Raw genomic sequence first — 55692 nt, 5'->3', positions numbered from 1 at the left:
ATGGTCGGGCCGTCCATCCCGTCTCCGTCCTCGGCCGTGTACTCGCCGCCCAGATTCAGCCCGCGTTGGTCCGATTCGCCGCGCACCTCGTTCATGCCGCCGGTATGGTCGGCCGGGTTGGCGACGACAACCAGAACGGACTTTCCGCTGGCTTCGTAGAGCTCGTGGAGGTTCGGCGAGGCGCCGCTGAACTTCACAACCGCTTTGACGCCATCTTTGATGGTGATCTGGTCCAGATCGCCTTGAACGACGACGCGGCCGTCGCTCGCGATCAGGTGCGTTGCCATCTTCACGGCGTTCTCGACGCGCTTGCGTGCTCGGTCGATGATGTCGTTTTGTTTTCCTTCGGAGAGTTTGACCCAGACGTCGGGCAGCATCTTGAGCTCGAGAACGACGGAGGAAAGGAGGTCTTTTCCGATCGTCGCCGCGGTCATATTGAGGATGTTCTTCGAATCGGGCTGCTGGTTCATAGTCAGATTCCTTGGGTTCGAGTGCGCTGACGGTTATTCCGCGTTGATCGGTGTACGAGACCGGCGGCCGGCGGAAGATGAGGCCGAGGCGTTTTTTCGCCTGGCTACAGAAGCTCGCTCTGCGTCATCCGTCATAGAGCGCATACGTGCCGCGGCGAGGGCATTCAGCTCCGCTTTTGCGACTTCATCAGGCACAGCACTGATTGCGCTACGTGCGAGGTCGAGGTCTTCGGGCGTATTCGCTTCGTCGATGTCTTCGCGGATACCGCGCACAAGGCCTTTGACGTCAAAGCCGAAGCCGCCTTGTTGGCCGGTGTCGGCGACGGCGCCATGACCACTGTCGGCCAGTGGCTCTTCGGCGCCGTTGGCACCGCCCTCGGATAGCGGTGCATCCGCCTGCGTCGATACGGTGGGCGCTGCGGTACGGCGTACCTCTTCTGCGGGCTGCGCTGGCGTGCCGCGCAGATTATCTAGCGCGGTGGTCTGCACGGTGAACGAGCCATCGGGGTGGACATCGACGATATCGGCCTCTTCCTCGGACGTTCGGCCCATGCCCATGACGATGTCGGGTGCGTGGATGTTGCCGAAGAAGCTGCCGGCGCGGTACTGGAACATCAGCGTGCGCAGCCCGGTCTGCCACTTCGAGCCCGACTTCCCAAACCAGCCTTCCTCCACGACCATGCGCATGCTGACCGGCGCGGATTCGATCACGGGCATGCCGATGTCGCGGTAGAGGTCGAGCATGCGGCCGGCGTATTGACGGACCTGATCCGGTGCGAGTCGCAGCTCGGGAGTGCCCTTCGGAAGGGCCCAGCGTCTCGGTTTCTGCGTCGTAGCCGATGCTGTGGACCTGCGAGGATTCGACGGGCTTTGTGTCGATGTTCTTCATGAGGTGTGGTCACTCCTGATAAATTGGACCGGCTCCAGGCAATGGCGCCGTCCGGATAGCCGTTGCGCGTCATGCGACGGTTTGAAGATAGGCGGCGAGGTGAGCGCTGCCGTACCAGAGTAGGCCGATGGCCATGCCGCACGCGGCCGCCCAGATGCGCACGCGCTTGATGTAGCGTGAGGCTGCTTGCCGTCTGGCTATGTGGAGCAGGGTGTTGTCGTGTCCGGTTCGCATCACGAGCTCCGTGTTGTACTGAGCTTCGTAGATTCGCCCCAGCCGGCTTTCGCGAGAGCCGCGTCGGCAATTGCTCTGATGCCGGTGGGAAGAACGACTGTCGCCGCGACGAGGCGCAAGGCTGCGGCGAGGTCGCCAGCAGCAGCGAGCTGCTGCGCCTTCTGCGAGCCGTTCGGAAGCATCGAGCAGTCGGCGACGAGGTTGCCCGTGACGCCTTCGGTTTCCACGCAGACGATAGCGCCATACGCAGCAAGTCGGGAGGTATGTCGAGTTCGGCTCATGTGGAACTCCATGCGTCGAGTTCTGCTGCCGATGGGCGCAGCCCATCGGCGTCATCGCTCGCGCCGACATACGCATATAGCGCAAGCAAAAACGCAACACTGAGGCAGAACGGAATCACGAAGCTGGCGCGTAATCCCCGCGATAAGCGTCGGTTGTGCCGGATCAAGCTGATTGTGGCGAGCGCCCATGCAGCGCAGACGATGGCGAAATTGACAGTCATTGCTCGCCCCGCTTTTCGACCTCGATGTGGTCGCTGCAGTGGCTCAGACCCGCGTCTCCGGGGCCGAGATCGGCACCGCATTGCGAACACCGTGTAGCGGGGAACCGTTTCACGTCGGGCTTGTCTCCCGTTGTCTCCCCGGCTGTTCGTGCCGTATGCCACCATGACCTGAACAAAATTTGAAGCGAATCCATGGCTCAGATCCTCCTCCACTGGGGGAAGGTGCCACGCCGTACAACCTCCCGTGCTTCCTCGTGATCGGCTTCAGCGATGAGCCTGCGAAGCGTCGCAGTGCGTGCCGCTCGCAAGGTGTCGAACACGACATACAGATCTTCAATGCGGCCACCGCACAAGGCGGCGTCGATCAACGCGCCGGCCTCGGGCGATACGTCATATGCGTCGAACGTCAGGGCATCGTCGATACGGTCGTTGCGCTCGTTGCGCGCAAACTCTGCTTCATCGGCTTTTGCCTGGAGGGCATCGTAGTGTGAGTCGGCGCGAATTGGGAGCTGATGAATGTTGCCGTGAGAAAGGTTCAGAGACAGCATGGTTACCTCCGTAACGTGGTATCTGAAAGGAATCCTTATTAAAATTTTGATCGAGATGGAAGGCTGCAGAGTTGAGGTAGCGATTACACGTGATGCCTCGATAGGCCAAAGCACTACGGGTGAAAGCTGAGGACTCGCATGCCCGGCTACTCCCGGTCGGCCGGCTCCGGGTCACGCGAGGTTTGTGTCGATTACGACGCCATCGAACACGTCTTGCAGGCTGTCTTGCGTCAGGTTCATCCGGGTCTTGCGTTCCTCTGCGATTATTCGCAGCGGCCGTCCTGACTCACGGCGCTGATCACGCCGGCCGGTTGCTCCGCTTCCACGGTCCCGGCAGAACTTCGATTGTTAGAGAGCGAACCGCTGAGGCGGCAGCGCAAAGGACGTGCTTCGCGATGGATGAATTTAAGCAAACTTAAATTGCACAGTCAACAAATTTAAGTTTACTCAATTGTCCGCGCGTGCATGTGACACTCGACCGCCTTCAAAGGTCGAGGAAGCATGGTTGAAAGTAAGGGGGGAATATCACCAAATACTGTATAAATATACAGTATTTGATCGAGATCTATGTGAGCGGGGATGCGCCGGATGGAGCGGAATAGAGCAGTATTGCGTTGCAAGTCAGGTGACTTGGCACGAATCAAGCATGCGTGGAATCAATCCCTTGTGGGGCGGCTCGTCGTGGTCGGGGCCCAACATTCATCGACGGAGTGGAACGTGACTTTGCTAGGCGAACCAGGCGTGACTTTGACAAAGGATCGCAGCCGTCTGACAGCAGCTCACCGGATGCTTTCGTACGACGCCGCTCTCGAGCCGATTGATCTTGGACACGATGGTGCTCGCAATGTCGCTCACGCTTGCAGGTGCGGCTGACGGCCGTCTTTCACCTTCTTTTCTGGTCGAGGAATTGAAGTGACCAGCGCCTGGATTGCCCAAAAGACTTCTTCAGGTACACCCGCGAAGTCAGCGTCTCGAATCGCGTCAATGGCTGCTTGCGCGGAGGAGGAGATGGTTGTTTCGTTTGGATCAGCGGCTTCTGTAGCTAAGGTCCCGTCGCGCATCGCCCCTGCGTTATCTCGCAGCCATTCTGGTCGCACTTTCAAATAGCGAGCCAGCCCGAAGAGCGACTCTGCCTTCAGTTGCTCAGTGCTCCCTGAGTACCAAAGGGTGACTGCCGACGATGAGACCTTGGCGGCCTTCGCAAGATCCTTCTTAAGGATCCGTGTCCCAAGTTCGCCCTCGCGAACTGAGATCGCGTGAAGCAACCGGTCCATGAAAGATGTGAGAGGTTTCATTTAAGGCAGCTTAAACAAAAAAATTTGAGTTAACTTGACTTTTAAATTTAAGTTGGCTTAAATTTGTCGGCATGGAACCACACTCTCGTAATCTAGACGCTTGCCAGCTCATCGACAATTTGGGCGGTACATCGGTCGTCGCAAACATTTTTGACATCGATCCGGGCGCGGTGTCGCAGTGGCGACGCAATGGCATCCCTAAGCCTCGCATGCAGTTCCTCCGACTTGCACGCCCAGATCTGTTTCACTCTGCCGGTGTTCAGAAACACATGGGGGCTGAGGCGACGGCCATGCAGGGTTCTAGGAACTACGGCAGCTCTGTTGTGCCGCGGCAAGCTAGGTCGAGTTCATGACCCTCGCGCTCAGCGTCCCGCACGCCTTACGGCTTCTTGGGAAGGTCGACAACGAGCCGGAATACGTTGCCATAGGCTTCGTAGGAGAAGTGGCGCTCTACGACCACGAACGATTCTTCGCCGTGACCTGTCCGGACCTTCACGTAGTCTCCAACTTCCGGGAAAGGGGTGCCGGGCTCGTGGTAATGCCATTGAATCGAGCTGTCTTTCAGCGTGCGGCCTGCTTCATACGTAAACGAAATTCCGACATTGTGTTTTTGAACGGTCATGCAGATTCCATTGTGTTTGGGTTGATGAAGCGAGATGGTTCGATTCTCACATGCCGGCCATTTTCTGCCTATCACGATGTGCTCGGCCGTGAGCACATCGTATTCGCACTAGGTAGCAACAGCACTCAACAACTTCAGAAGAGGGTTGCGAGTCATGGCAAGACCAAACATCGAGCAGGCATTACGGGCTGTGTTGACTGGACCGGAGCGCAAGCGTGCGGCCGAGCTGATCGGCTGGGATGCGTCCGAAGTCAGCCGATTTTTGAGCGGGCAGCGCGGCGTGCTGATCGGCGAGATCGACAAGGCGATCGACGCTGCGGGGTATGCGCTCGTGAGCCGTCCGTACCTCGACGCGGTTGCGACACTGTGCAAGGTGGGGGCGGCGTGCGAGTGTGCTCGCCAAGGCGCTGGAGAGTGCGGCCCGGAAAAATGACGCGAGAGGTGGGGGAGTGTGGGAATCACCGAATTCAGTCGCGTCGGAGCAAGGGTGTGAATGTTTCGATAACTCAATAAAAACGCAGCAAGTTGGTGTGTCAGTGTTACCGAATCCGACGGGTGATTGTTATGAAATTCGAAACGCTTTCTGCCAAATTTTGGTAAATGGGAAATTCTTTGTCGGCTCAAGAATTATGCGAAGTGTCACTCAAGGCATCTTTGATTGCGGAGATCGAGCTGTTGCAGACAGCGTGCGCGTTCATGAAAAGAATTTTTGCTTCGGAAAGTTTTTTTTGAGCAGATTTGCACGAGATAATTATGTTGTGCTTGGTATTTTCTATAATATATTCTTGACTCATTATTTGCGCTTCTTTCAAGGCTGCTTGCCTGTTGTTGGGGCTGTAATCATTGACATCAATGAAGGTGATTTTTTGCACCTCTTTGAAAGCCAGGGCGGCGGCGTCTTTGATATATTTGAAATCCGATTGTGCTGCTTTGATTCTCCCTTGTGCTGCTTCTATTTGCATGGCGCAATTGTTGGGGAGAGGGGTCAAGCTTCTAATTTCGTCGAATGTGCAAAATTCGAAATTGGAAAGAGCTTTATCGGCGATATCTATTTCTTTTCTTGCTTCGAATATTTCTTTGAGAGAATTTGCCGTCGAGGTGCTGAAAAACTGGCTTGCTTTCGCTACGTAGATCATGGCGCTTTCAGCGTTCATGTGCGCAGTTGCAAGACGTGGTTCTACTCCCGCAGCGGTGAGCTGGGCAGATGTGGCGGTATCTTTAGTCTGCTGACGCCGAGTGCTCGATGCGATATAGAGGGCAATTGCAGCTGCGGCCACAGTTCCCATAGCGACGATCGCATTAACGACAACGCCAGTTGCATCAACGTCCATTCCTTCGGGAGTCCGTGGAAGAGGCCATGCCGGCTTCAATGTTGCAGCCGAAGCGCTTGGTGTGGCTGGCTTCGGGCATTGTTCAGCGCCAACGATTGGACTCCACATGGTAATGCCAATGCAGTTGGCCAACATGAATATGCGCAGTTGCGTCAGTGCGGAATAGCGATTCATTCACTTCCCCGTTGTCTGTTGTCATCGGATCGTAGCACAAGCGCTGTAGGGCGCTTCGTGAAGACCTGGCGTGTAGGCCAGTATGAAATCAGTCTCTCGCGTGATCTCATGGAAAATGTATGGGGGCAATCAGGACGTGTTTGCTGCCGCCGCGTTCATTTTTGGCAGTTTGGTTATTATGATTTTATCGTTCGATCAAGGCTTTGGATGATAGTTGCGAGTTGCAACCATGCTTCGCCGTGCGAGTTTAACTGTACTGCTACGCGTATCTGCATTCATTTCGATATAAACGTCGACGCTTTCGTCCTGGCATGTTTTTATCGAACTGGAGAGAAGACTCTCGGATTCGAGAAGGGCCGAATATACAATATGAAGCATTCCAAATACTTTTTCTGGACGCGTAGCCAGAGTGAGCCACAGATTTTGGCTCGCCAGGAGATGACTTGCTACGTCCACACGGTCTTGAGCTCCAGCAATCTGCACTGCGCAATAGTTCGGAAGGGGTTGCAAACTTCGAACCTCTTCGATCGAGCATCTCGCCGCTGCGGAAAGTACTTGCAGCTGATAAGCAAAGTTGGCGGGCAAATTATCCGTGTCGATGGTTTCTCTAATCCACATACGCACCCCTATGACCTCGTCACGAAGGGCTGCGAGGCGGTAGATAACGGAGCTTGCCGTTATGCGGGCGGTGACGAGCGCTTCTCGGGTACGTCTGCGTCGCTCCGAGGATGCAATATAGAGCGCGGCCACAACGGCGCCGCAGGTACCTACTGCGGACGCGATGTCCCAGAAATCTTTTTTGGAATGGAGCGAACTCGCAACCGTCGTCCATACACGAAACAATCCGAAGAAGCCGATTGCAATCAGCAGCCAGACGAACGCCAACTGCGTGATGTCCCACGCGCGTTTCATGTTGCCCCCGTTTTCGATTATGCGGGGATCGTAGCACGGTGTTGGGCGCTTCTGTGGATCCGCTGCCGGTGTGTAGGAGCGGGACCATTTCTGCATCGCGACGCCTTCTTGCACCCTCGGCGTATCAACGTGACATCGAGGTTTGTATGACTTCTTTCCCGAATCCTCTTACGCCTGCGAACTGCAACCTCCGCGACTATCAGTTCATGCCAATCGAGGTGAAGCGTCTACTGACATCCGAGACCTGGATTCTAGGCAATGGCGACGAGCGAGCTGCAGCGATCACGCTTTGGTTAGAAAGTTGGCACCAGATTCCTGCCGCGAGCCTGCCTGCGGATGACCGCATGCTTGGATATCTGTCGCAAGCCAAGAGCTGGAAACGCGTGAAGGACCACGCATTGCGCGGATGGGTGAAGTGCTCTGATGGGCGGCTGTATCACCCGGTGACCGCCGAGAAGGCGCTGGAAGCATGGCTGTCAAAGCTCACGAGCAGCCTGTCGGGTTCTGTCGGCAACGCCAAGCGTTGGGGCATCGAGGTCGACACTGACGCCGTGTGCGCGCAGGTAGTCGAGGCGGCAGGGCTGTTGAAGACTGTCGCCCCCCAATCGGAATGGCTTCGCAAGAAGCAGGTGAAAGGGATCGTGGCCGACTCAACCGGCGATCCCGATCCGATCGCCCCCCGATCACCTGGATCATCGCCACCCGATTCGCCACCCGATTCGCCACCCGATTCGCCACCCGATTCGCCACCCGATTCGCCACCCGATTCGCCACCCGATTCGCCACCCGATTCGCCACCCGATTCGCCACCCGATTCGCCACCCGATTCAGCCTGCGATCGCAAGAGAGATAGAGATAGAGATAGAAAGGTAAACCTAAGCGGCGGCGGCACAGCACAGGCAGTAGCGCGCGCAAGGCCGACTGCCGCCGCCGCGTTCGGTGAAATTTTGCGATCGAGTGGAGTGGCTTTCGCCGACGGCGACGAGCGCTTGCTTGGCTGGCGGAAGCTTGGCGCGACACCCGACGACCTGCGAAACGCGATTGGCGTTGCGCAGGTTCGGCGACAAGGCGAGAGGTCTGGTCAGCCGATCAACGTCGGTTTGCTCAGCGCGTTGCTGCCCGATGCGATCGCTGCACGCACCGGCCGCAGCAGTCCTGGACCCGAGCCTGGCAGGGCTGGCCCTTGGCACACGTCCTGGGCGGGCATCGTCGATCAAGGCCGCACGCTCGGCCTCGAGCAGGGCGAGCACGAGACCTGCCCGGATTTCAAGCTGCGCGTGCTCAATGCGGCAGGCGATGGCCCTTGGTGGAACGACCAAAACCGCGCAGTTCGCAACGCAGTCGGACCGATCTCGGTCGGAAGGATGCTGGAGCGCGAGCGGTGACACAGCAATCCCTGATTGCGTCCTCGCCGGTTGCTCGCCGCGTCGAGTTCGTCGTGCCAGGCAAGCCGATCGCGAAAGGGCGTCCGCGATTTTCGCGTCAGGGCGGCTACGTGCGAACGCACACGCCGGAGGCGACGGAGCGCTACGAGAACCTCGTGAAGATCGCCGCCGGTACGGCGATGCGCGGATCGGCGCCGTTCGACGGACCGGTGCGCCTCGTCGTGAACATCGGCATGGCCATCCCGGCGAGCTGGTCGCAGAAGCGCCAGGTCGCCGCGGCTGCCGGCCTGATCGGCGCGACGAAGAAGCCCGACTGGTCGAACGTGGTGAAGGCGATCGAAGACGGCATGAACGGCGTGGTGTTCGCTGACGACAGCCAGATCATCGATTGTTGGGTGTCGAAGCGATACGTGCGTGCGCCAGCTGTACGTGTCGAAGCGGTTGAACTGAATTTGCAGCGAGCATAGGAGGGAGTGGTGAAGAAAACCCATGTGAAACTGACCGTGAACGCGATCCTCGCGATCATGACGCCGGGTGTTCGGTACACGGCAAGCGGATTGGCCGAGCGGCTCAAGCAGCCGATTTCATCGGTGCGGACGCTGCTGGCGACCGACGCTGCACTCGCGCGCCTCGATAGCCACTCGACACATCGAGGCCGCACGTATTCGCTGGCTGGCACAAGCCGGGCACCAGGCACCCACATCGATACTCGGGTTCGGCCGGACTTCAAGAGCCACCTGACGGGCTATGCACGACGGCTGGAAACGCAACGAGCACTGGCAATGACGACGCGAGGAATGCGGTGAGTGAAATCGTTTTCAAGTCCGCGTTCGACGCGGTTCGATTTGCACTCTGCTACTCGTCGCAGCAGTACGGCGAAACGCTGATGGCGAAGCGATTGCGCGGAGAATCGTCCGGTGGTGGCATGGGCCTCGTCGGGTTGGATGGCGCTGGCCAGGCAGGCATGATCCGGAACGAACTCTGGAAGCTGCCCGACCTGCATCTGTCGGTCGTCGTCGCTCGTGCCGCGCCGCACGATCTGCCGTGCTCGTGCGGCAACGCCTGCTGCTCAGGCCGGCGGCCGAACATCGAATGGCAAGCGGCGATTTCGTGGCTCACCAAGGCTTCGGCGGCATATGCGTCTGGCTTCTCGCACTATCGAGTTCGGCGCGCGATCATTGAGCGACTGTTTGGTGTGAAGTGCGACCTAGCCGAGATCGCGGAGGATTGCGACGCACATCGGAACACGGTCAGCAAGCAGAATGCGGCAGTTCGCCTTTGGATCGAAGGGGACCGGAAGGGCGAGGTAGTCGGCGTCTCTCAGGCAGCGTGGCAGGTGATCGAGCGCAAGCTCACAGCTGTGGGATTGCTGAGCGAACGCGAAGTGGCTTGACGCATGTGCATGTGGCGCACAATAATGTGACGAATTCGATACACGCGATACGTGTGCCTAAAAAAGCAGAGCCCGCATTTGCGGGCTTTTTTGCATTCGTTATTTCGACAGCGGAAGGTTGTACCAGGCGCTCGTGACACTTTCAGTTACCAGCACTGAGAACGACGTTTTGACCTTTTCCGCGACCGCCTTCACACCAGCCAGCACGTCATCTCTCGATACATCTCCTTCGCCGTAGTACTCCGCCGGTGGCAAATCATGCCAGACACCATTGGCACCTTGGATCTTTCGGCCTAGGCCAATTGCGTTCATTCGGACGTGTAGATTTTCGTAGTCTTGCCATGTGGCACTATGCAATTCAACGCGCACAACGAATCGAGCCATAGACATCTCCTCGTGGATCTGGACCGGCGGAATCCGGCTCACTGATTCTACGATGAGTGAAAAGAAAGCGATTGAGAATAGTATGTCCGAGGCGATTTTTCTTGTCGCAAACGGTTGCTTGTGCATTGCGAAAACAAAGAATTTGTCTCATTTGTAAGACTATAAAGTCTTCTGATTTGTTAAGTTAATATCCTGCCTAATCTTCAGGTTTCTTCTATAAATTAGATGGCCCCAGGTGGGGATGTCTAGGAGACCAGAAAATGAAGGTGGCAATGATTCTGTGTGGTATCGGTTGCACCATGCCCTTGGTCGGCTGTGGGTTGTTTTCGCCGCCGCCGGTTCATGCGAGCGACATAACCGTGGAAAACGCTTTGGCGTCGGTGGGCGACGGGCTGAGTGCATTCAAGAGGAAGCTCGATGCGAACGATATGAAGCTCGGCCTCTACGTCGACACGATTAACCTCGAGCTGGATCTCACGACTGATCAAAAGGGAGACGGAAAGCTGTCGGTTGATTTTTCCAAGGGGTTCCAACTCGGGCCCCAGCTAGGTATGGAGCAAACGGTTGATGCAAGCCGCGGCAGTAAGCTCATCATCACGCTGAAGCAGGCGATGAAGCCTCTCAAACAGTCTGCCGCTGATGCGGATCATGGTGGTGGCCAGCATGGGCAAACGCCACCCTCGAATGGAGGCACATCTCATCAAGCCAGTAATAGTGGCGGCGCTAGTGGTGGCCAGAATGTCCCAGTAGGGCCGACAGAAACTCCGTTCGGGGCTCCGACCAAGGTCCTTGGAGAGTAGCTGGGAATTCGTTGCGCCGAAAGTTGGTGATGGTGTTCCAGTGGTGCGACGACATACGGTAACGAGCCCGTTGAGCGAAAACCAGCGGGTTTTTTCGTTACGGCGTCAGTTGGTGCGCTTGGTTGGGCCGAGGAAGATCTCCTGCGATGAAAGCGAAAACGCGTTCCAGCCACGTGAGCTGGAAGTCTGGGGTCTCTCCGAGCCGCACCAACTCTCCCATGTGTGCTGGGTTCATGAGCGAGCCGATGACCTGCGAATCTGTTTCCTGCAAGGCGCAGTATTTTTCAAACAGCTGTTCATCCGGTATCGAGGATGCGTTTGCAAAAAGTTTCTCATATTTTTGCTTTTGCGCAAGCGCCTGAGTGCTTTTGGCGCCAGGCTGATAGATGAAGGAAAACGCAGCGAGAGCCGCGACAGCGATGCCAGTTGCGACGGGTGCCGCCGTGGTGATCACCGCAGCACCCAGGAGAATCTGGGTGAAGTTGACGAAGCGATCCGTTCTCACCAGAAACATGGCTTGCATCTTTTCAAGGCGAATCGAATATCCGATCTGGAAGAGAGTGTCGGATCGAGTCATCATGTTCAGCTCCTTACTTTTGCTTTGTCGGGGGTGGTGGCGGGGCAGGCCTTGGGGAAACATGTGCCTTTTCCGTTGACGACTGCTGAGGTCGCTGCGGTGCAGGTCTCGGAGAGCGATGATCGTGAGTGACCGTGGGGCCGCCAGGTTTCTTCAGTGACAATTTTTCCTCCTGATAGGTTTTAAAGGGTCGCACCAAAATCCTATCATGCCGGGCAGTTCATCTGCCCCAATATAGCCCGCGCACGGTAACTGGCGCGGGCTTTTTCGTTGGTGCTGCGGTTCCGCACTTTGCCGTTGTGGCCGTTTTTTTGGATTATCAAAAGGCCGAGGTATGCAAATTTCCAGCTGCTCGATCGACAGCCTCATCCCTTATGCACGCAACGCGCGCACTCATTCAGAGAGTCAAGTCGCGCAGATCGCCGGCAGCATCGAGGAGTTTGGCATGGTTGGCGCGATCGTCGTGCGCGACGGCGTGATCGCGAAAGGGCACGGCACTCTCGCCGCGATCCGCAGGCTGTACGGCGCCGGCAAGCGTCTGTATCCGCCTCCCGGCCGTTCGCGTGGCGCTGAGCCATTTCCCGATGGCAACGTGCCTGTGCTCGATGCATCCGGCTGGACCGATGCGCAGTTCAGGGCGTTCGTCGTCGCCGATAACCAGCTCGCGCTGCTCGCTGGATGGGATGACGAGCTGCTTCGGCTGGAGGTGGCCGAGCTGCGCGATGAGGGTTTCGATGTGGATTTGCTCGGCTTCGAGCCGGTCGAGTTAGGTACCTTGCTTGATGGCCAGGAGGACGGGCCGGCACTCACGGAGCGGCGAAAGTCGCTGCTGGAGCGTTTCCTGATCGCACCGTTTTCGGTGTTCAACGCCAGGGATGGCTGGTGGCAGGATAGGAAGCAATCATGGATTCACGGACGCGAGCACGCTGTATATCTACGCGACCCAGCAGCCCGACGTCGAGGCCGCATTCGGCACGAATTCGGAGACGGCGCGCGCGACGCGCCGGTTCATGGCGCAGCAGCCGCGCCCGAAGGAGCTGATGATCGGTCGATGGGTCAAGACGGAGCGAGCGCTGCCGGCGACGGCTGCTGCGCTGATCGGCTCGCCCGTGACCGCACCCGTGTCCGATTTCCATGCCATGAGTGCTGGTTACCTGACCGTGACGCTGGGTGATGACGCAATGCAGGTGGGGCCGCTCAACCTGACGGGCGCGGTGACCTACGACGACGTGGTGACGGCGATCAACGAGGCCGCCGGCGACGACGCGCCCTGGTCGTGCTCGTTCGACGAGGCCGGCAACCGCTTCGCCTTCACGGCAGCCGATGCCGGTGCCGGCCCCGCTTTCCGATACGTGGCCGACGACGGACAGGCCGGCGCGTACCTGGGCGGCATGATGAAGCTGGAGAATGGCCAGGCGCGGCTGGTATCGGGCGCTGATGCCGTGTCGCTGCCGGCGGAATCCGTGATCGACGCCGCGGCGGCGATTCAAGATCGGCAACCCGGCTGGTATGCCCTGGCGGTGGCCGCGCAGTTGCCAGACGGGGAACTGCAGGAGGTGGCCGATTGGACGCAGGCGGCGCCGCGCAAGATCTTCGGGGTGACGACCATGAACCCGGAGCACATCGAGTTCGTGCCGGGCAACGTGTTCAAGCGCCTGTTCGACAAGACCAACTATCGGACGGTCGGCACTTACGACAAGACCGATCCTTACGCGATCCTGTCGTTTCTCGCGCGCGGGCTGTCGATCAACTTCGCGGCGAACAATTCCACGCTGACGATGAAGTTCAAGACGCTACCGACGGTTGAGGCCGACAACCTGGGCCTGACCGAGGCGAACAAATGCCGCCGGCTCGGGCTGAATTTCTACACCTACTTCGACGAGGTGGCGATGGTCGCCGAGGGCACGGTGATCGGCGGGCGTTTCTTCGACGAAATCCACATCCTCGACTGGTTCATCGATGCGGTGCAGAAGGAGGTGTTCGCCACGCTCTATCGCAGCCCGACCAAGGTACCGCTTACCGATTTCGGCACGCCGCAGCTGGTCGCGGCGGTCGAACGCGTCTGCCGCGAGGGGCGGCGCAACGGCGCGTTCGCGCCGGGTGTGTGGAACGGCGACGCGTTCGGCACCCTGGAGACAGGCGACTACCTTGACGAGGGCTTCTACGTCTGGTGCGACACGGTGGACAACCTGTCCGCGAGCGACCGCGAGAAGCGCAGGGCGCCGCCGATCCAGACTGCGATCAAGCTGAGCGGCGCGGTGCACGGCGTAGATGTGATCGTCAATTTCGACCGGTGATCAGTCGGATACGCAACATGCGCCCCGCTTCGGCGGGGTTTTTTATTGGAGCCTGACAGATGGCTAGTTTTGACCCGAAACAGGTGTCGGTGCTGATCAACGGCGTGCCGATCGACGACTGGTCGGACGGCGGGGACGTGATCCAGGCCGAATACAACACGGATGCCGGCACGATGACGGTGGGGGCCAACGGTACGGGCATTTTCGTGGCGTCGGCCGACGATTCCGGGAAGGTGACGCTGAAGATCAAGCAGCACAGCGTGAACAATAAGTTCCTGAACGCGCTGCGCATCCAGCAGCAGACCCACCTGAAGACCTTCACGCCGCTTGAGCTGAACATCCGTGACCTGTTGAACGAGGACGTAGTGACGGCCAGCAAGGGCTATTTCACGACCCGCCCGAAGTACACGCGTGGCACTAGCCACAACCCGAACGAATGGGTGCTGGTGTTCGAGAAACTCACCATGGACCTGGAGAAGGGGCTCGGTAACTGATGGACAAACAACATGACATTGAATTGGACGGCGTGCGCTACGTGATGACGCCGGCCGACGCGGCCGGCGCATGGTCAGCGCTGAAGAATGCTGGCGTGCTGCTGCAAGGCATGCAAGCCGGTAGGCTTGGTTCGGCCGAGGACGTGGACCCGACCGCGATCGCGGCCGCTTGCGTCTCGACGATCCTGTCGAATCTCGGCCGGCCAGAGGTCGTTCAGTTGGAGGCGGTAGTTTGGGCCTCGACTGCGGCGTCGGTGAACGGCGGGCCGCCGTATCGCGTGCGCGACAAGTTTAACGAGCATTTCAACCAGTACCGCAGGCACCTCATTCCGGTGCTGATGGCCGGGATCAGATACCAGTACGCCGATTTTTTCGGCGCAAGCGCCTTTTCCAGTCTCATCACGAGCGTGATGGGACGGCTCCGGGTGGGGAAGGCGACGGAATCGACTGGTTCATCTGGGGACCCATTGCCCGAGGCTTCAGTGGCGTGACGCTGCATGCACTGCGCACGACTTATACCCTGGCCGACCTCTGCGACATGCATGAGGCGATGCGGGCGTGGGACGAAGTGCAGGCGCAGCGCGAGCACGAAACTGGAACCAAGGTGGATAGGAAGCGATGACCCTAGACGAATTCGTGGTGAAGCTCGGCGTCACGACCGATGTGACCAAGGCGAAGGCCTTCCGCGAGCAGTTGGCGGGTGTCGCTAAGGCAGCCAGCGGCGCGGTGGCGGCGGTTACCGGCGTGGCCGCCGTCGTGACGGGGTGGCTCGCGAAGTCTCTGGACGGCCTCGACGCGCTGAACCAGGTCTCGCGCGAGACAGGAGAGAGCGTCGAGCTTATCCAACTCCTGGGCTATGCGGCCGAGCAAACAGGGTCATCGGCTGCTGCGGCAACGTCGACGATCCAAGGTATGTCGAGAGTGATCGGTGAAGCAGCTGCAGGTGTTGGCCGTGGCGCGATGGCATTTGAGCATTACGGCCTTCGTGCGAGAAATGCGGACGGCTCAGTACGCCAGTTCTCCGATGTGCTCGGAGATGTGCAAGACAAGCTGGCGAAGCTGTCAAAGCCGGAACAGATGGCTTTTCTATCGAAGATTGGCGCAGATGCTTCGATGGTGCAGACGCTACGCCTGACGCGCAGTGAGTTGCAGGCGTTATTCGATGAGGCGAACGCGTGGGGTGTGTCTACGGCTGAACAGGCCGATGCGGCTAGCGCTTGGAAGGACCAGATCGCAGATATCTCGTTTGGATTTGGAGCGTTGCGAACCGATATTGCCATTGGAATCCTCCCTCAGCTCAAGGCGCTGATCGCCGCCCTCAAAGAGCTAATGCGGAATAACCGGGAGCTGATCCAGGAAGGTATCAGTCGCTTTGTCAGGATCGTTTACACGGCTGGCCAGGTCCTCGTGAATTTGTTTCGGTTCATCGCTCGCGTGACGGACGGAATTGGAGGTATGCGCGTCGCGTTACTGGTGGTGGGTGGGGCGCTCGCTTGGTTCAAGCGAGCGGCCCTGCTCGCGTTCGCAACGAACCCGGTGTTCTGGCTTGTCGCCGCAGTCGGCATATTGCTGCTACTGATCGACGACTTCATGACCTACCTGGACGGCGGCGAGGCTCAGTTCGGGGAGTTTTGGGAGATGCTGCGTGAGCCCATTGCCGTTGTGCGAGCTGAGATTGCGGCGTTTCTGCGCGACATCGAGCGCTGGTGGGGGCGCAACGGCGACACGGTAATGCAGATCGCCAGCGAGGTCTGGGATCATCTGCGGTTCGGGTTCGGCCAGGCGGTCGCATTGATTGGTGCCGTGTTCGGCCAGATGTGGGATGCGCTCAGCACGGCGTTCGGGTTGATGGCGGACCTGCTCGACTGGTTCTTCGCGTTCTTTACGGGAGATTTCGCAACTGCTGGCGCGGCCGTCGATCGGATGCTGAACCGGATCGCGGACTTGTTCATCGGCACGTTCGGGCGCATTGGCGATTTCGTGAAGGGAACGATCGATCGGATCAAGAGCTATTTCCCGAGCCTCGGCGCCATGATCGAGAAGACCATTGGGGTTGTCGCGCGGCTGTTTGGTGGTGGCGCTATCGACGTCAACGGTGCCGGTGATGCTGGAGGGGCTATAGCGGATGCGGCGCGTGCGGCCGTCGCCATCCCGTATCAGATCCAGGGCGCCGCCGACGGCGCAGTGCCGGCGGGGGGGCGACTAGCAGCCAGACGGTGAACGCGAACGTCACAAACACCACCACCGTCAACATGCAGAGCGACGACCCGCGAGCGGTCGCGCGCGAGATCGAAGCGATGCTTAACCGACAGAGCCGTGCGGCGATCCAGAACGCGGCGAGCACGGTTGTCGCGTAATAGGAGGGGCGATGGCGGCAGAGCAGCGGGTGCTGCGCACCCAGATCGGCACGATCACGCTCGATGTAGTCACTGACGAATTGCACTCGAGTGATCTGGAGACCACGGAGAACCCGGTCGAATCCGGTGCCGAAGTGGCCGACCACGCGTTTTTGAAACCCGCTGAGGTGGTTATTTCCGGGACGATAGTGTCGTATGAGCCACCGTCTGATGTGTCGTTACTGGGCCGCGCGGTGAACATTCGTAGCGCGGACGACTTCCTCAACTTGATCGGCACGCCTACCTACGCGCTAGCGACGATGGAGGTATTGAGGCAATCAACTCGGACTACACCGCAGTGACCTGGCGTGTTGATGACTGGGGTAGCGTTTTTTTGCGCGGACAGCTGATTCTCGAGACAAATGGGAATCTCAACCTTGTGTGGCGCGGCCGGAAACTGAATGTTGAGATCGATGACTTGTGGGCAAACATCAATGGCAAGGCTGGTGCGGGCGTACGCGTGCAGTGGGATTCGGGTATTGCGGAGTGGGGCATTATGGATATTGGTATCGACGTCGGCGCCCACTGGCTCGACCTACCAGCTCCGTGGGTATTGATAGGGATGCGCAAGGAAGCAGGTAATACGCGTTGCTACTTCCGCGCCGTTGTTCTGCGAAACCAATAAGGAGGGGTATGCCTGACGTTTACTCGCATAATCACATGATCGCGACGATCAAAGAGCTGTACCCAGGCGCGTTACACGGCGTTGATTTCCTCGTAGGCCAATCTCTCGACCCATCAACCGGAGAGCTTACGGGTCTTCCATGGATCGCAGCATGGAAGCGTCCCGAGCCGCAGCCGGATGACGAGCTCATCCATGAGAAGTTTGCTGCCAACGAGGAAAAATTTCGAGCGGTTGTCATTCGAGAGCAGCGCGATGCCTGCCTGCGAGACTCCGATCACCGCACTACGATTCCCCCTGATGCACCAGCAAGCGCACGCGATAAGGCCGCACATTGGGCCGAGTATCGCCAAAAATTGCGCGATGTCACTGATCAGGCCGGCTTTCCATTGAGCGTGGAGTGGCCGAAGCCACCGATGGACGCCTGATCGATTTCATTGATTTTTAGCCGCTACGCAGAGTTTTTATATGACCGCCTCAGTGCGGTTTTTTCGTTTACGGCAGCTATATGCGGCTGCTTTCGTATGGAGGAGCTGATGAAGCTGACGGACCACTTCACACTGTCGGAGCTAACGCAAAGTGAAACCGCAGCCCGCCGCAGAATCGACAACACACCCTCGTCGGAAACCCTTGTGAACCTCACTCGAACGGCGCAGTTGCTGGAAAAAGTGCGGGCAGAACTTGGCGACAAGCCGGTGCTCATATCGTCGGGGTATCGCTGCCATGCATTGAACCGCGCGGTGGGTGGCGCCACGAACAGTGCTCATGGCCAGGGGCTAGCCGCTGACTTTATCTGCCCAGGATTCGGATCGCCGCTTGACATCTGCAAGCGACTTGCCGCGGCCCGGATCGAATTTGATCAACTGATCCAGGAGGGAACGTGGGTTCATATCGGTTTGGCTGCAGCCGGTAAGAGGCCTCGGCACCAGGTGCTGACTGCCCACTTCGGCACTGGCGCTACGCGCTATACAACGGGCCTGTGATGGCCAAGAAGGACTACGAGGTAGAGCGGTCGGCGTCGCAGGGTGGAGTGCGAGGTTATCTGCTGGGGATCATCAACAGGCAACTGAAATCGTGGGGCGGCCTTGCGCGGCTTGTGATCTTGCTCGTGGTGCTCATTCTGGGATGGCTTTTCTATTCCGGAGAATGGCGTGCCATTGCGAGCGAGATTGGCAAGTGCGCACGCTTTGTCCTGAAAAGCGACGCAGAGATCGATGCAGAGGCGAGCGAATTGCTGCACCTGACGGGCTCTTCATCGATCGTTGTTCATTCTGTATTCGCCAATCAGCGTCGCGTGGTGTACATGCGGCTGCCTAGCGGGCGTGAGCGGACATTTGATGGCGTTGGCGATGTCCTATGGCCTGTCGGCGAGCATGAGGCGCTTGACGACACCGCTCGCATGATGGCGGGGGAGGTAGTTTGTCGGGACTATCGTCCTCGAACGATCGCTGGAGAATTTTTGCAAGGGCAAGGTGTCGCCTGGGTTTGCGCCGCACGAGCCCCATTTCGCCAGGACGGTTTGGTCGGCATCATCTCGTTGGGTTTCCGAGAGGAGCCGCAGCACGTTCAGTATGTGCAAGCGAAGCTGAAGGATGCGGCCGACGCCATCACGGAATGACAAGCGTCTGTGAGGTTTGCAGAAGGATGGCGAGGAGGACGCAGTTGGCGGAGCACGAAGGCTTGCTGCATCTCTAACCATGATCAGATACTTCGATCTCTAGCATTTGCCGGAGTAGCTTCAACTCAGGCGACTGAGGGCATGTTGCTTCGGCGGCGCGTGCAAGCTTGAGTGCCCTACGAAAGATGCGGCGGGTAAGCACGGTTTCCAGTACAAGGCGCTGCCCCACGGATTGCTCGTAGGGAAGCCGCCGTCCGATGTCGTGCCATGCTGCTCGCAGCTGGCACCATGTGACGCGCATGAACTCGGGCAACTGGTGAACTTTGACGGTGCCTGGGTCAGGTTCGGCAGGTGAGCTGTATAGATTGCGGCGCACGGCGTCTCGCGCAAGCCAATTGTCCGAAAATGGTGCGATCGGGTCGTGGCGATTGACGAGCGAGCCTCCTCGTTCCATCTCAAAAAAAAGTTGCCTATTCATTTTTCTAAGCGGACGGCATGACTCGCCTTCCGCTTCGAGGAGGCGTGTTGCGTCGTGCCCAAGCGTACTGAGTTCACGAAAAGTCACGCGCTGATGCAGAACCTCGAAGATCAGCACATGCACGTCGTCGTAGCTGCACCGGCGCCAGATGCGTTCTAGGTCGGCAAGCTGCGGTGGGTCGAAAGGAGGGAGAACCATGGGCACAAATACCTGTAATTTTATACAGTATATTTCGAGATAAGCTGCAGGTTCAACGGGAAAAATCGGGGTCGGGTATGCACAAATTTCAAGTGGGGCGCGTTTCGTTTAGCCGCAGGGTGAGCGTAACGGGGCGGCAAGAACGGGGGCATATCAGAAGGATAATTTTTGTCGCGTTGTTGGCTACAACACCTTTTTCGGCGTCTGCTTTCGATGTAGACGGCTTTCGGACTTCCATGAGCGTAAGTGAAGTCGAAGAAATAGCTCGCCGGCAGGGCTGGGCGCTTAGCACTAGCACCTTGGTTGCAGGAGTTTATATGGAGGCCCACTACGGCCCAGATGGAAAGGTGATGGAACTTGGTCCGGCAAACTTCTCGTTCTGCTATGGGCGACTAGTCGCGTATACCCGAGAGTTAGATTTCGATACCGAGTACGTGACGCAACTGCGCGACATGGTCGCGAGATACGGAAGTCAACCGACTATTGAGGTGAGACAACAGGCTTGGGGCGGCCCAGGTGGCGGCTATATCTCTACCGTGGCTGCTAAATGGTTAATTGGTCGGGAACAAGCCGAAATTTCCTTCCTGCCAGAAGGACATACTGGTAACGGATTGTTGAAGAACTACCGCAGCGCTCATGTAGCATACATACTTCCTGGGCAGTGCCCAGCGCGTTGATTAATAGGTCAGTCTGGAGGGCAAACCATGTGCGCAAACCATTGAGCACCTGATGAGCTTGAGGAGCCGAATCAACTCCGGCTATTGTCACTCGGCCTGCTCTACGATCGCGAGCCCTGGAAGCAGGAGATCTACCCTGACTATTTAGCGCCGATCGTGTGCGCAGCCGGCGACGGCGCCGAGAGGGGCCAACTTCGGCATGACCCCCAAGGCTCATCCGCCGCCAGGAAAGCGCTACGTTACGATCAACGCTAGGTCGGAGATGGCGGGCGAGAAGCCGGCCAGCGTTGTCTGATACCTACGACATAATCTATGTTGAACTGGGAAGCACTTGAGTATCGGCTCGGCCTCGCTGGCTGGCGACCGCTGTGTATGGGGTGCTTGACAGGAGCCGGATGGCTTGGAATCGATCGCCATGTCGATGCTGATCGTGAACGCCGAGAAGCACGAGGGCATAAAGCACATGCACCAGACAGCTGAAGAGAAACGGTCTGTTGTGATCCGGCGGCCAGACGATTGGGAAGAGTGGTTCACGATCTCGAACGTCGAGGCCGCCTGCGCAATGCTGCGGCTGCTTCCCTATCAAGGGATGGTGTTGCTTCCCAAGTGACCGGGAGGGGCAATTTTGGTAGCATTCGACCATACTATAATTATCGATCGGGGAACGTGATGCATCCAACATTAGAAGGCATAAAAGTAGAACTTGCGCAAATTTCTAGCGAGCTTCAGACTCGAATCCCGCACGATGAGCCATTCAATATTGCTACATCGAACTGGAGTTTTCCTGGGGTTACGCGACAGGAGTTGAGGGAAGAGGTCGATGGCATTATTTCTTTCATCGATGAGCGGGGTGATCAGGTCCCAGTTGGAGATGCTTATCCACGCGTCCAAGATTATATTAGGCGACTTCAATATCTGCGTACAAACACCATTGTAAACATTCCGGGAAATGCCGCAGCTGGTGTTTTAGCATACCAGCTCACTCTTCAAGGGTTGCGTACAGCGCTTGAAAACGTATTCAGGGATGTGTCTCGGACTCATCCTGCTGATTCCGTTGAAACACGTAGGCAATTGACTCGCAGAATTAGGGCACTCGAGGCACTGCTGAATAACTTCGAACCGAGAGCAGGAAATCTCGATGCAATACTCTCTCGTATCGAGAGTGCATATGAAGCTGCGGATAAGCTTCCAGAGGATTTGGAGTCTTTAGACGAAGCGCGAAAACAGGTGGGGTCGTATGTTACTGGTGCGACCGATGATTATAAGAAGATTCTTGAAGTGAGGGACCACGCAGAAAAACTCAACTTGGAGATGACTCAAGTCGCCACTGAGGCAAAGGCAGTGATGCAGCGGTGCGAAACTGCATATTCGGCAGCAACGAGCGTTGGTCTTGCTGCGGCGTTTTCTGAGCGATCGTCCGCCTTGTCACGATCGATGTGGGTTTGGGTTTGCGGATTGGTGTGTGCGCTTGCAGCGGGAGGCGTTTTTGGATCGAAGCAGCTGCATTCATTGACCAACTTGTTCAACAGTCCAACAGTTGCGCCATCGGTAGTTGCACTTAATATGGCTCTGTCGTTGCTGTCGGTGGGGGCGCCAGTATGGTTTGCATGGCTATCAACTAAGCAAATTGGGCAGCGCTTCAAGTTGTCAGAGGATTATGCATTCAAGGCCTCCGTGTCGCGCGCTTACGAAGGATTCCGGCGTGAGACTGCACGCTTCGACAAAGAGATGGAGGCTCGTTTGTTGTCGACTGCACTGACACGCCTTGACGAATTGCCACTTCGGTTCGTCGACTCCGAGAATCATGGCAGTCCGTTGCATGAATTGGCATCGTCACCAGTGGTGAAACAGGCTCTAAATTTGGTGCCAGATTTTGCGGACCAGGTCAAGGATCTCGCCAAAGCGGGCATCGGTACCCTCAGTGCGCTCCGAACTGCAAAAGAGAATACAGCCACAACATCCGAGCAGCCAGTGCCGAAGCAGACTGAATGAAGTTCCGTTGAGGCGCGGAATTTTCGACCATGAGAGGCGCGAAATTATTTTGGAAGATGAGGATTTTGCGTAACGCCAGACAAGGCGCTCACGACACCACATATTCCCATGTTTTGTTGTAAGTGATTGAAATATATGAATAATTAAGGATTTCGATTCCTGTTCTCGTGATCGAGCGGCCATCGTGATGCTTATGCCGGTTCAGCATTGCCTAGGCCGAATGGAAGAGTGTTTTCCGCGAGGTCGTGTTCTTGTGCCGCTCGCCATTCGCCAGTCCTGCGATCGATGTGAAGCGTGCGTATCGTGCCGCGCTTCGCGAAGAGAAGAAGTCCGATGCTGCCGTTGTCGATGTCGGGGCGAAATCCTGCCTGATATACAACAATTTTCGAGAAGGTGTCGGCGACGAGCTGGCGAGCAGTCATGCGTGCGTCATAGCTGAGGCTTGCCACGCCTTGCACTAAATCCCGCCATGTGTTTGCAGACACGGGCGCAACGTTTGATACTGATGCTGTGAGCTTTTGCTCTAGGACATTGACATTGCGGCGCTCGCTTACAACTTGACTTTCGAGCTCGCGAACGCGGCGTAACACGGCGATTGGCGCTTCGCCATCGTCAAGAAGTAGGGCGTCCGTGAAACGTTGAATCTGGGCTTCTAGCTTTGCAACCCACTGACGGGCGCTTGCTAGTTGCGCGGTCGCGGCGGTGACGCCCACATCGCCTTCGAGCAGCCTGGTCAAGTTCATTTGGTCCGAGCAATAATGCATTAGCGCGTGTTCGACCGGCGCGACGCTGCAACTGCCGCTGACCTTACAACCGGCGCTGGAGCTGTAGGTGACGCAGTGCAGCCGGCGGTGGCCCGGATAGGGAAGGCCGTTGGCCATGCGTCGACGCCCCATGATGTTCTGAGCGACGATCGCCGCGCCACAGTATCCGCAGTAAGTAATGCCCAAACCGGTCACCACACCAGGAATCTCGCCTTTACCTTTCCGGCGGCCGCGTTGCGCGGCTAGGTTGCGGAGATCTGCGAATTCGGCCGAGGTAAGGACGGCGGGGTAATAGCCTTGCAGCCTGAAGTGTTCGCCGTCGAGCTTGACTGTCTTCTCCCCGATCAACATTGGATTTGCGAGGAGTTTGTAGAGCTGTGAGGCGCCAGGTAGGCCGGCATCGGTGATCGCCAACCCTCGGCCGTGAAGGTGGCGCAGCGTGTGGACGGCTCCATGCCCCTTTTTATACATGTCGACCACCAACCGAATTGCGGCGGCCCGCTCCGGGATGAGTTCGAACTTCCCGCCCACTTCTCGAACCCACTGCGGATCCTTCCCGACCCGGATCGGCGCTCGCCAGGTGCCGGCAATCCAGCCCTGGCACTGGCGTCGGATTGCGGCCTTAACGCGCTTGCTCTTCGTGTCGGACTCCTCGTGCGCTCGGATCATCACCAGCAGGCTGTATACGAGGTCCATCGGCTGCGCTTTCAACCGCTCGCGGTTGTATTGACGGCCGTCGCTGGCTGTAACCACCGTGATACCAGCGTTCACGATTTGAGCCAACTGTGCCTGAGCCTGGATCGGTTCGGCGCGGCTCAGGCGGTCGAGCCCCTCGACGATCAATACGGAGCCGGCCGGCACTTGACCATCCTCGATCGCACGGAGGAAAACACCCAGAGCGCCTTGTTTGACGTGCCGCTGGTGGTAGGCCGACAGCCCCTCGTCACGCAGTGAAAGGGACGCATCGAGTTCCATCTCATTATCTGCTGCCCAGCGGGAGGCGTACTCCATCTGTCGGTCTACGCTGCCGCCGGCTGCTTGTTTTGGGTCGCTGAACCGTAAATAGCTGTAAACTCTCGCCTTTGCTGCCATGCTCCACGATTCCAGATGTCTAAAAAGATTGTAAGCCCCCGTATAGGTATGGTCTCCCTCGGCTGCCCCAAGGCCCTGGTCGACTCCGAACAAATCATCACCCAGCTGCGTGCCGAGGGTTACGAAATCTCCGGCACCTATGACGGCGCCGACCTGGTCGTCGTCAACACCTGCGGCTTCATCGACGATGCCGTGCAGGAGAGCCTCGACGCGATCGGCGAGGCGCTGACCGAGAACGGCAAGGTGATCGTGACCGGCTGCCTGGGCGCCAAGAAGAGCGCGAGCGGCGCCGGCCTGATCGAGGAAGTGCACCCGAGGGTGCTGGCCGTCACCGGTCCGCATGCGCTGGGCGAGGTGATGCAGGCGGTGCACAGCCACCTGCCCAAGCCGCACGACCCGTTCACCGACCTGGTGCCGGCCGCCGGCATCAAGCTCACGCCGCGCCATTACGCTTACCTGAAGATTTCCGAAGGCTGCAATCACCGCTGCACCTTCTGCATCATCCCCTCGATGCGCGGCGACCTGGTCTCGCGCCCCGTCGCCGAGGTGATGCTGGAAGCGGAAAACCTGTTCAAGTCGGGCGTCAAGGAACTGCTGGTGATCTCGCAGGACACCAGCGCCTACGGGGTCGACGTCAAGTACCGCACCGGCTTCTGGAATGGCCGCCCGCTCAAGACGCGCATGACCGAGCTGGTCGCCGCGCTCGGCGAGCTGGCCGCGCAATACGGCACCTGGGTGCGCCTGCATTACGTCTACCCGTATCCGCACGTCGACGAGGTGATCCCGCTGATGGCCGAGGGCGCCTCGCGCGGTCACGTGCTGCCTTATCTGGACGTGCCGTTCCAGCACGCCGACCCGGACGTGCTCAAGCGCATGCGCCGCCCGGCGAATGCCGAGAAGGTGCTCGACCGGGTGCGCAAGTGGCGCGAGATCTGCCCGGACCTGACGATCCGCAGCACCTTCATCGCCGGTTTCCCCGGCGAGACGGAAGCCCAGTTCGAGACCCTGCTCGACTTCATTCGCGAGGCGGAACTCGATCGCGTCGGCTGCTTCGCCTATTCGCCGGTCGAGGGCGCTACCGCCAACGAACTGGACGGTGCGCTGCCCGACGAGGTGCGCGAGGAACGCCGCGCGCGCTTCATGGAAGTGGCCGAGGAAATCTCGGCGGCGCGCATCGAACGCAAGGTCGGCCAGACGCTGAAGGTGCTGATCGACGAAGTCAACGCCGAAGGCGGGATCGGCCGCACCGCGGCCGACGCGCCGGAAATCGACGGCGTGGTCTATGTCGAGCCGGCGCAGGGCGCCAAGCGCTACAAGGTCGGCGATTTCGTGCCGGTGACGATCACCGGCGCCGACGGCCACGATCTGTGGGGCGAGGTCGGCGCGGCATGACGGAGTCGATGGCGCCGGTGTACCCCGAAGTCCTCGCCTTCGGCGAGGCGATGGTCGAATTCAACCAGTCCCAGCCGGGGTCGCCGCAATACCTGCAGGGTTTCGGCGGCGATACCTCGAACTTCTGCATCGCCGCGGCGCGCCAGGGCGCGCGTACCGGTTTCGTGTCGGCGGTCGGCGACGACCATTTCGGCCGGCTCCTGCTCGAGCTGTGGCGGCGCGAGCAGGTCGACACCGCGACGGTGCGCGTCGATCGTTCGGCGCCGACCGGCGTCTATTTCGTCTCGCACGGCGAGCACGGCCACGCCTTCGACTACCTGCGCGCCGGCTCCGCGGCGAGCCGCTACGCGAGCGGCGAGCTGCCGCTCGAGGCGATCGCGGCGGCTCGCGTGATCCATCTGTCGGGCATCAGCTTCGCGATCAGCGCGAGCGCCTGCGACGCGGCCTTCGCGGCGATCGACCATGCGCGCGCGAACGGCGTGCGCGTGAGCTTCGACACCAACCTGCGGCTCAAGCTCTGGCCGCTCGCGCGGGCCCGCGCGGTGATGCTGGAGGCGCTGCGGCGCACCGACATCTGCCTGCCGAGCTGGGACGACGTGACCCTGCTGACCGGCCATGAGGAGCGCGACGCGATCGTCGACGCGCTGCTCGATTGCGGCCCGGCCGTGGTCGCGCTGAAGCTCGGCAAGGACGGCGCCTATGTCGCCACGCGCGACGAGCGGCGCCTGGTGCCGGGCTTCGCGGTCGAGGCACTCGACGCGACCGGCGCGGGCGACTGCTTCGGCGGCGCTTTCATCGCACGAATCGTGGCCGGCGACGATCCGTTCACGGCCGCGCGCTACGCCAACGCGGCAGCCGCGCTGTCCACGCGCGGTTATGGCGCGGTGGCCCCGATCCCCGAGGCGGACGCGGTCCGCGCCTTGCTCGAGGGCTGATCGCGAGCGCCGCCGGCCGTCCCCGGCGGCGGTGGCCCGCTCGAAGGAATCCTCGATCGCCGCGCCCCGCATCCGTATTACCCTGCGGGTCACCAACAGATGACATCGGAGGCACTATGCAGCAGCGCGAAGTGGTGGTGGTCAGTGGTGTGCGCACCGCGATCGGCGGTTTCGGCGGCAGCCTGAAGGAATTCTCGCCGACCCAGCTCGGCGCGCGCGTGGTGCGCGAGGTGCTGGAGCGCGCGGGCGTGAACGGCGAGGAAGTCGGGCACGTGGTGTTCGGCAACGTGGTGCATACCGAGCCGCGCGACATGTACCTGGCACGCGTCGCCGCGATCGAGGGCGGCATCGCGCAGCACACGCCGGCGGTGACGGTGAACCGCCTGTGCGGCTCGGGCCTGCAGGCGATCGTCTCGGCCGCGCAGAGCGTGCTGCTCGGCGATGCCGACATCGCCGTGGCCGGCGGCGCCGAGAACATGAGCCGCGCGCCGTACACGATGCCGGCCGCGCGTTTCGGGCAGCGCATGGGCGACGCGAAGATCGTCGACATGATGCTCGGCGCGCTGCACGACCCGTTCCAGTCGATCCACATGGGCGTGACGGCCGAGAACGTGGCCGCCAGATACGGCATCACGCGCGAGGCGCAGGATGCGCTGGCGCTCGAATCGCATCGCCGCGCATCGCACGCGAGCCGCGCCGGCTATTTCAAGACGCAGATCCTGCCGATCGAGATCGGCTCGAAGAAGGGCACCGTGCTCTTCGATAGCGACGAGCACGTGCGCCACGACGCGAGCGCCGAGGATTTCTCCAAGCTGCGCCCGGTGTTCGCGAAGGAAAACGGCACGGTCACGGCCGGCAATGCCTCGGGCATCAACGATGCGGCCGCGGCCGTCACGCTGATGGAGCGGCGCGTGGCCGAGGCGCGCGGGCTCAAGCCGCTGGCGCGGCTGCTGTCCTACGCGCATGCCGGCGTCGATCCGGCCTACATGGGGATCGGCCCCGTGCCGGCCTCCCGGAAGGCGCTGGAAAAAGCGGGCATCCAGGTTGCGGATCTCGACGTGATCGAGGCCAACGAGGCCTTCGCCGCGCAAGCCTGCGCCGTGTCGAACGAGCTCGGCTTCGATCCGGCCAAGGTCAACCCGAACGGCTCGGGCATCTCGCTGGGCCACCCGATCGGCGCGACCGGCGCGCTGATCACCGTGAAGGCGCTGTACGAACTGCACCGGATCTCGGGCCGCTACGCGCTCGTGACGATGTGCATCGGTGGCGGGCAGGGGATCGCCGCCGTGTTCGAGCGCATGGACTGATTGCCGACCCCTGGTAAAAAGGAGCAAGCCGACGTGGCAGCCGCAAGCCGAAACCGATCCCGCATCCGATCCCGACTCGCGACAGCGCTCGCCTGCGCGCTGGCAGCCGGCGCGCTGCACGCCCAGACGCATCCAAGCCAGCCGCCGGCGGCCGCTACCTCGGGCGCCTCGACCGCGGAGGCGGCCGCCGCCGCCGCCGCGGCCCCTCCCGAGCGCGACGACACGGCGCCCGCCAAGCCGCTGAAGCCGGATCCGGCGCTCGAGAAGCTGCCGCGCTACGACGGCACGCTGGGCGGCCGCGCGATCGTGGCCCATCTCGGCCCGAAGACGGACGAGCCGGGCGTGCACGGCGAATATCGCTACGCCGACACGGGCCAGGTGATCCTGCTGGCGGGCGATCGGGACGGCGATACGCTGGAGATCGAGGAGTCGAACGACGGCACCAATATCACCGGCGTCTGGGTCGGCCATTTCGATGCATCGGGCGCGCTGTCGGCCGATCGCATGAATGCCGACGAATCGGATCCGCAGCCGGTGGTGCTGCGCCCGGCCGGCGGCGCGAGCCATGCGGGGCAGACGGGGCATGCTCCGGCGCCGGCCGTGCCCGCTTCCGGTGCCGCGGCTACCGGGGCGGCGCCGCGCGCGGGGCACGCGGTCGGCGGCGTCGGCAATCTTTCCACCTCGGACTGAGCCGGCGCTGACGCAATGCAGCAAGCGGCGCGCCCCGGCCCGGCCATCGCCGAGCGGGGCGGCCGCCGCGGTGAACACCGCCTGGTCCGCCGCTGTGCCGACCTGTTTCGCGACGCCTTCGCGAACCGCATGACATCTCCACCCAGCCTCGCCGGCGCGCCCGCGCCGACCGGCTCGGCGACGTCGCCGGCGACTGTACCGGGCCAAGCTCCGCGAATCGGGCTACCCTGTGCGGATCGTTTCCCCTGCCTCCTCTCCCTCATATGACCGATACCTCTTCGCCGCGCGCCCTCCAGACCCGCATCGTCCAGCCCGAAGGCGAACTGCCCGCCGGCTGGGCCTCGTTCGTCACGCCGGTGGCGCGCGCCTCGACCGTGGTGTTCCCCGATCTGGCGACGATGCGCGCGCTCGACTGGCGCGAGGACGACAAGTGGCGCTACGGCCTGCACGCCACGCCCACCGCGCTCGAACTGGCGCGCCAACTGGCCGTGATCGAGGGCGGCGCGCACGCGCTGCTGCAGCCCTCGGGGCTGGCGTCGATCATGAACGTCTATTTCGGCATCGTGAAGAGCGGCGACGACGTGCTGGTCCCGCACAACGCCTACAGCCCCAACGCCGATCTCGGCAACTGGCTGGCGCGCGATTTCGGCATTAGCGTGCGCTTCTACGATCCGCTGATCGGCGCCGGCATCGCCGAGCTGATCCGCCCCGAAACGCGCCTGCTGTGGCTGGAGGCGCCGGGCTCGGTGACCATGGAAGTGCCCGACGTGCGGGCCATCACGGCGGTGGCGCGCGCGCGCGGCGTGATCACCGCGATCGACAACACCTATTCGGCGGGCCTGGCGTTCAAGCCCTTCGAGCACGGCGTCGACATCTCGGTGCAGGCGCTCACCAAGTACCAGTCGGGCGGCAGCGACGTGCTGATGGGCGCGACCATCACGGCCGAGCGCGCGATCCACGAGCGGCTCAAGCTGGCGCGCATGCGCACCGGCCTGGGCGTGTCGGCCGACGACTGCTCGCTGGTCCTGCGCAACCTGCCGAACATGCGGCTGCGCTTCGAGGCACACAGCCGCAGCGCGCTGGCGCTGGCCAAGTGGCTGAAGACGCGTCCCGAGATCGCCTCGGTGCTGCATCCCGAGCTGCCCGACTGCCCGGGCCACGAAGCCTTCGCGCGCGACTTCACGGGCGCGGGCGGGCTGTTCTCGGTGGTGTTCGACGCGCGTTATCGTGCCGAGCAGATCGACCGATTCGTCGAGGCGCTCGACCTGTTCGCGATCGGCTGGAGCTGGGGCGGGGCGCGCAGTCTCGCGATGCCCTACGACATCGCCTCGATGCGGCCGAGCTGGTCGCAGGGCACCCTGGTGCGCTTCTACGTCGGCCTGGAAGAAGAGGCGGACCTGCGCGCCGACATCGAACGCGCGCTGGCCGCGACGCTCGGATAAACGGCGGCATCGCCGGCCGCTCGTCCGTCCGGCGCGCTGAAAAAAATGGCAGATCGGCCGGAGCCGATCTGCCATTTTTCATGGGCCTCGCGGCTTGCGCCGGGGCCGCGCGCGGCACTTCAGAACAGGCGCAGCAGGCCGTCGAGGCCGACGTGGTCGAACGCGACGCTGGCCGCCTCGCGCACCACGGGCTTGGCGCGGAACGCCACCGAGAAGCCGGCGGTGGCCATCATCGCCAGGTCGTTCGAGCCGTCGCCCATCGCGATCGCGCGCGAGGGCTCGAAGCCGAGCGTCGCGCAGGTCTCGCGCACGGTGCGCGCCTTGACCTCGGCATTGACGATCTCGCCGAGCACCTTGCCGGTCAGCTTGCCGTCGACGATCTCGAGCGTGTTGGCCCGGGCGAAGTCGAGGCCGAGCCGTGCCTTGAGCCGCTCGGTGAAGAAGCTGAAGCCGCCCGACACCAGCAGGGTCTTGAGGCCGGCGGCGCGGGCGCCGGCCAGCATCGCCTCGGCGCCCGGCGACAGTTGCAGCCGCTCCTCGTAGACACGCTCCAGCGCGCTCGCCTCGAGCCCGGCCAGCAGCGCGACGCGCCGCGTCAGGCTCTCGTTGAAATCCTTGATCTCGCCGCGCATCGAGGCTTCGGTGATCGCGGCGACCTCGGCCTTGAGGCCGCAGAAATCGGCGATCTCGTCGATGCACTCGATGGTGATCAGCGTCGAATCCATGTCCATCGCGACCAGCCCGAAATCGCCGAGCCGGCGGCCCGCCTCGACGAAGGCGTAATCGAGGCCGTGGGTGCCGCAATAGACGGCGAGGTCGGGCGCCTGCGCGCGCTGCGCGCCCTCGATGCGGATCGCCTGTTCGTCGATCGAGGCGAGGCCGGTGCCGCGTGCCAGCGCGAGCAGGGTTTTGTGGTGGACCGGGGACAGCGGCGCGGGGCTCTGGATGACGAGATTCGTGGTCATGACGGGTCGCGTGAGACGGGAACGGCGCGCCTCGCGCGCCGGGAAGGCCGCTATTGTAGCCGGTCGGCGCGGCCCGGCCGCCGGTTTCGGCGCGGCGCCGGGCAGGGCGGCGCCAAGGCAGGGTGGCGTGGCGGCACCGCGTCGGCCCGGTGCGGATCGTCGGTTTCGTCGTCCTGAGCGATTTCCGGTTTCGGCCGCGCTAGCGCGGCACCCGGGGCGCGACGCCGCCCTCACGATCCCAATAGGGCGGATCGCCGAAATGCGCGGCGATGAAATCGATGAAGGCGGTCAGCTTCAAGGGCACGAAGGCGCGGCTCGGGTAGACCGCCCAGATCGCCGAGGGCTCGGCGAGCGGATAGTCGGCCAGCACGGGCACCAGCGAGCCGTCGCGCAGGTTCGGGCCGACGTCCCAGGTGGACTTGACGGCGATGCCGAAGCCGTCCACCAGCGCCTCGCGGATCGCCTCGCCGTTGCTGGCCACCAGCCGCCCGCCGACGCGCACCGTGAGCGGGCCGGCCGGCGTCTCGAAGGCCCAGTCGCGCTGGTCGCCGAGCACCACGCATTCGTGGCGCGCGAGGTCGGCCGGATGATGGGGCGTGCCGTGTTCGGCCAGGTAGGCCGGCGAGGCGCAGACCACGCGGCGATTCACCGCCAGGCGCCGCGCCACCAGGCTCGAATCGCGCAGCGCGCCGAGCCGGATCGCCAGGTCGATGCCCTCGTCGACCAGGTCGACGATCTCGTCGGACAGGCGCAGGTCGATCGAGACTTGCGGATAACGGCGCAGGAAGGCCGGGATCACCGGCGCCACGTGCTGGCGGCCGAACGAGGAGGACATCGAGATGCGCAAGCGGCCATGCGGCTCGCCGCGCGCCCGGCCGACCGCCGCTCGGGCCGAGTCGGCCGCATCGAGCAGCGTCTGGGCACGCGCGAGGAACAGCTCGCCGTCCTGGGTCAGCGTCACGCGCCGGGTGGTGCGATGCAGCAGCCGAGCGCCGAGCTGGCGTTCGAGCTGGGCCAGCCGGCTGCTGGCCACCGTGGCCGACACGCCGAACTCGCGGCCGGCCGCCGAGACATTGGCCAGCAGCGCGGCGCGCACGAACAGCGCGACGTCGAGCAGGTCGAGCGGTTTGTCGGCAGGCGTGGCCCGGGGCTCGCGAGGCTCGCTCATTATCCGGATTTCCAAAAAAATGTTTCCGGCATTATGTCGGTTTTTCTCCAGGATCGGGCCGCGTAGGATGGCCTCCATCGAAGCATCCGTTTCCCCATCGAGGAGCAAGCACATGAAAGCGATTGGCCTGACCCGTTACCTCCCGATCGACGACCCGCAGTCGCTGGTCGACGTCGAGCTGCCCACCCCCGCGCCGAGCGGCCGCGACCTGCTGGTCAAGGTCGAGGCGGTGTCGGTCAACCCGGTCGACACCAAGGTGCGCGCGCCCAAGGACAAGGTGGAGCCCAGCCCGCGCGTGCTGGGCTGGGACGCGGCCGGCACGGTGGCCGCGGTCGGCCCCGAGGTCACGCTGTTCCGGGTCGGCGATCCGGTCTATTACGCCGGCAGCATCACGCGGCCCGGCGCGAACAGCGAGTACCACCTGGTCGACGAGCGGATCGTTGCGCTCAAGCCGGCCTCGCTCGACTTCGCGGCGGCCGCCGCGCTGCCCTTGACGGCGATCACCGCCTGGGAGGCCCTGTTCGACCGCCTGAAGGTGTCGCCGCAAGGCCGCGACGCGGGCAAGACCGTGCTGGTGATCGGTGGCGCGGGCGGGGTCGGCTCGATCGGCATCCAGCTCGCCAAGCAGCTCGGCCAGTTGACGGTGATCGCCACCGCCTCGCGTCCCGAGTCGGCCAAATGGGTGCTCGAGCTTGGTGCCGACCACGTGGTCGACCACTTCGGCGACCTGCCGGCGCAGATCCGCGCGGCCGGCTTCGAGTCGGTCGACTACGTGCTGGTGTTCAACGATACCGACCGCCATTTCCCGGCGGCCGCCGAGATCGTCAAGCCGCAGGGCGGCATTTGCACCATCGTCGAGAACGCCAAACCGGTGCCGGTCGAGCAGCTCAAGGCGAAGAGCGCGGCCTTCCACTGGGAGTTCATGTTCACGCGCTCGATGTTCGGCACGCTCGACATGATCGAGCAGCACAAGCTGCTGACCGAGGTGGCGCGGCTGGTCGATGCGGGCACGCTGCGCGCCACGGTCGGCCAGCAGCTCGGCGCCATCAACGCCGCGAACCTGCGCGAGGCGCACCGCCTGCTCGAGGCCGGGCGCGCGATCGGCAAGCTGGTGCTGAGCGGGTTCTGACGCGGCGTGTGACGCGGCGGCGAGGGCGGTGGGTTTGCGCCGGCCGCTTCGCCCCGGCCATCTTGCGTTGCAACGACAAAGGCCGCCGCGCGATGCGTGGCGGCCTTTGTCGTCGAGCGTGGCTGCGCGACGGCGCGGCATGCTGCGGCGCGCCATCGGCGGCCGCGCTCGCACAGGGCGCCGGCGCCTCGTCGCGCGGTGCGCGTGACGCCACCACAACATGCTCCATACAAGCGTCACCGAAGCCGCCGCTTGCGATTAGACTGGATATCCGCGTGCATCGTGTCTTGCCATATAACCAGGCGCCGCCCGCTGGGCGGCGCAATATCAGGAGGACAGCATGAGCCTGCGTATTCCGTCCGTCGCCGTGTGCGCCGTCGCCTTCGCGGCGGCCCTCGCCAGCTCCGCCGCGAACGCGGCGCCGCCGATCAAGGGCAGCGCCAGCGGCGGCAACGACGGCCAGCTCCAGTACACGGTGAAGGTCGATTCGAAGCGCTTCGGCGCCTCCGAGGAAACGCGCAAGATCCGCTCGGGCGAAACCGACGACTTCAACTGGAAGTCGGTGCCGCCCTCGGGCGCGGTGGCGATGCCCGACGGTTGCCCCGATGCCGATTCCCTGCCGCGCGACGCGAACGGCGCGATGGTCCGGCAGACCCAGGTGCGGCTCGCGCCCTCGGTCGACGCCAAGGGCATGGCCACGGTGCAGATCAGCTTCCAGGCCAGCGCGCCCGACGGCACCACCTCGGTGAGCGCCGATGGCAAGACCCTGCAGTGCCCGAAGCCGGTCACCGTCAGCGAGGTCAAGCGCGTCTCGCTCTCGACGCGCGGCGGCGCGAAGACCATCGCGATGAGCGACGGCACGCGCGTGACGGTATCGATCCAGCAGTGAGTCGAGTGTCTCGCGCCGTCCGGCGCGAGCCGGCGCGGCGGTATTGATCGATGTGATGAAGCGCGACGCGCCGTGCCGGTTGGCGCGGCGCGTTTTTGCGCGCGTCTTGATCGCCTGCCGTAAGCCTTGCTTCGTCTCTCCTCGGCCGCTCGCCGAGGCGCCGTTCAGCGCCGCTTCCTGCGCGGCTTGCGCTCGACCAGGCGCGCGGACAGGAAGCGGTGGTCGGCCGAGAACAGGCGCCGGTAGGTCTGCAGCACCGCGCCGACCGTGCCCAGCGCCGAGGCCGCCGCGATCAGGAACATGATCACGATCTGGTAGCGCACCGCCTGCAGCGGCGGCTGGCCGGCCAGCACCTGGCCCGTCATCATGCCCGGCAGGCTGACGATGCCGACCACCGCCATCTGGTTCAGGGTCGGCAGCATGCCGGCGCGCACGGCCTGGCGCGCGGCGTCCCGGGCGGCTTCCCAGCGCGTTGCGCCGAGCGCCAGAGCGGTCTCGATGCGGTCGCGCCGCGCGGTCAGCTCGCCCGTCATGCGTTCGACGCCGAGCCCGACGCCGGTCAGCGCATTGCCGAGGATCATGCCGAGGATCGGGATCGCATATTGCGGCTCGTACCAGGGATGGATGCGGATCACCACGAACAGCCCGACCGCGCCGACCGCCCAGGAACCCACCCAGATCGACACGATGCTGTCGATGCGCTGGCCCGCGTAGGTGCGCTCGCCGCGCGCGGCGCCGGCGAAGCCGGCCACCAGCGTCATCAGGATCATCAGCGGCAGCACCACGGTCCAGCTCGGATGACCGAACACCCAGCCCAGCACGTAACCGATCGCGAGCAGTTGCACCACGGTGCGCACCGCGGCGATCGCCAACTGGCGGCCCAGGCCCAGCGACAGCGCGAAGGACAGCGCGCCGTTGACCGCCACCAGCGCGGCGGCGATCGCCACGTCGCCGAGGCTCAGGTCCTGCAGTACCGGGCTCATCGCGCTGCCCCGTCTTGGCCCCGGCTGCCCGGCTCGTCGGCGTCGCCGAGCACGCCGGCGCGCATCCTCACCTGGCGCGAGCCGACCCGGGCCGCCTGCGCCGGATCGTGCGAGACCCACATATAGGCGCGCGCCTCGGGCGCGGCCTCGAACCAGGCCGTCACCAGCGTCTCGACCGCGCGCGCCGATTCGGGATCGAGCGCGGCGGTCGGTTCGTCGAGCAGCAGTACCTCGGGTTCGAGCTGCAGCACGCGCAGCAGCGCGGCGATCTGCGCCTCGCCGCCCGACAGTTCGCTGGCGGCCTGGTCGAGAAAATCGTCGGCGCGGCCGGCGCGGGTCGCGAGCTCGGCCACGCGGGCGCGATCGAAGCGCAGGTCGCCATAGACGGCCAGCGAATACGGGTAGCGCAGCAGATCCTCGACGCTGCCGTCGTCGAAGACGGCAGGGCGCTGGCGCAGATAGGCGACGCCGCGGCGGTAGCGCGTGATCGATGCGCGCGCAACCGGTGCGCCGCGCCAGAGCAGGGCGCCGCCGTCGATCGGATCGAGCAGGGCGAGCGCGCGCAGGAACACGCTCTTGCCCGATCCGGACGGACCGGTGACAGCAACGCGCATGCCCGGGGCGAGGAGAAAGTCGGTCGGCGCCACCAACACCCTTTGCGAGACTGGGTCGCGACGGGTCAGGCCGCGGGCTTCGATCAGGCCGGCTGCTGTCATAAATGCAAGAAATGGTAAAGGGAGAAGGACGCCTCGCGCGCGATGCCATAATACCGATAACCTGCTTGCAAGTCGTCTGGCGCGGCCTTGCGCCCGATGTCTTGTCTCGATAAGAAAAAACTGGAGCCCGGCATGACGCTTACCCGAGTCATCGGCAAATCGGCGGCCTGGATCGTCGGCATCATCCTGGTGCTGATCGCCGCGCTCGTCGTCTTCATCCTCACGTTCGACTGGAATCGCGCGAGGCCGTATATCAACGAACGCGTCAGCACCGAGATCGGCCGGCCGTTCGCGATCCAGGGCGACCTCAAGGTCGGCTGGCGCCGCCCCTCCGGCGAAACCGGTTGGCGCGCCTGGATACCCTGGCCGAGCTTCACCGCCAACAACATCGTGATCGGCAATCCCGACTGGACAAAATCCCCGCATTTCGCCACGCTCGACGCCGCGCATTTCGACCTCGCCGTGCTGCCGCTGCTCGCGCATCGCGTGGTGATCCCCTCGATCGACATCGTCAATCCCGCGCTCGATATCGAGCGGCTCGCCGACGGCCGCAACAACTGGACCTTTTCCTTCAAGCAGTCGGGCGAGCCGTCGACCTGGAAGGTCGAGCTTCACGATTTCGGTTTCGCCAAGGGCACGGTGAGCTATCGTGACGCGATCACCAAGGCCGACCTGAATGTCGCGATCGACACGCTCGGCCAGCCGATCCCGCTCGGCGAGGTGCTCAAGCAGCAGGAGGCCACCTCGCGCGCGGCCTCGGCGCAGCGCGTCGGCAAGGCCGGGGCCGCGCAACTGACGAAGAAGATCGAGGCGGCTTCGGCCGCCGCTGCGGCTTCCGCTGCTTCGGGTGCCTCGTCGGCTTCGACCGCGCCGGCTTCGTCGGCTTCGTCGGCGTCGGCCGCGTCCGCCAGCGACGCGTCGACCACGTCGGCTTCGGCCGCGAGCAGCGCCTCGTCCGCCGATGCCGCGGTGGCTGCCGCCTCGGCGGCCAGCGGTGCCGCCGCCACGCCGCCCGCGCCGACCTATGCCTTCGGCCTGGTGGTGAAGGGCCGCTACAAGAACGTGCCGATCGACGGCACCGGCAAGATCGGCGGCGTGCTCGCGGTGCGCGACGCCACCCGCCCGTTCCCGCTGCAGGCCGACATCAAGGCCGGCGACACGCGCCTGGCGATCGTCGGCACGCTGACCGACCCGATGCAGCTCGCCGCCATCGACCTGCGGCTCTGGCTGCAGGGCACCAGCATGTCGCATCTGTACGCGCTGACGGGCGTCACCCTGCCCGATACGCCACCCTATGCCACCGAAGGCCGGCTGATCGGCCAGTTCCGCCGCAACGGCAGCACCTTCCGTTACGAGAACTTCGACGGCCGGGTGGGCGGCAGCGACCTGCACGGCACGCTCAGCTATGCGCAGCGCGCGCCGCGCCCGCTGCTCTCGGGCGAGCTGGTCTCGAACCTGCTGCAGTTCTCGGATCTCGCGCCGGTGGTGGGCGCCGACAGCGCTTCGAGCAAGCGCGCGCGCGGCGACACCACCAGGCAGCCGGCCGATCGCGTGCTGCCGGTCGAGACCTTCCGCACCGATCGCTGGAAGGCGCTCGACGCCGACGTGAAGTTCACGGGCCGCAAGCTGGTCAAGAACAAGGACCTGCCGATCAGCGATCTCTACACTCATATCGTGATGCAGGACGGCGTGCTCTCGCTCACGCCGCTGCGCTTCGGCGTGGCCGGCGGCACGCTGTCCACCGAGGCGCGGCTCGACGGCAGCGGCACGCCGCTCAAGGGCCGCTTCTCGGTGGCCGCGCGGCACCTGAAGCTCAAGCAGTTGTTCCCGACCGCGAAGGTGATGCAATCGGCCTTCGGCGAGATCAACGGCGACGCCACGCTGGCGGCTTCCGGCAACTCGCCGGCCGCGCTCGCGGCCACCTCGACGGGCGAGGTCAAGGCGCTGGTCACCGACGGCGCGATCAGCCGGCTGCTGATGGAGGCGGCGGGGCTCAACGTCGCCAACGTGGTCTACGAGAAGCTGTTCGGCAATCGCGACGTGAAGATCAATTGCGCGGCGGTCGACTTCGTCGCCACCGACGGCATCCTGAACTCCAAGCTGTTCGCGCTCGATACCGACGACGCCGTGATCCGCGTCGACGGCAACGTGAACCTGCGCGACGAGGGCATGGACCTGCAGATCCATCCGCAGACCAAGGGCTTCCGCGTGTTCTCGCTGCGTTCGCCGCTCTACGTGAAGGGCACCTTCAAGAACCCGAAGGTGGGCGTCAACGTCGGCGCGCTGGCCTTGCGGGCCGGCGCGGCGGTGGGCCTGGGCATCATCAACCCGTTCGCCGCGCTGATCCCGCTGATCGCGCCGAGCAACAACCGCGACGTGCCGTGCTCGGAACTGTTCGCGCAGCTCAATGCCTCGCAGCAGATGAAGAAGGCGGCCGCCGAGGGCGCGAAGAAGCATTGAAGTGCCGGCGCCGGCGCCGGCGCCGGCGTCGCGCGAGGCCCCGAGCCCGCGCGACGCCGGCGTCTTGTCGGGTTCGCGCCGTCCCTCCCATGCGCGGAACCTGCCGGCCATGCCGGACGACGCCAAATAGGGTCGAGGCCCCGACCCATCCGCACGACCCCCGCCGCGCCGCATCCAAGGCACCGCGATCCCGCCCGATTTCCCAGCATCCGCCCGCCGACGGCGCCAGGCACAGTGCGTCACCGAGACCTGCTAAAATGTCGGGTTTACGTCGATCTACCACTTAACAGGCCACGCTGTGCTTTCTACCGCCAACATCACGATGCAATTCGGGCCCAAGCCCCTGTTCGAGAACATCTCGGTCAAGTTCGGGGAGGGCAACCGCTACGGGCTGATCGGCGCGAACGGCTGCGGCAAGTCGACCTTCATGAAGATCCTCGGCAGCGATCTCGAGCCCAGCGGCGGCAATGTCGCGCTCGAGCCGAACATCCGCCTGGGCAAGCTGCGCCAGGACCAGTTCGCCTACGAGGACGTGCGCGTGCTCGACGTGGTGATGCAGGGCCACACGGAAATGTGGGCCGCCATGACCGAGCGCGACGCGATCTACGCGAACCCGGAAGCCACCGACGACGACTACATGCACGCGGCCGAGCTGGAGGCGAAGTTCGCCGAGTTCGGCGGCTACGATGCCGAGGCGCGCGCGGGTGCGCTGCTGCTGGGCATCGGCATCGACGAGAAGCTGCACAACGGCACCATGAGCGAGGTGGCCCCCGGCTGGAAGCTGCGCGTGCTGCTGGCGCAGGCGCTGTTCTCCAAGCCCGACGTCCTGCTGCTCGACGAGCCGACCAACAACCTGGACATCAACTCGATCCGTTGGCTGGAAGACACGCTCAACCAGTACAACTCGACGATGATCATCATCTCGCACGATCGTCACTTCCTGAACTCGGTCTGCACCCACATGGCCGACATGGACTTCGGCACGCTGAAGGTCTGGCCGGGCAACTACGACGACTACATGCTCGCCTCGGCGCAGGCGCGCGAGCGCCAGGCCAATGCCAATGCGCGTGCCAAGGAGCGCGTGGCCGAACTGCAGGACTTCGTGCGCCGCTTCTCGGCGAACAAGTCCAAGGCGCGCCAGGCCACCAGCCGCGCCAAGCAGATCGACAAGATCAAGATCGAGGAATTCAAGCCCTCGTCGCGCCAGAATCCGTTCATCCGCTTCGAGTTCGAGAAGAAGCTGCACAACATCGCGGTGGTGGCGGAAGAGGCGACCAAGAAGTACGAGCGCACCATCTTCAGCAATTTCAACCTGTCGGTGCAGCCGGGCGAGCGCATCGCCATCATCGGCGAGAACGGCGCGGGCAAGACCACGCTGCTGCGCGCGCTGCTCGGCAATCTCGAGCTCGACCACGGCAGCGTCAAATGGGCCGAGAACGCGAACGTCGGCTACATGCCGCAGGACACCTACGAGGAGTTCCCGGACGACGTCACGCTGATGGACTGGATCGACAACTACCGCAAGGAAGGCGACGACGAGACCATGGTGCGCGGCACGCTGGGCCGCCTGCTGTTCTCCTCCGACGACATCAAGAAGTCGGTGAAGGTGCTGTCGGGCGGCGAGAAGGGCCGCATGATCTGGGGCAAGCTGATGCTGGGCCGCCACAACGTGCTGCTGATGGACGAGCCGACCAACCACATGGACATGGAGTCGATCGAGTCGCTGCAGATCGCGCTCGAGCAGTTCGAGGGCACGCTGATCTTCGTCTCGCACGACCGTGAATTCGTCAGCGGGCTGGCCAATCGCATCATCGAGGTGCGCACCGACGGCACGCTCAACGACTTCGGCGGCAACTACGAGGACTTCCTGGCGACGCAGGAAAAGGCCTGATTGCCTCACGCCCTTCGCTCATGGGCTCCGATTGTCACGTTGGAGCCAGTCGGGCGGGGGTAGGCGAGCGGAGATGCCCGGGACGGCAGCTGCGTTTGCCGTTGAGCGAACCGGGCCTGGCTGAGATGGCTGCGAAAAGGCTGGCACCGACGATCTGTCGGTGCCAGCCTTTTTCCTTGGTTATTCCGTCTGCGTCGGGTTCGATCGATGGCAGGCCGGTCCAATGAGGGGGGAGTCATATGCGTCTCACACGTTTGGCCTTGATCGGGTGGTGTGGTTCTGTCGTCTGCGCGGCATCGGCTCATGTCGCTCCCCAAGGCCAGGTGCTGCCGCTATCGATCCTCGATAACCGCCCCTTTGTCGAGGCGAAGGTCGATGGAAAAGGTCCGTTCTCCTTCATCCTGGATACGGGGTCCTCGAGCTCGACCGTCAGTACCGGATTGGCGGAGCAGCTGAAGCTGGCCGCCGTCCATGCCGGGACGGGAACGGGGGCCGGCGAGCAAGCCCTGTCCTTCAAGATCGTCCACCTCGACGATTTGAGCGTGGGTGCGTTCTCTCTCGGCGCCCTGGACGTTCCGGCGATGGATACGAGCCGCCTCGGCCGCGTGATGGGTTTCCGGCATTTCGACGGCGTGCTCGGGGCGGAGCTGTTCAGGAAATACGTTCTGACGCTGGATGCCGCGGGAAAGCAACTGACCATCCAGCCCGAGGACCAGTTCAAGCCCGTGGCGGGTGCGATTCCGGTCCCCTTCTCCCTGGACGAGAACGGCATGCCGCTCGTGAGCGCTTCGGTGAATGGCATGACGGCGCTGTTTCAGGTCGATACCGGGGACCGGTTCAGCCTGACGCTGTTCGGTGCCTTTTGGCGGGCCTATCGCCTGGACGAGCACATCGGTACGACCGTCCAGGCAATGACCGGGTACGGCGATGGCGGGCCGATTCTCGGCATCGTCGGCCGGCCGGCCGTTTTTTCGATTGGCAAGCTTCCGGTGCCGGCGCCCGTCACGCGCCTCTCGCTGCAGAAGTCCGGCGCCTTCACCCGGGGCGATCGGGCAGGGAGCATCGGCATGGGGATCCTCAAGCGATTTACGGTTTCCTTCGACTATGGCCGTCAGCTGATGTGGCTTTCGAAGCGTGCCGAATCCGATGTTCCCGATCGCTATGATCGAAGTGGCATGTGGTTGGCGCTATCTCGACAAGGCGGGCTTCAGGTCGTGGATGTAACGGCGAACGGACCCGCGGCAAAAGCCGGAATCCAGGCCGGCGACGTCATTGTCAAGGTGGGTTCCCTTCGCGCTGAAGCCGGGACCTTGTTCAAGATAAGAACCATGTTTCAAGATCCGCAAGTGTCAACGGTGCCGATTCTCATCCGTCGACCGAGCGGCGATCGGTCAGTCAGTATCGCGCTTCGGGATCTGATCTCCCCCTAGTTTGCCTGGCGATACGGCGGCCCAGCCCGCAGCTTGCGCTTGACGCGCGTCAACCCCCGTATCCGCCATTCCCCGATCATCGAGCCTTCTTCGACGCTGCCCGTACGAGGCTCACCATGACGCTTGCCATTCCCTTCGCCCCGCTGACGATCCGCGGCCGCTCCCTGCTTCCCGTCGTGCAGGGCGGCATGGGCGTGGGCATATCCGCGCATCGGCTCGCCGGCAGTGTCGCGCGCGAGGGCGCGCTCGGCACCATCGCGAGCATCGACCTGCGCCATCACCATGCCGACCTGCTCGCGCGCTGCCGTGCCCGGCCCGATCGCGACACGCTCGAGGCGGCCAACCTCGAGGCGCTGCGCCGCGAGATCGAGCGCGCGCGTAGCTGGAGCGAGGGGCGCGGCATGATCGCCGTCAATGTCATGAAGGCGGTGCGCAGCCATGCCGACTATGTGCGCCTCGCCTGCGATGCCGGCGCCGACGCGATCGTGATGGGCGCCGGCCTGCCGCTGGACCTGCCCGAGCTGACCGAAGGGCACGATATCGCGCTGATCCCGATCCTGTCCGACGCGCGCGGCATCGCCCTGGTGCTGAAGAAATGGATGAGGAAGGGGCGCCTGCCCGATGCGATCGTGATCGAGCATCCCGCGCATGCGGGCGGCCATCTCGGCGTGTCGCGCATCGAGGAGGCCAACGACGCGCGCTTCGATTTCGCGCGCGTGCTCGGCGAGACGCGCGAGACGATCGAGGCGCTGGGCCTCGCGCGCGAGGCGATCCCGCTGATCGTCGGCGGCGGCATCAACAGCCACCAGGCGGTGCGCGAGGCGCTCGGCCTCGGCGCCAGCAGCGTCCAGGTCGGCACGCCCTTCGCCGTCACCGAGGAGGGCGATGCGCATCCGGCCTTCAAGCAGGTGCTGGTGCAGGCGCGTCCCGAGGACATCGTCGATTTCATCAGCGTCACGGGCCTGCCGGCGCGCGCGGTGCGCACGCCCTGGCTCGAGCGCTACCTGCGCCACGAGGCGCGGATTCGCGGCAAGCTCGGCGCGCTGCGGCAGCGTTGTCCGACCGCGCTGGAATGCCTGTCGGTCTGCGGCCTGCGCGACGGCATCGAGCGCTTCGGGCACTTCTGCATCGATACGCGCCTGGCCGCCGCGCTGCGCGGCGACGTCGCCAACGGGCTGTTCTTCCGCGGCCGCGAAGCGCTGCCCTTCGGCAACGCGATCCGCAGCGTGCGCGACCTGCTCGCGCTGCTGCTGACCGGCACCGCGCCCGAGCCTGCGACAAACCGTCCTACGTTTTCGCTGGCTTGATGGGCGTCAACGCGTCGCCAGGTATGCCCCCGGACAATCGATACCGTTCTCAGGGGGCTCAAGTCATGAATGAAAAAATCCGTTGCATCGTTTCCGCGCTGGCCTGCGCAAGTGTGTTCGCGATGCTGCCGTCGGTTTCCCAGGCGGCGTCGCCGGGGCAGGGTATCGCGCAGGGCGATGTGCTGATGCGCTTGCGCGCCATCGAAATCATGCCGGCCGATCGCGGCAGCGGCACGCTGTCCGACATCAACGCCGGCGTGAACAACGCGCTGGTGCCGGAACTCGATTTCACCTACATGATTCGTGACTATCTCGGCGTCGAGCTGATCCTCGGTACCTCGCGCCACCAGGTCAATTCGAATCTCGGCCCGCTCGGCGGCGTGAACGTGCTGCCGCCCACGCTGCTGCTGCAATACCACTTCAATCATGCGGGCCGGGTTCGCCCGTACATCGGCGCGGGCCTGAACTACACCTTCTTCTACAACGACGGGCTGCACGTGGGCAGCCAGGGTGTGGCGGTCCACAAGAGCAGCTTCGGGCCCGCGCTGCAGTTCGGCGTCGACGTCCAGGTCAGCAAGCAGTTCTTCGTCAACTTCGACATCAAGAAGCTCTGGATGCATACCGATGCCACGCTCGGCGGCCAATCGATCGGCCGCCTGCACATCGACCCGCTGATCGTCGGGTTCGGTGTCGGCATGAAGTTCTGATCGAACGGATTCAAGCGTTGGGGTTGGGCGGCACGGCGGTTCGCGTGCCGCCTTTTTTGCGTCCGGCGCGCGAAGGACGAGCCGGCGGCGCGGGCGGGAGGCTCAGAGCTTGTCGTACTTGAAGCGCATGGCCGTGCCGTCGAGCGTGATGCGCTCCCAGACGGCGGCCTTTTCTTCCTCGCTCATGAAAACCCAGTTGGCCACTTCGAAGGCGGTGCGGCCGCAGCCCTTGCAGACGTCGTCGAACAGGGTCGAGCAGACGCCGATGCAGGGGCTGTCGGGCTTGTCGTGAAGATTGGAGCTCATGGTGCGTCGTTGGATCCGGGCTGGTGCGGCAATGCGTAATGGTAAAGCATCAGCGCGCGATGCTCACGCCCACCCGCGCGATCCAGTGCTGGCGCTGGTTGTAGTCGAGCAGGTCCTCGCCGTAACCGTTGAAATAGCCGATCCAGACATAACCGCCCCAGGCATTGCCGAACAGCTTGGCGAGCGGGTAGGAGAGTTGGGTGTCGACGCTGCCGTACCAGTGGTGGGTGCCCTTGCGCAGCGTGGTCGACAGTTGCCAGCCGTCGGGGCTGCCGTACTTGACGACCAGGTCCATGTAGCCGCGGTAGTCGGCGATATCGCGGTTGTCGCTGATGCCCAGGTAGTAATAGAGCATCGGCGAGACCTGCCAGTGGTAGCTCGTCAGGTCGCCGAATTCCCAGGTGGGTTGCACGAACAGGATGTTGAGGCTGCGCGAATCCGGCCCGGCCTTGCCGTTCGACTCGTGCCCGATCCCGGCGGCGAAGCCCATGCGCGTGAACCAGGGGCTGTGCAGGCCCGTGTCTGCGACGTAGTAGAACAGCCGCGGCTTGTAGCTGGTGTCGCGGAACGGCTTCGAATCGGCCGACAGGTCCCAGATCGAGGTCTGCGTGTAGGCGAAATAGAGATTGTCCAGCAGCGAGCGCGAGGCCGGGTTGTCGGGCATGTGCAGCCGGTACTTGAAGCTGAACTGCAGCTTGGCGCTGACGTCGCCGTTGACCCCCACGCCGATGTACATCGGTTCGTAGTACGAGATTCTCGACAGCAGGCCTTGTGCGCCGGTGGTCAGCGCGTCGCCGGTCGGCTGCGGCGTGCCGGCGGTGGCGGCCACGCCCGAGGCGGCCGCTGCCACGCCGGCAGGGCTGGCCTGGTGCGCCTCGGCGGTTTCGGCGCGGGCCACGGCGAACTGATTGGCGCTGCGGTTCAGCGACACCACGGCCGCCGAGGCGTCGAAGCCCACCGGCGTGATGGTCACCGTGCCGCGCGCGCTGTCCGGCCAGGGCGCGGAAAATCTCACCTTGCGGTATTGGCCGGCCTTCAGCGTGAAGCGCTCGGGCACGCCGGCCTCGCGCAACAGCTTGACGGGTACCGGCGGCTGCTCGGCATTGGTCACGGTCACCTCGAGCGTATCGGGCACGCTGACCGGCAGCGGTTTCGCGTCATCGTCCGAGTAGATCAGCGTGAGCGTGAGCGGTGCATCGGCCGCGGCTTCGCGCGCCGGTTGCACCAGGGCTACCGTGGCCTGCGCGGTATTGGCCGCGAAGGCCAGCACGACTGCGGAAGCCTGGATGCCGAGCGGGTGCCGGCGAGCGGCGGATGACGGGACGTGAGCGAAAGCGCGGGAGAGAGCGGAAGCAGCGGAAGCAGCGGAAGCAGCGGAAACGGGACGGTGGCGCATGAGATCGATGGATTGACGAGGCACGGTGGAAAGTCGTGTCGCAACACGGATACTGCGCGGACACTGCGAAGGGTCGGCATATTGTAATTCAGTCGCAGGGTCGAATCGGATCGGTGGCGGGAGCCCCGCCCGGCTTGGCCGCGAGCGAGGTGAGGGCGCGCCCCGTGGCGTTTGATCGCAAGCTTCGGTCGCGCCGCCATGGGCCCGGTACCGGCGCGCGTGCCAAGCTGGTTTGCGTGGAGTCGGGCAACGGGTCGAGCCCATCCTCGACCCGACATTTTTTCGGGTGGACAGCCGTCCATAACCCGATAAAATGCGCGCACTTCCCGATCCCGTTCGGGAGCGCGGGCGGCGCGGCGGCCCTGCCGGAAACCGGTGTTCCGTTTGCGCGACAGCGATGCGATTTTTTTGTGACACCACGGGATTAGTGTTACTTTTCGGGGTTTTGAGGGACGGGTTGCCGAGGCGACGCCGTCGTGACGACACAGTCGATACCGGCCGGAGCTCGGCCGGACGGGAGAACGGGATGAAAGCAAAGGTGGCAGGCCGGTTGATGGCCCTCTCGCTGTGCGTGGCCGCAACGGCGGCGACGGCCAAGGACACGCAGCTCAATGTGTACAACTGGTCCGACTACATTGCCAAGGACACCATCCCGAACTTCGAGAAGCAAAGCGGCGTCAAGGTCCGCTACGACAACTACGACAGCGACGATACGCTGCAGGCCAAGCTGCTGACCGGCAACTCGGGCTACGACATCGTGGTGCCGACCAGCAACTACGCGGGCAAGCAGATCGCTGCCGGCATCTTCGCGCCGCTCGACAAGTCGAAGCTGCCGAACCTGAAGAATCTCGATCCGCAACTGATGGCCCTGGTGGCCGGCGCGGATCCGGGCAACAAGTACGTGGTGCCCTGGGCCTACGGCACCACCGGCCTGGCCTACAACCTGAACAAGGCGCAGCAGATCCTCGGCAAGGTGCCGCTGGACAACTGGGACATCCTGTTCAAGCCGGAAAACATCTCCAAGCTGAAGGCCTGCGGCGTGTCGGTGCTCGACGCGCCGGACCAGATGTTCGCGGCCGCGCTGCACTACCTGGGCAAGGACCCGATGAGCACCTCGCCGGCCGACTACCAGGCCGCGATGGCGATGCTCAAGAAGATCCGCCCGTACATCACGCAGTTCAATTCCTCGGGCTACATCAACGACCTGGTCGGCGGCGACATCTGCTTCGCGTTCGGCTGGTCGGGCGACGTGGTGATCGCCAAGCACCGCGCGCAGGAAGCGAAGAAGCCCTACAAGGTCGAGTACTACATCCCGAAGGGCGGCGCGCCGGTCTGGTTCGACGTGATGGCGATCCCCAAGGATGCGAAGAACAAGGAAGCGGCCCTCGAGTGGATCAACTACATCGAGGATCCGAAGGTCCATGCGGCGATCACCAACGCCGTCTACTACCCGAGCGCGAACTCGGCGGCGCGTCAGTTCGTGAGCAAGGACGTGGCGGACGATCCGGCGGTCTACCCGCCGGCCGACGTGGTCAAGACGCTGTTCCTGCTCAAGCCGCTGCCGCCTGAAATCCAGCGCCTGCAGACGCGGCTCTGGACGGAGTTCAAGTCCGGACGCTGAGCCTCGGCCCGGAATCGAACCCGCCCCATCAAGCCCCTGGTACCCCCGGGGGCTTTGTTCGTCTTCAATCGCCTTTGTCTGGTAACACGCAGGAGTGATGCAGCAGATCATGAATAGCCAGTCGCGCATGCCGTCCGCCGGCGCGCCGTCCCCCGCCGCGCAGGCCGACCACGCCGCGAACTTCGTGCAGATCGTCGACGTGGTCAAGCAGTTCGGCGACACCACCGCGGTGCGCCAGGTCAATCTGTCGGTCGGCAAGGGCGAACTGTTCGCCTTGCTGGGCAGTTCCGGCTGCGGCAAGTCCACCTTGCTGCGCATGCTGGCCGGGCTGGAGACCGTCACCTCGGGCAGGATCCTGATCGACGGCGAGGACCTCGCCCAGATGCCGCCCTACAAGCGGCCCGTGAACATGATGTTCCAGTCCTACGCGCTGTTCCCGCACATGACGGTCGAGGCGAACGTCGCCTACGGCCTCAAGCAGGAGGGCGTGGCCAGGGCCGAACTCAAGGAACGCGTGCGCGACGCGCTCGAACTGGTGCAGATGGGCCGCTACGCGAGCCGCAAGCCGCACCAGTTGTCGGGCGGCCAGCAGCAGCGCGTGGCGCTGGCGCGCTCGCTGGTCAAGCGGCCCAAGCTGCTGCTGCTCGACGAGCCGATGTCGGCGCTCGACAAGCAGATCCGCCAGCGCACCCAGATCGAACTGGTCAACATCCTCGACAAGGTCGGCGTCACCTGCATGATGGTCACCCACGACCAGGAGGAGGCGATGACGATGGCCAACCGGATCGCGGTGATGAGCGAGGGCGAGATCGTGCAGATCGGCGCGCCGCGCGAGGTCTACGAATACCCGAACAGCCGCTTCTCGGCCGAATTCATCGGCTCGACCAACCTGTTCGAGGGCAAGGTGGTGGAGGACGAGCCCGACTACGTCTACATCGAGTCGCCCGACCTGCCGTGCCGCATGCACGTGAGCCACGGCATCACCGGGCCGCTCGGCATGGCCGTGACCGTCTCGGTGCGCCCCGAGCGCATCGCGCTCACGCGCAAGCCGGCCGAGGGCGCCTACAACTGGGCGCATGGCGTGATCACCAACGTCGCCTACATGGGCGGCTACTCGCTGTACCACATCCGCCTCGACTCCGGGAAGACCGTGATCGCCAATGCCACCAGCCTGGCGCTGTCCGAGATCGACACGCCCGAATGGAACGACGAGATCTACGTGCGCTGGAGCGCCTCGGCCGGCGTGGTGCTGACCTCATGAGCGCGCTGTCGACGTTCTTCCAGTGGCCGGTGCGCAAGCTCGGCCTGAGCGGGCGCTCGGCCGTGATCGCCGGGCCGTTCCTGTGGCTGGTGCTGTTCTTCGCGGTGCCCTTCGTGCTGGTCGTGAAGATCAGCTTCGCGGAGCTCGAGCTCGGCATTCCGCCCTACACGGAGCTGACCTCGTTCGCCGACGGCGCGCTGACGATCAAGCTGAACCTCGCGCACTACGCCTTCCTGTTCACCGACAGCCTGTATTTCGCGACCTACGTGAATTCGGTGTGGGTGGCGGCGGTCACCACGCTGCTCTGCCTGTTGCTCGGCTACCCGATGGCGTACTACATCGCGCGCTCGAACCCGGCCTCGCGCAACCTGCTGATGATGGCGGTGATGCTGCCGTTCTGGACCTCGTTCCTGATCCGCGTCTACGCCTGGATCGGGATCCTGAAGAACAACGGCCTGCTCAACAACTTCCTGATCTGGATCGGGCTGATCCACGTGCCGATCGAGCTGTACCGCACCAACGTGGCGGTCTACATCGGCATGGTCTACACCTATCTGCCGTTCCTGGTGATGCCGCTCTACGCGCACCTGGTGAAGATGGACCTGCGCCTGCTGGAAGCCGCCTACGACCTCGGCGCCAAGCCCTGGAAGGCCTTCCTGACCATCACGCTGCCGCTGTCGAAAAACGGCATCATCGCGGGCTGCCTGCTGGTGTTCATCCCGGCGGTCGGCGAATACGTGATCCCGGAACTGCTCGGCGGCGCGAACACGCTGATGATCGGCCGCGTCATGTGGAACGAGTTCTTCAACAACGCGGACTGGCCGATGGCCTCGGCGGTGACCTGCGCGATGGTGCTGCTGCTGCTGGTGCCGATGGCGGCGTTCCAGCACTTCCAGGCGAAGGAACTGGAGGGCCGTCGCAAATGATGCCGAATCGTTATCTGCGCCTGGTCGCGCTGGCCCTCGGCTTCGGCTTCCTGTACATCCCGATCCTGAGCCTGATCGTCTACTCGTTCAACGAGTCGCAGCTGGTGACGGTCTGGTCCGGCTTCTCGACGCGCTGGTACTCGGCGCTGCTGAGCGACGACGAGCTGATCGCGGCCGCCTGGCTGTCGCTGAAGATCGGCGTGCTGACCGCCTGCGCCTCGGTGGTGATCGGCACCTGGGCCGGCTACGTGCTGGCGCGCATGGGGCGCTTTCGCGGCCACGCGCTCTACTCGGGCATGATCAACGCGCCGCTGGTGATTCCCGAGGTGATCCAGGGGATCTCGCTGCTGCTGCTGTTCATCGAGCTGGCCAAGTGGATCGGCTGGCCCGCGCAGCGCGGCATGTTCACGATCTGGCTCGGCCACGTGATGCTGTGCCTGTCCTACGTGGCGATCATCGTGCAGTCGCGCGTGCGCGAGCTCGATCCCTCGCTCGAGGAGGCCGCGCTCGATCTCGGCGCCACGCCGCTGAAGGTGTTCTTCACCGTCACGCTGCCGCTGATCTCGCAGGCGCTGGTGTCGGGCTGGCTGCTGTCGTTTACGCTGTCGATCGACGACCTGGTGCTGTCGGCCTTCCTGTCCGGCCCCGGCTCGACCACGCTGCCGCTGGTGGTGTTCTCGCGCGTGCGGCTCGGCCTGAACCCCGAGATGAACGCGCTGGCCACCTTGTTCATCGCGGCGGTGACGATCGGCGTGGTGGCCGCCAACATGTTCATGCTGCGCAAGGAACGGCGCCGGCTCGCGGCCGCCGTCTGATCCGGACGAGGCGAGCGCCTCGCCCTTGCGCATGAAAAAGCCCGGCTTCGCCAAAGCAAAGCCGGGCTTTTCGTCGTTGACGAGGCTTGCGAGGGGGGCTCAGCCTTCGCTGATCGCCGGCCGCGCGAACCACTCGCGGCCCTTTAGCATGGCGTTCCAGTAGATCCTCGGCAGCAGGCTCTCCTTCAGGAACCAGGCCAGCCTGGAGGGGCGCGTGCCGTCGTTGAGCCAGCCCGGGAAGGTCGGCGCGAGCTTGCCGCCATAGAGGAACTCGGCCAGCACCACGCGGCCGCGTTCGACCGTCAGCGGGCAGGAGCCGTAGCCGTCGTAGCGCGCCACGCCGCGCGCGCGGCCGAGCGCGGCCAGCACGTTGTGGGCCACCACCGGCGCCTGCTTGCGCGCGGCCGCCGCGGTCTTGGCATTGCTGGTGTTGGTGGCGTCGCCGAGCGCGTGGATGTTCTCGTAGCGGCGATGGCGCAGCGTGGCCGGGTCGACGTCGACCCAGCCGCCCGCGTCGGCCAGCGCGCTGTCGCGCACGAAGCCCGGCGCGCGCTGCGGCGGCACCACGTGCAGCAGGTCGAACTCGCGCTCGATCTCCTCGCTGCGGCCGCCCTCGGCTTCGGGGCGCGCGCGCCGGAAGCGCGCGAGCTGGGCCGGCCCGTCGACGGCGACCAACTGGTCGCCGAAACGCAGGTCGATGCCGTAGCCGCGCACCGAATCCATCAGCGCGGGCACATAGTCCGGCACGCCGAACAGCACGTTGCCGGCCAGGTGGAACTCGATCTCGATGTCCTTCAGGCGACCGGCGCGGCGCCAGTGGTCGGCCGACAGGTACATGGCCTTCTGCGGCGCGCCCGCGCATTTGATCGGCATCGGCGGCTGGGTGAAGATCGCGCGCCCGCGCGGCAGCGCCTGCACCAGTTGCCAGGTATAGGGCGCGAGGTCGTAGCGGTAGTTCGAGGTCACGCCGTGCTTGCCGAGCGTGTCCGCCAGCCCCTCGATGCCGGCCCAGTTCAGCTCCAGCCCGGGGCACACGATCAACTGCCGGTAGCCGATGCTCGCGCCGCCCTCCAGCGTGATGCGGTCCTGCTCGGGCGAGAACGCGGCGACCGCCGCGCGGATGCGCGTCACGCCGTGCGGCAGGACCGCTTCCATCGGCCGGGCGGTGGCCGGCGCCTCGAACACGCCGCCGCCGACCAGGGTCCAGCCCGGCTGGTAGTAATGGGTGCCGGCCGGGTCGACCAGGGCGATGTCGAGCGAGCGCTCGCGCCTGAGCAGGCTGGCCGCGGTGGCGATGCCGGCGGCGCCGGCGCCGACGATCACGATGTCGTGGCGTGCGGCGGGCACGCCGGCGTTGCCGATCGTCGAGGACGTTGCGGACATGGTTCGGACTCCTTCGGGGGAATGCGGGTTGGGGGCGGCGCGGTTCACAGCGCGTCGATCGGCAGCTTCAGGTAGCGGATGCCGTTCGGCGCCGGCTCGGGCAGTTGCCCGGCGCGCATGTTGACCTGCACCGAGGGCAGGATCAGCACCGGCATCGCCAGCGTGGCATCGCGCGCGGTGCGCATCGCCACGAAGCTGTCCTCGTCGATGCCCTGGTGGACATGGATGTTGTCGCGCAGTTGCGCCGCGACGGTGGTCACCACGCACACGGGACGGCCGTCGGGCTGGTAGTCGTGGCACAGATAGAGGCGCGTGTCGGGCGGCAGGCTCAGCACCTTGCGGATCGAGCGATAGAGCGTGCGTGCGTCGCCGCCGGGGAAATCGCAGCGTGCCGTGCCGTAGTCGGGCATGAACAGCGTGTCGCCGACGAAGGCGGCCGTCTCGGCCGGCGCCGAGCCGCCGTCCGCGCGCGCGACCAGGTAGGTCATGCAGGCCGGCGTGTGGCCCGGCGTGTGGATGGCGCGGATCGCGAGCGCGCCCAGCGCGAGCGTGTCGCCTTCGTCGATCAGCCGGTCGAACGGGCGGCCGTCCGCGACGAAGCCGGGGCCGGCATCGAACAGCGCGCCGAACACCTTCTGCACCTGGGTGACGTTGCGCCCGATCGCGATCTCGCCGCCCAGGCGCGCCTGCAGCCAGGGTGCGGCCGACAGGTGGTCGGCATGCACATGGGTTTCCAGCAGCCAGCGCACGCGCGCGCCGAGCGATTCGACGTGCTCGGCGACGCGCTCGGCGCTGGCGTGGCTGGTGCGGCCCGACTTCGGGTCGAAATCGAGCACCGAGTCGATGATCGCGCACTCGTGCGAGCCCGTGTCGAGGACGACATGGGTGGCCGTGCTGGTGGCGGGATCGAAAAACGACTCGACGGTGAAGGCTGGGGCGGACATCGAACGGCACTCCGAAAGCGGAAAACAGGGAATCGAGACAAGATGCATGCCAGCTCTTCAAGGCTGGCGCGTGTTTCGCTTAATTATTTGATATGACGGAGATTTTTTCGAGCACCGGGAAGCGCCGTGACGGACGAAGGCGGCGGCGCGCGAGGGATTGCTGCCATCGATGGCAGTGTCATGGCAGAATTGGCAGTCGCCGCCGTCGGCCTGTCGTGTCGGCGCCGGCGGCGATTCGTTTGTCCTGTGTGCCTGTCCCTTCGCGGCCGCGGCCGCCCGAGCCTGCTTCCATGTCCACGCGTCGTCCCTCCCATCGCTCCATGCCCGCGCCCGATCTTGCCGAGGCTGCCGGCCAGCCTCGCGCCGAGCGCGTTGCCGATGCCCGGCGCACGATCCCGATCGTGCCGCTCAAGCCGATCGTGCCGCTCGAACCGGCGACGGCCGCCGCCGGTCCATCGGGCGCGAGCGTGCCGGCCACCTCGCCGGCCGGCCTCGGCGCGCTGGTTTCCTACCTCGAGCACGATCCGCAGCCGATGATCGTGGTCGATCCCGACTACCGGATCCTCGCCGCGAACGGCGCCTACCAGCGGCAGTTCGGCGGCGCCGGCCGCGCGCACGTCGGGCGTCACTGCTATCGCGTCTCGCATCACTACGAGGTGCCTTGCGACCAGGCCGGCGAGCATTGCCCGATGCGCGCGGCGCTCGAATCGGGCGCGGCCTCGCGCGTGCTGCATATCCATCACACGCCGCGCGGGCCCGAGCACGTGGATGTCGAGATGCGCCCGGTGTTCGACGGCGAGGGGGCGGTGGTGGCCTATGTCGAGCGGCTGACCACCGTGCGCAGCGCCTCCGCGCGGCCCAGCGCGGGCGGCCTGGTCGGCAGCTCGGATGCCTTCAACGGCGCCTTGTCGGCCCTGCAGCGCGTCGCGCCCTCGATGCTGCCGGTGTTGCTGCTCGGCGAATCGGGTACCGGCAAGGAACTGTTCGCGCGGGCCCTGCACGAGGCCAGCCCGCGCGCGGCGGGGCCCTTCGTGGTGGTGGATTGCTCGGGCATCGCCGAGTCGCTGTTCGAGAGCGAGCTGTTCGGCTACGAGAAAGGCGCCTTCACCGGCGCGAACCAGCGCAAGCCCGGGCTGGTCGAGACGGCCCAGGGCGGCACGCTGTTCGTCGACGAGATCGGCGACGTGCCGGCCTCGATGCAGGTCAAGCTGCTGCGGCTGATCGAGTCGGGCACGTTCCGGCGCGTGGGCGGCATCGAGGCCTTGCGCGCCGACTTCCGGCTGGTCGCAGCGACCCACCAGCCGCTGCGCGAGATGATCGGCGACGGCCGTTTCCGCCAGGATCTCTACTACCGGATCAGCGCCTTTCCGATCGAACTGCCGCCGGTGCGCGAGCGGCCCGGCGATATCGGCCTGCTGGCCGAGTCGATCCTGCGCCGCATTGCAGACGGCCGGCCCGGCGCGCGTCCCTGGACGCTGCACGAAAGCGCGCGGGCCTGCCTAGAGGCCCATGCCTGGCCCGGCAATATCCGCGAATTGCGCAACGTGCTGGAGCGCGCCTGCCTGTTCGCCGACGACGGCGTGATCCGCGCCGAGCACCTGCCGCTGGCGCTGCAGGCGCCGCCCGAGGCAGGCCTCGCGCGCGGCGCGCCCGACGACGACACGCTGCGCCAGGTGGCGCGCAGCTTTCGCGGCTCGCGCAAGGCGCTGGCGGCGCGGCTCGGCATCAGCGAGCGCACGCTGTATCGGCGCATGCGCGCGCTCGGTCTTGCGGGCCGCGACCTCTGATTCCTCGCGGATGCCTTCGGCCGAGCGGGCCGCGCGCCGGCGTCAGGCGAGCGCCATCGGCGCGGCGGCGGGCACCGGGTCCAGCGAGGCGCACAGCGGGCGCTGCGCGAAACGCTCGGCCAGGAAGTCGACGAACGAGCGGCTGGTGGTGGAGGCGCGCGGGCTGGCCCCCAGCGTGGCGTGGATCGACAGCCGGCGGGTGGGCGAGACGTCGCGCAGCAGCGGCACCAGATGGCCGGCATCGATGTCGTCGCCGGCCACGTCGGTGCCGAGCAGGGCGATGCCGGCGCCGTTGACCGCGGCGATCCGCAAGGCTTCCGGCTGGTTGACGCTGAGGTTGCTGTTCAGCGCGACGCGCGAGGCGATGGCGGCCTCGCGTGCGATCGAGTCGAGCGGCCCCGCGCCGTTGCTGTCCTGCAGGATGTTGTGCGCGGCCAGGTCGGTGAGGGTGGCCGGCGTGCCGTTCTCGGCGAGATACGCCGGCGAGGCGACGAACAGGATCTGCGCGGTGGCCAGCGGCCGCGCGAAGGGCGAGGCGGGCTTGGTGCTCGAAGGCGTGACCAGGATCGCGATGTCGTAGCGCTCGTCGGCCGGATCGAGCACGCGGTCGGAGATCGCCACGTCGACGTTCACTTCCGGGTAGCGCGCCGTGTAGTCGGTGACCGCGCCCACCAGGTGCCGCAACCCGAACGAGGAGGGCGACACCACGCGCAGCCGCCCGCGCGGCACGATCCCCTCGGTGTTGACCGACTGGCTGGCCTCGTCGATCTCGATCAGCGCCGGCACCACTCGTTCGTAGTACTCACGTCCGGCCTCGGTCAGGGAAACGCGTCGGGTGGTTCGATGCAGCAGCCGGGCGTCGAGCCGGCCTTCCAGATGCGCGACGTGCTTGCTCGCCATGGCCGACGACATGCCCATTCGTTCGGCTGCACCGACGAAGCTGCCGATTTCGACAATATGGCGGAATACCTGCATGCTGACGAGTGTGTCCATTGGAAGCTCGTTCGTATGGTTATTGAGGAAACGGAGTCAAACGGATGCGTTTGAATGGCCCGGAAAAACAATAACACGGCTAATCCACGGGAAAACACTAATCCCTTCGAAATCTCAGACTCTGAGGGTGTTGCGCGGCAAATCAGCGGCGATTACCGTTTGAACGAATCGGAATGTCGTGATCGAAAATTCGATTCACAATCCGGAGGAAGGGGCGGGATGAAAGGCGGAAAGTCGCGTGGGCTGGCCTGTTCGGCACGGGAAATCGCGATTGGATCCTGCTCGGGATGAATCGCGGCATCGGTGGGAATTCGCGGCGTTTTAGTAAAGTGTTGTTTAGTAAAGTTATTGGGAGTTTTGTGTTCGAATCCGTCCATTTATTCATCGGACGGAATGCGGGATTCCATTCACGAGACGAAATGATGATATGGAAATCCCGCAATGATGGCAGTGCCGCCGGGCACGCCACCGTCCTTGCCCGCTTCGCCTATTTAGCTGTCGCGTCCGGCGCCGGCAGGGCCGCCAGCTTGCCCGCCGGATCCGGCGGCGTGCCCATCGCCTGGAACAGCCGCGCCGTGTCCGCGAGCCGCGAGCTGGTCGCGCGGATCGCATCGAGCTGCGCATTGCGATACTGCTGCTCGCTGGCGCGGCCGGCCGACGGCGGCAGCGCGCCCAGCCGCACGCGCGCCGCGGCGTCGTCGGCGG

Annotated in this window: 58 protein-coding genes and 2 pseudogenes (1 of these 60 only partly in view); 36 read left to right on the top strand and 24 right to left on the bottom strand. The window is 63.9% G+C overall.

Features of this window, described 5'->3' with window-relative positions; all coding sequences use genetic code 11:
• The 8 genes from F3J18_RS06700 to F3J18_RS06665 all read right to left on the bottom strand — a co-directional run.
• Positions 1-470, bottom strand: partial view of a DNA translocase FtsK gene (locus F3J18_RS06700; protein WP_060003621.1) — the 5' portion only. Its footprint begins 421 nt before the window's first position; 470 of the gene's 891 nt are visible here — the first part of the coding sequence; it begins with the start codon at positions 468-470; the stop codon falls past the left edge of the window.
• A gap of 33 nt (positions 471-503) precedes the next feature.
• On the bottom strand, positions 504-1214 hold the full coding sequence (locus tag F3J18_RS06695) for a hypothetical protein (protein WP_240154521.1): 711 nt from the start codon (positions 1212-1214) through the stop codon (positions 504-506).
• Positions 1215-1428: 214 nt separating this feature from the next.
• Complete coding sequence (locus tag F3J18_RS06690; protein WP_166912020.1) at positions 1429-1593, bottom strand: hypothetical protein; 165 nt, start codon at positions 1591-1593, stop codon at positions 1429-1431.
• Positions 1593-1886, bottom strand: coding sequence for a hypothetical protein (locus F3J18_RS06685; RefSeq protein WP_060003626.1), 294 nt, complete (start codon positions 1884-1886; stop codon positions 1593-1595). The genes F3J18_RS06690 and F3J18_RS06685 overlap by 1 nt, the downstream gene beginning before the upstream one ends.
• A complete protein-coding gene (locus F3J18_RS06680; protein WP_155301741.1) occupies positions 1871-2095 on the bottom strand; it encodes a hypothetical protein in 225 nt (74 codons plus the stop codon). The genes F3J18_RS06685 and F3J18_RS06680 overlap by 16 nt, the downstream gene beginning before the upstream one ends.
• 197 nt (positions 2096-2292) lie before the next feature.
• On the bottom strand, positions 2293-2643 hold the full coding sequence (locus F3J18_RS06675) for a hypothetical protein (RefSeq protein ID WP_052143114.1): 351 nt from the start codon (positions 2641-2643) through the stop codon (positions 2293-2295).
• A gap of 851 nt (positions 2644-3494) precedes the next feature.
• Positions 3495-3938 (bottom strand): helix-turn-helix domain-containing protein, encoded by a 444-nt coding sequence (locus F3J18_RS06670; protein ID WP_155636807.1) that lies wholly within the window; start codon positions 3936-3938, stop codon positions 3495-3497.
• Positions 3939-4317: 379 nt separating this feature from the next.
• Positions 4318-4560, bottom strand: coding sequence for a hypothetical protein (locus F3J18_RS06665; RefSeq protein ID WP_036039556.1), 243 nt, complete (start codon positions 4558-4560; stop codon positions 4318-4320).
• A gap of 154 nt (positions 4561-4714) precedes the next feature.
• Here F3J18_RS06665 and F3J18_RS06660 point away from each other — a divergent pair, with 154 nt between their 5' ends.
• Positions 4715-4993, top strand: a complete 279-nt coding sequence (locus F3J18_RS06660; RefSeq protein ID WP_166912081.1) for a DNA-binding protein — start codon at positions 4715-4717, stop codon at positions 4991-4993.
• A gap of 187 nt (positions 4994-5180) precedes the next feature.
• Here the strand turns inward: F3J18_RS06660 and F3J18_RS06655 are convergent, their stop codons facing one another.
• Complete coding sequence (locus F3J18_RS06655) at positions 5181-6065, bottom strand: hypothetical protein (RefSeq protein WP_166912079.1); 885 nt, start codon at positions 6063-6065, stop codon at positions 5181-5183.
• 195 nt (positions 6066-6260) lie between these two features.
• Entirely contained in the window at positions 6261-6977 is a 717-nt protein-coding gene (locus tag F3J18_RS06650; protein WP_166912077.1) for a hypothetical protein, read from the bottom strand.
• Between the two features lie 146 nt (positions 6978-7123).
• On the opposite strand from F3J18_RS06650, the gene F3J18_RS37790 reads away from it, so the two are divergent.
• Genes F3J18_RS37790 through F3J18_RS06625 form a run of 4 tightly spaced genes read left to right on the top strand, consistent with a single transcriptional unit; the run spans position 7124 to position 9755 of the window.
• Entirely contained in the window at positions 7124-8362 is a 1239-nt protein-coding gene (locus tag F3J18_RS37790) for a DUF1376 domain-containing protein (protein ID WP_205195331.1), read from the top strand.
• Entirely contained in the window at positions 8359-8829 is a 471-nt protein-coding gene (locus tag F3J18_RS06635; RefSeq protein ID WP_166912075.1) for a RusA family crossover junction endodeoxyribonuclease, read from the top strand. The genes F3J18_RS37790 and F3J18_RS06635 overlap by 4 nt, the downstream gene beginning before the upstream one ends.
• A 9-nt stretch (positions 8830-8838) precedes the next feature.
• Complete coding sequence (locus F3J18_RS06630) at positions 8839-9168, top strand: hypothetical protein (RefSeq protein WP_060003632.1); 330 nt, start codon at positions 8839-8841, stop codon at positions 9166-9168.
• The gene (locus F3J18_RS06625) at positions 9165-9755 is read left to right on the top strand and encodes a DNA-binding protein (protein WP_166912073.1); all 591 of its coding nucleotides are present in this window, start codon (positions 9165-9167) and stop codon (positions 9753-9755) included. The genes F3J18_RS06630 and F3J18_RS06625 overlap by 4 nt, the downstream gene beginning before the upstream one ends.
• 99 nt (positions 9756-9854) lie before the next feature.
• Here the strand turns inward: F3J18_RS06625 and F3J18_RS06620 are convergent, their stop codons facing one another.
• A complete protein-coding gene (locus F3J18_RS06620) occupies positions 9855-10139 on the bottom strand; it encodes a DUF2622 domain-containing protein (protein WP_166912072.1) in 285 nt (94 codons plus the stop codon).
• 260 nt (positions 10140-10399) lie between these two features.
• On the opposite strand from F3J18_RS06620, the gene F3J18_RS06615 reads away from it, so the two are divergent.
• A complete protein-coding gene (locus F3J18_RS06615) occupies positions 10400-10939 on the top strand; it encodes a hypothetical protein (protein ID WP_166912070.1) in 540 nt (179 codons plus the stop codon).
• 97 nt (positions 10940-11036) lie between these two features.
• Here F3J18_RS06615 and F3J18_RS06610 read toward each other — a convergent pair whose 3' ends face one another.
• A complete protein-coding gene (locus tag F3J18_RS06610; protein WP_166912068.1) occupies positions 11037-11519 on the bottom strand; it encodes a hypothetical protein in 483 nt (160 codons plus the stop codon).
• Positions 11520-12391: 872 nt separating this feature from the next.
• Between F3J18_RS06610 and F3J18_RS06605 the strand changes: the two genes are divergently transcribed.
• The 10 genes from F3J18_RS06605 to F3J18_RS06560 all read left to right on the top strand — a co-directional run bounded on the left by F3J18_RS06605 (position 12392) and on the right by F3J18_RS06560 (position 18943).
• On the top strand, positions 12392-13813 hold the full coding sequence (locus tag F3J18_RS06605) for a DUF3383 domain-containing protein (protein WP_166912066.1): 1422 nt from the start codon (positions 12392-12394) through the stop codon (positions 13811-13813).
• Positions 13814-13872: 59 nt separating this feature from the next.
• Positions 13873-14307 carry a phage protein gene (locus tag F3J18_RS06600; RefSeq protein ID WP_060003660.1) on the top strand — a complete coding sequence of 145 codons (435 nt, stop codon included), beginning with the start codon at positions 13873-13875 and terminating at the stop codon, positions 14305-14307.
• Positions 14307-14798 carry a phage tail assembly chaperone gene (locus F3J18_RS06595; RefSeq protein ID WP_060003661.1) on the top strand — a complete coding sequence of 164 codons (492 nt, stop codon included), beginning with the start codon at positions 14307-14309 and terminating at the stop codon, positions 14796-14798. The genes F3J18_RS06600 and F3J18_RS06595 overlap by 1 nt, the downstream gene beginning before the upstream one ends.
• 127 nt (positions 14799-14925) lie before the next feature.
• Positions 14926-16527 (top strand): hypothetical protein, encoded by a 1602-nt coding sequence (locus F3J18_RS06590; protein ID WP_166912064.1) that lies wholly within the window; start codon positions 14926-14928, stop codon positions 16525-16527.
• Positions 16524-16664 carry a hypothetical protein gene (locus tag F3J18_RS06585; protein ID WP_166912063.1) on the top strand — a complete coding sequence of 47 codons (141 nt, stop codon included), beginning with the start codon at positions 16524-16526 and terminating at the stop codon, positions 16662-16664. The genes F3J18_RS06590 and F3J18_RS06585 overlap by 4 nt, the downstream gene beginning before the upstream one ends.
• Before the next feature lie 11 nt (positions 16665-16675).
• Positions 16676-17005 carry a phage baseplate protein gene (locus F3J18_RS06580; RefSeq protein ID WP_166912061.1) on the top strand — a complete coding sequence of 110 codons (330 nt, stop codon included), beginning with the start codon at positions 16676-16678 and terminating at the stop codon, positions 17003-17005.
• Positions 17002-17328 carry a hypothetical protein gene (locus F3J18_RS06575; protein ID WP_166912059.1) on the top strand — a complete coding sequence of 109 codons (327 nt, stop codon included), beginning with the start codon at positions 17002-17004 and terminating at the stop codon, positions 17326-17328. Before F3J18_RS06580 ends, F3J18_RS06575 begins: the two co-directional genes overlap by 4 nt.
• 35 nt (positions 17329-17363) lie before the next feature.
• Positions 17364-17753, top strand: a complete 390-nt coding sequence (locus tag F3J18_RS06570; protein WP_166912057.1) for a phage tail assembly chaperone — start codon at positions 17364-17366, stop codon at positions 17751-17753.
• 108 nt (positions 17754-17861) lie between these two features.
• Positions 17862-18308: a D-Ala-D-Ala carboxypeptidase family metallohydrolase gene (locus F3J18_RS06565; protein WP_166912055.1), complete on the top strand. Its 447-nt coding sequence runs from the start codon at positions 17862-17864 to the stop codon at positions 18306-18308.
• Positions 18308-18943 (top strand): hypothetical protein, encoded by a 636-nt coding sequence (locus tag F3J18_RS06560; protein ID WP_166912054.1) that lies wholly within the window; start codon positions 18308-18310, stop codon positions 18941-18943. The genes F3J18_RS06565 and F3J18_RS06560 overlap by 1 nt, the downstream gene beginning before the upstream one ends.
• A 73-nt stretch (positions 18944-19016) precedes the next feature.
• Here F3J18_RS06560 and F3J18_RS06555 read toward each other — a convergent pair whose 3' ends face one another.
• Positions 19017-19619 (bottom strand): hypothetical protein, encoded by a 603-nt coding sequence (locus F3J18_RS06555; RefSeq protein WP_166912052.1) that lies wholly within the window; start codon positions 19617-19619, stop codon positions 19017-19019.
• 77 nt (positions 19620-19696) lie between these two features.
• On the opposite strand from F3J18_RS06555, the gene F3J18_RS06550 reads away from it, so the two are divergent.
• From F3J18_RS06550 to F3J18_RS06540, 3 genes are all read left to right on the top strand, one after another.
• The gene (locus tag F3J18_RS06550) at positions 19697-20296 is read left to right on the top strand and encodes a hypothetical protein (protein WP_166912050.1); all 600 of its coding nucleotides are present in this window, start codon (positions 19697-19699) and stop codon (positions 20294-20296) included.
• Between the two features lie 400 nt (positions 20297-20696).
• A complete protein-coding gene (locus F3J18_RS38085; RefSeq protein WP_240154522.1) occupies positions 20697-20906 on the top strand; it encodes a DUF159 family protein in 210 nt (69 codons plus the stop codon).
• A 56-nt stretch (positions 20907-20962) separates the two neighbouring features.
• Positions 20963-22288, top strand: coding sequence for a hypothetical protein (locus F3J18_RS06540; RefSeq protein ID WP_166912048.1), 1326 nt, complete (start codon positions 20963-20965; stop codon positions 22286-22288).
• Positions 22289-22479: 191 nt separating this feature from the next.
• Here F3J18_RS06540 and F3J18_RS06535 read toward each other — a convergent pair whose 3' ends face one another.
• Positions 22480-24144, bottom strand: a complete 1665-nt coding sequence (locus F3J18_RS06535; RefSeq protein WP_166912046.1) for a recombinase family protein — start codon at positions 24142-24144, stop codon at positions 22480-22482.
• A gap of 15 nt (positions 24145-24159) precedes the next feature.
• Here F3J18_RS06535 and rimO point away from each other — a divergent pair, with 15 nt between their 5' ends.
• From rimO to F3J18_RS06510, 5 genes are all read left to right on the top strand, one after another.
• Positions 24160-25536, top strand: coding sequence for a 30S ribosomal protein S12 methylthiotransferase RimO (gene rimO, locus F3J18_RS06530; protein ID WP_166912044.1), 1377 nt, complete (start codon positions 24160-24162; stop codon positions 25534-25536).
• An 8-nt stretch (positions 25537-25544) separates the two neighbouring features.
• The gene (locus F3J18_RS06525) at positions 25545-26471 is read left to right on the top strand and encodes a sugar kinase (protein WP_166912117.1); all 927 of its coding nucleotides are present in this window, start codon (positions 25545-25547) and stop codon (positions 26469-26471) included.
• Positions 26472-26587: 116 nt separating this feature from the next.
• Positions 26588-27778 carry a beta-ketothiolase BktB gene (bktB, locus tag F3J18_RS06520; protein ID WP_025097683.1) on the top strand — a complete coding sequence of 397 codons (1191 nt, stop codon included), beginning with the start codon at positions 26588-26590 and terminating at the stop codon, positions 27776-27778.
• Between the two features lie 99 nt (positions 27779-27877).
• Positions 27878-28468 (top strand): hypothetical protein, encoded by a 591-nt coding sequence (locus F3J18_RS06515; RefSeq protein ID WP_205195334.1) that lies wholly within the window; start codon positions 27878-27880, stop codon positions 28466-28468.
• A gap of 263 nt (positions 28469-28731) precedes the next feature.
• The gene (locus F3J18_RS06510) at positions 28732-29910 is read left to right on the top strand and encodes a cystathionine beta-lyase (protein ID WP_025097685.1); all 1179 of its coding nucleotides are present in this window, start codon (positions 28732-28734) and stop codon (positions 29908-29910) included.
• A 119-nt stretch (positions 29911-30029) separates the two neighbouring features.
• Here F3J18_RS06510 and serB read toward each other — a convergent pair whose 3' ends face one another.
• A complete protein-coding gene (gene serB / locus F3J18_RS06505) occupies positions 30030-30875 on the bottom strand; it encodes a phosphoserine phosphatase SerB (RefSeq protein ID WP_166912040.1) in 846 nt (281 codons plus the stop codon).
• A 199-nt stretch (positions 30876-31074) separates the two neighbouring features.
• A complete protein-coding gene (locus F3J18_RS06500) occupies positions 31075-32043 on the bottom strand; it encodes a LysR family transcriptional regulator (protein WP_029949608.1) in 969 nt (322 codons plus the stop codon).
• 112 nt (positions 32044-32155) lie between these two features.
• On the opposite strand from F3J18_RS06500, the gene F3J18_RS06495 reads away from it, so the two are divergent.
• Both F3J18_RS06495 and F3J18_RS06490 read left to right on the top strand, forming a co-directional pair.
• Positions 32156-33172, top strand: a complete 1017-nt coding sequence (locus F3J18_RS06495) for a zinc-binding alcohol dehydrogenase family protein (RefSeq protein ID WP_166912038.1) — start codon at positions 32156-32158, stop codon at positions 33170-33172.
• A gap of 340 nt (positions 33173-33512) precedes the next feature.
• Entirely contained in the window at positions 33513-34061 is a 549-nt protein-coding gene (locus F3J18_RS06490) for a DUF6013 family protein (protein ID WP_025097689.1), read from the top strand.
• A 164-nt stretch (positions 34062-34225) separates the two neighbouring features.
• Here the strand turns inward: F3J18_RS06490 and fetB are convergent, their stop codons facing one another.
• Together fetB and F3J18_RS06480 are read right to left on the bottom strand one after the other, a co-directional pair.
• On the bottom strand, positions 34226-35044 hold the full coding sequence (gene fetB, locus F3J18_RS06485; protein ID WP_025101443.1) for an iron export ABC transporter permease subunit FetB: 819 nt from the start codon (positions 35042-35044) through the stop codon (positions 34226-34228).
• The gene (locus tag F3J18_RS06480; RefSeq protein WP_166912036.1) at positions 35041-35760 is read right to left on the bottom strand and encodes an ATP-binding cassette domain-containing protein; all 720 of its coding nucleotides are present in this window, start codon (positions 35758-35760) and stop codon (positions 35041-35043) included. Before F3J18_RS06480 ends, fetB begins: the two co-directional genes overlap by 4 nt.
• Positions 35761-35892: 132 nt before the next feature.
• On the opposite strand from F3J18_RS06480, the gene F3J18_RS06475 reads away from it, so the two are divergent.
• From F3J18_RS06475 to F3J18_RS06455, 5 genes are all read left to right on the top strand, one after another.
• A complete protein-coding gene (locus F3J18_RS06475; protein ID WP_166912034.1) occupies positions 35893-38220 on the top strand; it encodes an AsmA family protein in 2328 nt (775 codons plus the stop codon).
• A 298-nt stretch (positions 38221-38518) separates the two neighbouring features.
• Positions 38519-40111 carry an ABC-F family ATPase gene (locus F3J18_RS06470; RefSeq protein WP_025101440.1) on the top strand — a complete coding sequence of 531 codons (1593 nt, stop codon included), beginning with the start codon at positions 38519-38521 and terminating at the stop codon, positions 40109-40111.
• A gap of 239 nt (positions 40112-40350) precedes the next feature.
• Complete coding sequence (locus F3J18_RS06465) at positions 40351-41541, top strand: aspartyl protease family protein (RefSeq protein ID WP_166912032.1); 1191 nt, start codon at positions 40351-40353, stop codon at positions 41539-41541.
• 116 nt (positions 41542-41657) lie between these two features.
• On the top strand, positions 41658-42848 hold the full coding sequence (locus F3J18_RS06460) for a nitronate monooxygenase family protein (RefSeq protein ID WP_166912030.1): 1191 nt from the start codon (positions 41658-41660) through the stop codon (positions 42846-42848).
• A 65-nt stretch (positions 42849-42913) separates the two neighbouring features.
• Positions 42914-43555, top strand: coding sequence for an OmpW family outer membrane protein (locus F3J18_RS06455; RefSeq protein ID WP_166912028.1), 642 nt, complete (start codon positions 42914-42916; stop codon positions 43553-43555).
• Between the two features lie 102 nt (positions 43556-43657).
• Here F3J18_RS06455 and F3J18_RS06450 read toward each other — a convergent pair whose 3' ends face one another.
• Positions 43658-43861 carry a DUF1289 domain-containing protein gene (locus tag F3J18_RS06450; RefSeq protein ID WP_025101436.1) on the bottom strand — a complete coding sequence of 68 codons (204 nt, stop codon included), beginning with the start codon at positions 43859-43861 and terminating at the stop codon, positions 43658-43660.
• Between the two features lie 49 nt (positions 43862-43910).
• Entirely contained in the window at positions 43911-45257 is a 1347-nt protein-coding gene (locus F3J18_RS06445; RefSeq protein WP_166912026.1) for a phospholipase A, read from the bottom strand.
• 526 nt (positions 45258-45783) lie between these two features.
• On the opposite strand from F3J18_RS06445, the gene F3J18_RS06440 reads away from it, so the two are divergent.
• The 4 genes from F3J18_RS06440 to F3J18_RS06425 all read left to right on the top strand — a co-directional run bounded on the left by F3J18_RS06440 (position 45784) and on the right by F3J18_RS06425 (position 49880).
• Positions 45784-46878 carry a polyamine ABC transporter substrate-binding protein gene (locus F3J18_RS06440; protein ID WP_025101435.1) on the top strand — a complete coding sequence of 365 codons (1095 nt, stop codon included), beginning with the start codon at positions 45784-45786 and terminating at the stop codon, positions 46876-46878.
• A 109-nt stretch (positions 46879-46987) separates the two neighbouring features.
• Positions 46988-48139, top strand: a complete 1152-nt coding sequence (potA, locus tag F3J18_RS06435; protein WP_025101434.1) for a polyamine ABC transporter ATP-binding protein — start codon at positions 46988-46990, stop codon at positions 48137-48139.
• Positions 48136-49065: an ABC transporter permease subunit gene (locus F3J18_RS06430; protein ID WP_025101433.1), complete on the top strand. Its 930-nt coding sequence runs from the start codon at positions 48136-48138 to the stop codon at positions 49063-49065. The genes potA and F3J18_RS06430 overlap by 4 nt, the downstream gene beginning before the upstream one ends.
• Positions 49062-49880: an ABC transporter permease subunit gene (locus F3J18_RS06425; protein WP_013698200.1), complete on the top strand. Its 819-nt coding sequence runs from the start codon at positions 49062-49064 to the stop codon at positions 49878-49880. Before F3J18_RS06430 ends, F3J18_RS06425 begins: the two co-directional genes overlap by 4 nt.
• A gap of 99 nt (positions 49881-49979) precedes the next feature.
• Here F3J18_RS06425 and F3J18_RS06420 read toward each other — a convergent pair whose 3' ends face one another.
• Together F3J18_RS06420 and F3J18_RS06415 are read right to left on the bottom strand one after the other, a co-directional pair.
• Positions 49980-51650 carry an FAD/NAD(P)-binding oxidoreductase gene (locus tag F3J18_RS06420; RefSeq protein WP_240156368.1) on the bottom strand — a complete coding sequence of 557 codons (1671 nt, stop codon included), beginning with the start codon at positions 51648-51650 and terminating at the stop codon, positions 49980-49982.
• Positions 51617-52207 (bottom strand): annotated as a pseudogene (locus F3J18_RS06415) (MBL fold metallo-hydrolase); the annotation flags it as partial. The pseudogene F3J18_RS06415 and the gene F3J18_RS06420, both read right to left, overlap by 34 nt.
• A 290-nt stretch (positions 52208-52497) precedes the next feature.
• Here F3J18_RS06415 and F3J18_RS06410 point away from each other — a divergent pair.
• Positions 52498-53994 (top strand): sigma 54-interacting transcriptional regulator, encoded by a 1497-nt coding sequence (locus F3J18_RS06410; RefSeq protein ID WP_275691830.1) that lies wholly within the window; start codon positions 52498-52500, stop codon positions 53992-53994.
• A 42-nt stretch (positions 53995-54036) separates the two neighbouring features.
• Here the strand turns inward: F3J18_RS06410 and F3J18_RS06405 are convergent, their stop codons facing one another.
• The gene (locus F3J18_RS06405) at positions 54037-54987 is read right to left on the bottom strand and encodes a LysR family transcriptional regulator (protein WP_025101429.1); all 951 of its coding nucleotides are present in this window, start codon (positions 54985-54987) and stop codon (positions 54037-54039) included.
• 487 nt (positions 54988-55474) lie between these two features.
• A pseudogene (locus tag F3J18_RS06400) lies at positions 55475-55692 on the bottom strand (RND transporter); the annotation flags it as partial.

This window comes from Burkholderia sp. Ax-1720 (assembly GCF_011753035.1).
Classification (GTDB): domain Bacteria; phylum Pseudomonadota; class Gammaproteobacteria; order Burkholderiales; family Burkholderiaceae; genus Burkholderia; species Burkholderia gladioli.
Note: the sequence above shows the minus strand (reverse complement) of the source record. Positions and strands in the feature narration are given on the sequence as shown.

Bases quoted from the DNA above. Each gene is read 5' to 3' on its own strand.
- serB (WP_166912040.1), bottom strand. From the start codon at position 30,875: ATGACCACGAATCTCGTCATCCAGAGCCCCGCGCCGCTGTCCCCGGTC.
- F3J18_RS06465 (WP_166912032.1), top strand. From the start codon at position 40,351: ATGCGTCTCACACGTTTGGCCTTGATCGGGTGGTGTGGTTCTGTCGTC.
- F3J18_RS06405 (WP_025101429.1), bottom strand. From the start codon at position 54,987: ATGGACACACTCGTCAGCATGCAGGTATTCCGCCATATTGTCGAAATC.
- F3J18_RS06590 (WP_166912064.1), top strand. From the start codon at position 14,926: ATGACCCTAGACGAATTCGTGGTGAAGCTCGGCGTCACGACCGATGTG.
- potA (WP_025101434.1), top strand. From the start codon at position 46,988: ATGAATAGCCAGTCGCGCATGCCGTCCGCCGGCGCGCCGTCCCCCGCC.
- F3J18_RS06680 (WP_155301741.1), bottom strand. From the start codon at position 2,095: ATGACTGTCAATTTCGCCATCGTCTGCGCTGCATGGGCGCTCGCCACA.
- F3J18_RS06655 (WP_166912079.1), bottom strand. From the start codon at position 6,065: ATGAATCGCTATTCCGCACTGACGCAACTGCGCATATTCATGTTGGCC.
- rimO (WP_166912044.1), top strand. From the start codon at position 24,160: ATGTCTAAAAAGATTGTAAGCCCCCGTATAGGTATGGTCTCCCTCGGC.
- F3J18_RS06620 (WP_166912072.1), bottom strand. From the start codon at position 10,139: ATGGCTCGATTCGTTGTGCGCGTTGAATTGCATAGTGCCACATGGCAA.
- F3J18_RS06690 (WP_166912020.1), bottom strand. From the start codon at position 1,593: ATGCGAACCGGACACGACAACACCCTGCTCCACATAGCCAGACGGCAA.
- F3J18_RS06615 (WP_166912070.1), top strand. From the start codon at position 10,400: ATGAAGGTGGCAATGATTCTGTGTGGTATCGGTTGCACCATGCCCTTG.
- F3J18_RS06535 (WP_166912046.1), bottom strand. From the start codon at position 24,144: ATGGCAGCAAAGGCGAGAGTTTACAGCTATTTACGGTTCAGCGACCCA.
- F3J18_RS06570 (WP_166912057.1), top strand. From the start codon at position 17,364: ATGATCGCGACGATCAAAGAGCTGTACCCAGGCGCGTTACACGGCGTT.
- F3J18_RS06600 (WP_060003660.1), top strand. From the start codon at position 13,873: ATGGCTAGTTTTGACCCGAAACAGGTGTCGGTGCTGATCAACGGCGTG.
- F3J18_RS06685 (WP_060003626.1), bottom strand. From the start codon at position 1,886: ATGGAGTTCCACATGAGCCGAACTCGACATACCTCCCGACTTGCTGCG.
- F3J18_RS06500 (WP_029949608.1), bottom strand. From the start codon at position 32,043: ATGAGCGAGCCTCGCGAGCCCCGGGCCACGCCTGCCGACAAACCGCTC.
- F3J18_RS06480 (WP_166912036.1), bottom strand. From the start codon at position 35,760: ATGACAGCAGCCGGCCTGATCGAAGCCCGCGGCCTGACCCGTCGCGAC.
- F3J18_RS06555 (WP_166912052.1), bottom strand. From the start codon at position 19,619: ATGGTTCTCCCTCCTTTCGACCCACCGCAGCTTGCCGACCTAGAACGC.
- F3J18_RS06430 (WP_025101433.1), top strand. From the start codon at position 48,136: ATGAGCGCGCTGTCGACGTTCTTCCAGTGGCCGGTGCGCAAGCTCGGC.
- F3J18_RS06595 (WP_060003661.1), top strand. From the start codon at position 14,307: ATGGACAAACAACATGACATTGAATTGGACGGCGTGCGCTACGTGATG.
- F3J18_RS06445 (WP_166912026.1), bottom strand. From the start codon at position 45,257: ATGCGCCACCGTCCCGTTTCCGCTGCTTCCGCTGCTTCCGCTGCTTCC.
- F3J18_RS06490 (WP_025097689.1), top strand. From the start codon at position 33,513: ATGAGCCTGCGTATTCCGTCCGTCGCCGTGTGCGCCGTCGCCTTCGCG.
- F3J18_RS06425 (WP_013698200.1), top strand. From the start codon at position 49,062: ATGATGCCGAATCGTTATCTGCGCCTGGTCGCGCTGGCCCTCGGCTTC.
- F3J18_RS06580 (WP_166912061.1), top strand. From the start codon at position 16,676: ATGGCGGCAGAGCAGCGGGTGCTGCGCACCCAGATCGGCACGATCACG.
- F3J18_RS06550 (WP_166912050.1), top strand. From the start codon at position 19,697: ATGCACAAATTTCAAGTGGGGCGCGTTTCGTTTAGCCGCAGGGTGAGC.
- F3J18_RS06660 (WP_166912081.1), top strand. From the start codon at position 4,715: ATGGCAAGACCAAACATCGAGCAGGCATTACGGGCTGTGTTGACTGGA.
- F3J18_RS06450 (WP_025101436.1), bottom strand. From the start codon at position 43,861: ATGAGCTCCAATCTTCACGACAAGCCCGACAGCCCCTGCATCGGCGTC.
- F3J18_RS06650 (WP_166912077.1), bottom strand. From the start codon at position 6,977: ATGAAACGCGCGTGGGACATCACGCAGTTGGCGTTCGTCTGGCTGCTG.
- F3J18_RS06455 (WP_166912028.1), top strand. From the start codon at position 42,914: ATGAATGAAAAAATCCGTTGCATCGTTTCCGCGCTGGCCTGCGCAAGT.
- F3J18_RS06675 (WP_052143114.1), bottom strand. From the start codon at position 2,643: ATGCTGTCTCTGAACCTTTCTCACGGCAACATTCATCAGCTCCCAATT.
- F3J18_RS06605 (WP_166912066.1), top strand. From the start codon at position 12,392: ATGGCTGGTGGCAGGATAGGAAGCAATCATGGATTCACGGACGCGAGC.
- F3J18_RS06560 (WP_166912054.1), top strand. From the start codon at position 18,308: ATGGCCAAGAAGGACTACGAGGTAGAGCGGTCGGCGTCGCAGGGTGGA.
- F3J18_RS06410 (WP_275691830.1), top strand. From the start codon at position 52,498: ATGTCCACGCGTCGTCCCTCCCATCGCTCCATGCCCGCGCCCGATCTT.
- F3J18_RS06565 (WP_166912055.1), top strand. From the start codon at position 17,862: ATGAAGCTGACGGACCACTTCACACTGTCGGAGCTAACGCAAAGTGAA.
- F3J18_RS06510 (WP_025097685.1), top strand. From the start codon at position 28,732: ATGACCGATACCTCTTCGCCGCGCGCCCTCCAGACCCGCATCGTCCAG.
- F3J18_RS06525 (WP_166912117.1), top strand. From the start codon at position 25,545: ATGGCGCCGGTGTACCCCGAAGTCCTCGCCTTCGGCGAGGCGATGGTC.
- F3J18_RS06695 (WP_240154521.1), bottom strand. From the start codon at position 1,214: ATGCTCGACCTCTACCGCGACATCGGCATGCCCGTGATCGAATCCGCG.
- bktB (WP_025097683.1), top strand. From the start codon at position 26,588: ATGCAGCAGCGCGAAGTGGTGGTGGTCAGTGGTGTGCGCACCGCGATC.
- F3J18_RS06440 (WP_025101435.1), top strand. From the start codon at position 45,784: ATGAAAGCAAAGGTGGCAGGCCGGTTGATGGCCCTCTCGCTGTGCGTG.
- fetB (WP_025101443.1), bottom strand. From the start codon at position 35,044: ATGAGCCCGGTACTGCAGGACCTGAGCCTCGGCGACGTGGCGATCGCC.
- F3J18_RS06670 (WP_155636807.1), bottom strand. From the start codon at position 3,938: ATGAAACCTCTCACATCTTTCATGGACCGGTTGCTTCACGCGATCTCA.
- F3J18_RS37790 (WP_205195331.1), top strand. From the start codon at position 7,124: ATGACTTCTTTCCCGAATCCTCTTACGCCTGCGAACTGCAACCTCCGC.
- F3J18_RS06665 (WP_036039556.1), bottom strand. From the start codon at position 4,560: ATGACCGTTCAAAAACACAATGTCGGAATTTCGTTTACGTATGAAGCA.
- F3J18_RS06495 (WP_166912038.1), top strand. From the start codon at position 32,156: ATGAAAGCGATTGGCCTGACCCGTTACCTCCCGATCGACGACCCGCAG.
- F3J18_RS06460 (WP_166912030.1), top strand. From the start codon at position 41,658: ATGACGCTTGCCATTCCCTTCGCCCCGCTGACGATCCGCGGCCGCTCC.
- F3J18_RS06610 (WP_166912068.1), bottom strand. From the start codon at position 11,519: ATGATGACTCGATCCGACACTCTCTTCCAGATCGGATATTCGATTCGC.
- F3J18_RS06475 (WP_166912034.1), top strand. From the start codon at position 35,893: ATGACGCTTACCCGAGTCATCGGCAAATCGGCGGCCTGGATCGTCGGC.